The 57,515-nt window shown below is 60.6% G+C and carries 45 protein-coding genes and 15 pseudogenes; 30 read left to right on the forward strand and 30 right to left on the reverse strand.

Annotated elements, in window-relative coordinates; all coding sequences use genetic code 11:
* Nucleotides 1-182 precede the first annotated feature (182 nt).
* The 4 genes from JMY24_RS35535 to JMY24_RS35550 all read left to right on the forward strand — a co-directional run bounded on the left by JMY24_RS35535 (nt 183) and on the right by JMY24_RS35550 (nt 2,925).
* The gene (locus JMY24_RS35535; RefSeq protein ID WP_128595294.1) at nt 183-503 is read left to right on the forward strand and encodes a hypothetical protein; all 321 of its coding nucleotides are present in this window, start codon (nt 183-185) and stop codon (nt 501-503) included.
* A gap of 334 nt (nt 504-837) precedes the next feature.
* Nucleotides 838-1,329: a DUF3331 domain-containing protein gene (locus JMY24_RS35540; RefSeq protein WP_164853528.1), complete on the forward strand. Its 492-nt coding sequence runs from the start codon at nt 838-840 to the stop codon at nt 1,327-1,329.
* A 53-nt stretch (nt 1,330-1,382) separates the two neighbouring features.
* Nucleotides 1,383-2,510 carry a VIT1/CCC1 transporter family protein gene (locus tag JMY24_RS35545; protein ID WP_128595296.1) on the forward strand — a complete coding sequence of 376 codons (1,128 nt, stop codon included), beginning with the start codon at nt 1,383-1,385 and terminating at the stop codon, nt 2,508-2,510.
* A 247-nt stretch (nt 2,511-2,757) separates the two neighbouring features.
* Complete coding sequence (locus tag JMY24_RS35550; protein ID WP_164853529.1) at nt 2,758-2,925, forward strand: hypothetical protein; 168 nt, start codon at nt 2,758-2,760, stop codon at nt 2,923-2,925.
* A gap of 207 nt (nt 2,926-3,132) precedes the next feature.
* Here the strand turns inward: JMY24_RS35550 and JMY24_RS35555 are convergent, their stop codons facing one another.
* On the reverse strand, nt 3,133-3,651 hold the full coding sequence (locus JMY24_RS35555; RefSeq protein ID WP_128595297.1) for a hypothetical protein: 519 nt from the start codon (nt 3,649-3,651) through the stop codon (nt 3,133-3,135).
* Nucleotides 3,652-4,193: 542 nt separating this feature from the next.
* Here JMY24_RS35555 and JMY24_RS35560 point away from each other — a divergent pair.
* A complete protein-coding gene (locus JMY24_RS35560; protein ID WP_201703872.1) occupies nt 4,194-4,862 on the forward strand; it encodes a response regulator transcription factor in 669 nt (222 codons plus the stop codon).
* A 109-nt stretch (nt 4,863-4,971) separates the two neighbouring features.
* On the opposite strand, the gene JMY24_RS35565 is transcribed toward JMY24_RS35560, so the two are convergent.
* On the reverse strand, nt 4,972-5,364 hold the full coding sequence (locus JMY24_RS35565; protein WP_328809328.1) for a response regulator transcription factor: 393 nt from the start codon (nt 5,362-5,364) through the stop codon (nt 4,972-4,974).
* Nucleotides 5,365-6,275: 911 nt separating this feature from the next.
* On the opposite strand from JMY24_RS35565, the gene JMY24_RS35570 reads away from it, so the two are divergent.
* Nucleotides 6,276-11,849, forward strand: coding sequence for a trifunctional serine/threonine-protein kinase/ATP-binding protein/sensor histidine kinase (locus JMY24_RS35570; protein ID WP_201703874.1), 5,574 nt, complete (start codon nt 6,276-6,278; stop codon nt 11,847-11,849).
* Between the two features lie 51 nt (nt 11,850-11,900).
* Here the strand turns inward: JMY24_RS35570 and JMY24_RS35575 are convergent, their stop codons facing one another.
* The gene (locus JMY24_RS35575) at nt 11,901-12,074 is read right to left on the reverse strand and encodes a hypothetical protein (protein WP_201703876.1); all 174 of its coding nucleotides are present in this window, start codon (nt 12,072-12,074) and stop codon (nt 11,901-11,903) included.
* 199 nt (nt 12,075-12,273) lie between these two features.
* Between JMY24_RS35575 and JMY24_RS35580 the strand changes: the two genes are divergently transcribed.
* Nucleotides 12,274-13,470: a porin gene (locus JMY24_RS35580; protein WP_128595284.1), complete on the forward strand. Its 1,197-nt coding sequence runs from the start codon at nt 12,274-12,276 to the stop codon at nt 13,468-13,470.
* 483 nt (nt 13,471-13,953) lie between these two features.
* The gene (locus tag JMY24_RS35585) at nt 13,954-15,009 is read left to right on the forward strand and encodes an alpha/beta hydrolase (protein ID WP_128595285.1); all 1,056 of its coding nucleotides are present in this window, start codon (nt 13,954-13,956) and stop codon (nt 15,007-15,009) included.
* 327 nt (nt 15,010-15,336) lie between these two features.
* Here JMY24_RS35585 and JMY24_RS35590 read toward each other — a convergent pair whose 3' ends face one another.
* A complete protein-coding gene (locus JMY24_RS35590; RefSeq protein ID WP_128595286.1) occupies nt 15,337-15,618 on the reverse strand; it encodes a DUF4148 domain-containing protein in 282 nt (93 codons plus the stop codon).
* Nucleotides 15,619-15,828: 210 nt separating this feature from the next.
* A pseudogene (locus JMY24_RS35595) lies at nt 15,829-16,109 on the reverse strand (IS6 family transposase); the annotation flags it as partial.
* Between the two features lie 715 nt (nt 16,110-16,824).
* Between JMY24_RS35595 and JMY24_RS35600 the strand changes: the two are divergent.
* Nucleotides 16,825-17,583 (forward strand): winged helix-turn-helix domain-containing protein, encoded by a 759-nt coding sequence (locus tag JMY24_RS35600; protein ID WP_128595287.1) that lies wholly within the window; start codon nt 16,825-16,827, stop codon nt 17,581-17,583.
* Between the two features lie 218 nt (nt 17,584-17,801).
* Here the strand turns inward: JMY24_RS35600 and JMY24_RS35605 are convergent, their stop codons facing one another.
* From JMY24_RS35605 to JMY24_RS35620, 4 genes and pseudogenes are all read right to left on the reverse strand, one after another.
* Nucleotides 17,802-18,227, reverse strand: coding sequence for an MFS transporter (locus tag JMY24_RS35605; RefSeq protein ID WP_128595288.1), 426 nt, complete (start codon nt 18,225-18,227; stop codon nt 17,802-17,804).
* A gap of 9 nt (nt 18,228-18,236) precedes the next feature.
* On the reverse strand, nt 18,237-18,602 hold the full coding sequence (locus JMY24_RS35610; protein ID WP_128595289.1) for a hypothetical protein: 366 nt from the start codon (nt 18,600-18,602) through the stop codon (nt 18,237-18,239).
* Between the two features lie 34 nt (nt 18,603-18,636).
* Nucleotides 18,637-18,768: pseudogene (locus tag JMY24_RS35615) on the reverse strand (IS3 family transposase); the annotation flags it as partial.
* Nucleotides 18,769-18,878: 110 nt separating this feature from the next.
* Nucleotides 18,879-19,151, reverse strand: coding sequence for a hypothetical protein (locus JMY24_RS35620; protein WP_128595290.1), 273 nt, complete (start codon nt 19,149-19,151; stop codon nt 18,879-18,881).
* 588 nt (nt 19,152-19,739) lie between these two features.
* On the opposite strand from JMY24_RS35620, the gene JMY24_RS35625 reads away from it, so the two are divergent.
* Nucleotides 19,740-20,558: a formate/nitrite transporter family protein gene (locus JMY24_RS35625; RefSeq protein WP_201703878.1), complete on the forward strand. Its 819-nt coding sequence runs from the start codon at nt 19,740-19,742 to the stop codon at nt 20,556-20,558.
* A 366-nt stretch (nt 20,559-20,924) separates the two neighbouring features.
* Nucleotides 20,925-21,473 (forward strand): annotated as a pseudogene (locus JMY24_RS38890) (ABC transporter permease); the annotation flags it as partial.
* Between the two features lie 118 nt (nt 21,474-21,591).
* Here JMY24_RS38890 and JMY24_RS35630 read toward each other — a convergent pair.
* Complete coding sequence (locus tag JMY24_RS35630) at nt 21,592-21,942, reverse strand: hypothetical protein (RefSeq protein ID WP_128595291.1); 351 nt, start codon at nt 21,940-21,942, stop codon at nt 21,592-21,594.
* 257 nt (nt 21,943-22,199) lie between these two features.
* Complete coding sequence (locus JMY24_RS35635) at nt 22,200-22,487, reverse strand: DUF4148 domain-containing protein (protein WP_128595292.1); 288 nt, start codon at nt 22,485-22,487, stop codon at nt 22,200-22,202.
* Between the two features lie 421 nt (nt 22,488-22,908).
* Between JMY24_RS35635 and JMY24_RS38895 the strand changes: the two are divergent.
* Nucleotides 22,909-23,185, forward strand: a pseudogene (locus tag JMY24_RS38895) (efflux RND transporter permease subunit); the annotation flags it as partial.
* Here the strand turns inward: JMY24_RS38895 and JMY24_RS39785 are convergent.
* The 5 genes and pseudogenes from JMY24_RS39785 to JMY24_RS35660 all read right to left on the reverse strand — a co-directional run.
* Nucleotides 23,150-24,204: pseudogene (locus tag JMY24_RS39785) on the reverse strand (histidine kinase dimerization/phospho-acceptor domain-containing protein); the annotation flags it as partial. The pseudogenes JMY24_RS38895 and JMY24_RS39785 sit on opposite strands and share 36 nt — an antisense overlap.
* On the reverse strand, nt 24,168-25,760 hold the full coding sequence (locus tag JMY24_RS35645) for a methyl-accepting chemotaxis protein (RefSeq protein WP_128595293.1): 1,593 nt from the start codon (nt 25,758-25,760) through the stop codon (nt 24,168-24,170). The pseudogene JMY24_RS39785 and the gene JMY24_RS35645, both read right to left, overlap by 37 nt.
* A 118-nt stretch (nt 25,761-25,878) precedes the next feature.
* Nucleotides 25,879-28,167 (reverse strand): annotated as a pseudogene (locus JMY24_RS35650) (NADP-dependent malic enzyme); the annotation flags it as partial.
* 34 nt (nt 28,168-28,201) lie between these two features.
* Nucleotides 28,202-29,557: a C4-dicarboxylate transporter DctA gene (dctA, locus tag JMY24_RS35655; protein ID WP_128596841.1), complete on the reverse strand. Its 1,356-nt coding sequence runs from the start codon at nt 29,555-29,557 to the stop codon at nt 28,202-28,204.
* Nucleotides 29,558-29,723: 166 nt separating this feature from the next.
* The gene (locus JMY24_RS35660) at nt 29,724-30,890 is read right to left on the reverse strand and encodes a mandelate racemase/muconate lactonizing enzyme family protein (RefSeq protein WP_201703880.1); all 1,167 of its coding nucleotides are present in this window, start codon (nt 30,888-30,890) and stop codon (nt 29,724-29,726) included.
* A gap of 191 nt (nt 30,891-31,081) precedes the next feature.
* On the opposite strand from JMY24_RS35660, the gene JMY24_RS35665 reads away from it, so the two are divergent.
* The 7 genes and pseudogenes from JMY24_RS35665 (at nt 31,082) to JMY24_RS38910 (ending at nt 36,778) form a co-directional block, all read left to right on the forward strand.
* Nucleotides 31,082-31,981: a LysR family transcriptional regulator gene (locus JMY24_RS35665; protein WP_236597705.1), complete on the forward strand. Its 900-nt coding sequence runs from the start codon at nt 31,082-31,084 to the stop codon at nt 31,979-31,981.
* A 4-nt stretch (nt 31,982-31,985) separates the two neighbouring features.
* Complete coding sequence (locus tag JMY24_RS35670; RefSeq protein ID WP_328809330.1) at nt 31,986-32,270, forward strand: cation transporter dimerization domain-containing protein; 285 nt, start codon at nt 31,986-31,988, stop codon at nt 32,268-32,270.
* Between the two features lie 653 nt (nt 32,271-32,923).
* Nucleotides 32,924-33,754: an AraC family transcriptional regulator gene (locus JMY24_RS35675; protein ID WP_128596843.1), complete on the forward strand. Its 831-nt coding sequence runs from the start codon at nt 32,924-32,926 to the stop codon at nt 33,752-33,754.
* Nucleotides 33,755-33,891: 137 nt separating this feature from the next.
* Nucleotides 33,892-34,825: pseudogene (locus JMY24_RS35680) on the forward strand (quinone oxidoreductase family protein).
* A gap of 55 nt (nt 34,826-34,880) precedes the next feature.
* Complete coding sequence (locus tag JMY24_RS35685) at nt 34,881-35,057, forward strand: DUF1427 family protein (protein ID WP_128596844.1); 177 nt, start codon at nt 34,881-34,883, stop codon at nt 35,055-35,057.
* A 343-nt stretch (nt 35,058-35,400) separates the two neighbouring features.
* Complete coding sequence (locus JMY24_RS38905) at nt 35,401-36,240, forward strand: ferric reductase-like transmembrane domain-containing protein (protein ID WP_236597700.1); 840 nt, start codon at nt 35,401-35,403, stop codon at nt 36,238-36,240.
* Nucleotides 36,134-36,778 (forward strand): FAD-binding oxidoreductase, encoded by a 645-nt coding sequence (locus JMY24_RS38910; RefSeq protein WP_236597706.1) that lies wholly within the window; start codon nt 36,134-36,136, stop codon nt 36,776-36,778. The genes JMY24_RS38905 and JMY24_RS38910 overlap by 107 nt, the downstream gene beginning before the upstream one ends.
* A gap of 799 nt (nt 36,779-37,577) precedes the next feature.
* Here the strand turns inward: JMY24_RS38910 and JMY24_RS35695 are convergent.
* The 4 genes from JMY24_RS35695 to JMY24_RS35710 form a co-directional block, all read right to left on the reverse strand.
* Entirely contained in the window at nt 37,578-40,691 is a 3,114-nt protein-coding gene (locus JMY24_RS35695; protein WP_128596845.1) for an efflux RND transporter permease subunit, read from the reverse strand.
* A complete protein-coding gene (locus JMY24_RS35700; protein WP_128596846.1) occupies nt 40,688-41,899 on the reverse strand; it encodes an efflux RND transporter periplasmic adaptor subunit in 1,212 nt (403 codons plus the stop codon). Before JMY24_RS35700 ends, JMY24_RS35695 begins: the two co-directional genes overlap by 4 nt.
* Entirely contained in the window at nt 41,896-43,365 is a 1,470-nt protein-coding gene (locus JMY24_RS35705; protein ID WP_128596847.1) for an efflux transporter outer membrane subunit, read from the reverse strand. Before JMY24_RS35705 ends, JMY24_RS35700 begins: the two co-directional genes overlap by 4 nt.
* A gap of 143 nt (nt 43,366-43,508) precedes the next feature.
* Complete coding sequence (locus JMY24_RS35710; protein ID WP_128596848.1) at nt 43,509-44,186, reverse strand: response regulator transcription factor; 678 nt, start codon at nt 44,184-44,186, stop codon at nt 43,509-43,511.
* A 147-nt stretch (nt 44,187-44,333) separates the two neighbouring features.
* Here JMY24_RS35710 and JMY24_RS35715 point away from each other — a divergent pair, with 147 nt between their 5' ends.
* On the forward strand, nt 44,334-45,017 hold the full coding sequence (locus JMY24_RS35715; RefSeq protein ID WP_128596849.1) for a response regulator transcription factor: 684 nt from the start codon (nt 44,334-44,336) through the stop codon (nt 45,015-45,017).
* Complete coding sequence (locus JMY24_RS35720) at nt 45,004-46,380, forward strand: sensor histidine kinase (RefSeq protein WP_128596850.1); 1,377 nt, start codon at nt 45,004-45,006, stop codon at nt 46,378-46,380. Before JMY24_RS35715 ends, JMY24_RS35720 begins: the two co-directional genes overlap by 14 nt.
* Nucleotides 46,381-46,585: 205 nt before the next feature.
* Here JMY24_RS35720 and JMY24_RS38915 read toward each other — a convergent pair whose 3' ends face one another.
* From JMY24_RS38915 to JMY24_RS35735, 4 genes are read right to left on the reverse strand one after another with little or no spacing between them, the layout of a single operon-like run.
* The gene (locus JMY24_RS38915) at nt 46,586-47,086 is read right to left on the reverse strand and encodes a GSU2403 family nucleotidyltransferase fold protein (protein ID WP_236597701.1); all 501 of its coding nucleotides are present in this window, start codon (nt 47,084-47,086) and stop codon (nt 46,586-46,588) included.
* Entirely contained in the window at nt 47,083-47,418 is a 336-nt protein-coding gene (locus JMY24_RS38920) for a hypothetical protein (protein WP_236597702.1), read from the reverse strand. The genes JMY24_RS38915 and JMY24_RS38920 overlap by 4 nt, the downstream gene beginning before the upstream one ends.
* Nucleotides 47,415-48,053: a hypothetical protein gene (locus JMY24_RS35730; RefSeq protein WP_128596851.1), complete on the reverse strand. Its 639-nt coding sequence runs from the start codon at nt 48,051-48,053 to the stop codon at nt 47,415-47,417. Before JMY24_RS35730 ends, JMY24_RS38920 begins: the two co-directional genes overlap by 4 nt.
* A gap of 8 nt (nt 48,054-48,061) precedes the next feature.
* A complete protein-coding gene (locus JMY24_RS35735) occupies nt 48,062-48,538 on the reverse strand; it encodes a PDDEXK family nuclease (RefSeq protein WP_201703887.1) in 477 nt (158 codons plus the stop codon).
* A gap of 783 nt (nt 48,539-49,321) precedes the next feature.
* Between JMY24_RS35735 and JMY24_RS35740 the strand changes: the two genes are divergently transcribed.
* The 5 genes and pseudogenes from JMY24_RS35740 to JMY24_RS38925 form a co-directional block, all read left to right on the forward strand.
* Nucleotides 49,322-49,642, forward strand: a complete 321-nt coding sequence (locus JMY24_RS35740) for a DUF4148 domain-containing protein (protein WP_128596853.1) — start codon at nt 49,322-49,324, stop codon at nt 49,640-49,642.
* A gap of 90 nt (nt 49,643-49,732) precedes the next feature.
* Nucleotides 49,733-50,503 carry a DUF4118 domain-containing protein gene (locus JMY24_RS35745; protein ID WP_201703889.1) on the forward strand — a complete coding sequence of 257 codons (771 nt, stop codon included), beginning with the start codon at nt 49,733-49,735 and terminating at the stop codon, nt 50,501-50,503.
* Nucleotides 50,504-50,557: 54 nt separating this feature from the next.
* A complete protein-coding gene (locus JMY24_RS35750; protein ID WP_128596856.1) occupies nt 50,558-51,394 on the forward strand; it encodes an alpha/beta hydrolase in 837 nt (278 codons plus the stop codon).
* The gene (locus tag JMY24_RS35755; protein ID WP_236597703.1) at nt 51,391-52,275 is read left to right on the forward strand and encodes a MipA/OmpV family protein; all 885 of its coding nucleotides are present in this window, start codon (nt 51,391-51,393) and stop codon (nt 52,273-52,275) included. Before JMY24_RS35750 ends, JMY24_RS35755 begins: the two co-directional genes overlap by 4 nt.
* A gap of 124 nt (nt 52,276-52,399) precedes the next feature.
* Nucleotides 52,400-52,501: pseudogene (locus JMY24_RS38925) on the forward strand (IS110 family transposase); the annotation flags it as partial.
* A gap of 38 nt (nt 52,502-52,539) precedes the next feature.
* Here the strand turns inward: JMY24_RS38925 and JMY24_RS35760 are convergent.
* Nucleotides 52,540-52,737, reverse strand: a complete 198-nt coding sequence (locus JMY24_RS35760) for a GntR family transcriptional regulator (RefSeq protein WP_236597707.1) — start codon at nt 52,735-52,737, stop codon at nt 52,540-52,542.
* A 217-nt stretch (nt 52,738-52,954) separates the two neighbouring features.
* On the reverse strand, nt 52,955-53,869 hold the full coding sequence (locus JMY24_RS35765; protein WP_128596854.1) for a LysR family transcriptional regulator: 915 nt from the start codon (nt 53,867-53,869) through the stop codon (nt 52,955-52,957).
* A 209-nt stretch (nt 53,870-54,078) separates the two neighbouring features.
* On the opposite strand from JMY24_RS35765, the gene JMY24_RS35770 reads away from it, so the two are divergent.
* On the forward strand, nt 54,079-55,140 hold the full coding sequence (locus JMY24_RS35770) for an aldo/keto reductase (protein ID WP_128596855.1): 1,062 nt from the start codon (nt 54,079-54,081) through the stop codon (nt 55,138-55,140).
* Nucleotides 55,141-55,300: 160 nt separating this feature from the next.
* Here the strand turns inward: JMY24_RS35770 and JMY24_RS35775 are convergent.
* Both JMY24_RS35775 and JMY24_RS38930 read right to left on the reverse strand, forming a co-directional pair.
* Nucleotides 55,301-55,501: pseudogene (locus JMY24_RS35775) on the reverse strand (DDE-type integrase/transposase/recombinase); the annotation flags it as partial.
* A 199-nt stretch (nt 55,502-55,700) separates the two neighbouring features.
* Nucleotides 55,701-56,092, reverse strand: a pseudogene (locus tag JMY24_RS38930) (sorbosone dehydrogenase family protein); the annotation flags it as partial.
* A 4-nt stretch (nt 56,093-56,096) separates the two neighbouring features.
* Between JMY24_RS38930 and JMY24_RS35780 the strand changes: the two are divergent.
* Together JMY24_RS35780 and JMY24_RS35785 are read left to right on the forward strand one after the other, a co-directional pair.
* Nucleotides 56,097-56,324: pseudogene (locus JMY24_RS35780) on the forward strand (transposase); the annotation flags it as partial.
* A 201-nt stretch (nt 56,325-56,525) separates the two neighbouring features.
* Nucleotides 56,526-56,726, forward strand: a pseudogene (locus JMY24_RS35785) (manganese transporter); the annotation flags it as partial.
* A 3-nt stretch (nt 56,727-56,729) separates the two neighbouring features.
* Here JMY24_RS35785 and JMY24_RS39790 read toward each other — a convergent pair.
* Both JMY24_RS39790 and JMY24_RS35795 read right to left on the reverse strand, forming a co-directional pair.
* A pseudogene (locus tag JMY24_RS39790) lies at nt 56,730-56,854 on the reverse strand (ISL3 family transposase); the annotation flags it as partial.
* 139 nt (nt 56,855-56,993) lie between these two features.
* Nucleotides 56,994-57,413, reverse strand: a pseudogene (locus JMY24_RS35795) (DDE-type integrase/transposase/recombinase); the annotation flags it as partial.
* 32 nt (nt 57,414-57,445) lie between these two features.
* Between JMY24_RS35795 and JMY24_RS39915 the strand changes: the two are divergent.
* A pseudogene (locus JMY24_RS39915) lies at nt 57,446-57,515 on the forward strand (IS6 family transposase); the annotation flags it as partial.

Here is a 57,515-nt window from a genome sequence, read left to right on the forward strand (position 1 = left end):
TGAGTGCCCACAGTTCGTCGTCGAGTATTGGCTTGGCCATGTCCTTTTCGTCGTCGAAACAATGAAAAGGTTAACAGCATTCATCGATGGTTAACAGCCCCTTCGTTCATTAGAGGGTAAGGGTTCTTAGGCCCGTCACCTCTCGCGCTCGCGAATCACCCACGAAAGTGCAACCAGGCAGAATGAAACGCAAAGACTTCGTGGCGCTGACGACAATTACAAGCATATTGGTCAATTGGGCCGCCAGCGTCGGCCGGCTCGGTGTAAAAGAAACCGATGAGATCGTGGTCGACACCGCACGTCCTGTCGCCTTAGTCGTTGACGAATGCAAGAAAGAGCCGAAAGCATCATTCATGGGCGAGATCAAGCAGCTGGCCAGGTGGGGAAGTTCGATCTTTACGACCACACTAACCGGATGCGCACTGTCGATCCCTATAGATAGTCCGTTATGCAAACGTATGAGGTCCCTACTGCTCGCGGAGGACCGCGCCAACCGTTCGTAGAATGTTTTTTTTGAGGCCGTCCGCCTATCTTGATTCCATGGACCGCGCGTCTTTCATTCGGGAGCCAGCCATGTCGAACGCCCTGTGTACCTAAGATTTTTATCGGCAGCAACGCCTACGACGAGTACACATTCGTCTGTCGGCTCAACAAAAACGTCTATCGAAGAACAGTAGAGTTCAGCCGCGTTTGCCTTCAGTAACAGTCAATCGGGCCAGTCCACATCCACCCGGCACTGAAACCCTTCCGAGATAGCGTGCATCTTCCCGGTGACAGCGAAGCGGTTACCTGGCGTCGCCAATTTTTTCAGCTTTTTCCAGTCCGATGGAGAATGCAATGAGCAAACACACGTATGTATCGTCGCCCCCCGATGCTGCTCCGTCAGTGCTCGCGCGCGGACGTGATCCGTCTTCGTCTGGCTCGCGTTACGTCGCCACGCCGGCGAACGAATACGCGTCGCGCTGGCTGCACATTACCTGTTCGCTCGGCGCTTGCGGTGGCGACCATGACAAGGGGCCGCAGCCCGCGCGGTGCAGTCCGCGTCCCTTCCGCGCTCCTGCTCTGGAGGACGATTACGGGCTCAATGCCACGATCGAGATTCTCGATCGGCTGAGCGCCGTGTCGGTGATCCTGTCATGGCGCGACCCTACGAGCTGCAATTATGGATATCAGACATGGCAAAAGAGGGTTGCGAGACGGGTGGGAGTCTGCGCGCTGAGTGGCTTGCCGATACAACGCAGCGATGTGATCTATCGACCGGGTCCAGGCCGCCGCAGGCCGTCGAATGCATCCGCGATGATCCTCGCCGTCTACATCGATTCCCCTTAACTCGCGCCGCGGCGGCCGTCGCGCGAGTGACCGCTAGAGCTCAAGGACATGTCATGGCATCGAAACACGAATTGAAACGATATCGCGCAAACCTATCCGACGAACTTCATAGCGCTGAGTTGTACGAAACCCTGGCGAAGGTTGAGGACAACGATGCGCGAAAAGAGATCTACGGCACTCTGGCAAAATCGGAGCGTGAGCACGCACAGGTATGGGCCGACAAGCTGAAGGTCAATGGCGACCGGTATCACGGAACCGGTCTTGCTGTGAAAACGCGCCTGATGAAAGCGCTTGTACGGCTGATTGGCGCAGGTTTTGTGCTGCCCACATTAGCTGCTGCCGAGTATGCGGATCGCAACAAGTACCAAGGCCAGCCAGACGCTGGCAGCATGTCGGCCGACGAACATCGCCACGCGGCCGTCGTTCAACAGCTCGCCAGCGGTGGCGACCCGAAAATGTCACAAGGGGCGCGCATCGCAGCGGCAGAACCCTGGCACAAGGGCGTATCGTCAGGCAACGATTTGCGCGCCGCCGTACTGGGTGCGAACGATGGACTGGTTTCCAATTTCTGCCTCATTATGGGCATGGCTGGTGCGGGAACCGGCAATAGGGCGATCCTCTTTACGGGGCTGGCCGGGTTGATTGCCGGAGCATGCTCGATGGCGCTTGGTGAATGGCTGTCCGTGACCAATGCGCGTGAACTGGCTAGCAACCAGATTGCCAGGGAGGCCGAGGAACTCGAGACAACGCCTGAGGCGGAAGAGCACGAGCTCGTGCTCATTTACCGCGCTAAAGGTTTGGATGCAGATGAGGCGAAGCGTGTCGCATCACATATGATGCGTGACAAGAACAATGCGCTTGATACATTGACACGTGAGGAGCTAGGTCTGGACCCGGCGGATCTAGGTGGTAATCCGTGGTCGGCAGCGGGCGTGTCTTTCTGTCTTTTCTCGGTGGGGGCTATCTTTCCAACGATGCCGTTCTTGTGGGCTCATGGTTTCGGCGCAATCGTTCAGTGCATAGTGCTAAGCACTTTGGCTTTGGCGTCCATCGGCGTCTTCACATCGCTCTTTAATGGACGTAGCGCTCTTTTTTCGTGTTTCCGTCAGATCATCATCGGTCTTCTGGCCGCAGCATTTACTTTTGGCGTCGGCCACTTGCTTGGCGTCTCTATTTCCTGAACCTGAACGGCGGTCGACCCGACGTCGATGCATCCTAGCCCCGTATCCGAATACATGAGGACAGCGGAATGTCTCCGCGTTCTCACTTCGAGGGAACGGACTTCCATGGCGCCGAAGACGCTGAGCCGAGCAGTCAAGTTGCGTTGGTCGAAGAATGGAACAATCTGCTGCGGCCTGGTGCGCTGATGCTGCGCGCCGAAAATGCACCGTTCCGCGAGCGTCAGTGGATGCGCGAGTTGGGTCCGCCATGCACATCGACGCGCTCGCGGTGCATGTGACACTCGGCATCGATGCCTGGCGGATCGGCACTCTCGAGCGCCTTGCATGCATTGTTGAGTCCGGTATCGCCGCGCGCGAGGTTCCGCCTCGGCTCGACGCGATCAAAGGTAACCGCAGGTCCACTCGTTTGCGCTGATGGCCGCGGAGGCGGCGCCTCCTGCGCCGCGTTCTCCGCTCTCCTTTGATCAGGTGAAGGTTGCCATCGGGTCGTAGCAGTGCAGATCACACCCGGCACTGGACCACGCGCATCAGTATCTCGAACGGAAGCGCCAGAAGGAACACGCTGGCCACCCTGACGCACCAGAGTGCAAGAAAGCGGACCATTCGTCGAGATTGCATCCCGTTAGCCCCGCGAGTCGCAAGGTTGTTTCGACGCGCCTGCTAATGCTGCGCATCGAGGACGACATGACACGGATAGCTTGCGTTCGCGCATCGGCCCAGTGCAGAACAAGATAACGAAAGCAGACTTGCCGGCGCATTCGATCAGAGACAGCAGGGAAATCGCAATGGAGTGCTTGAAGTCAAACGGAAGCCCGGGTGCGATTGCCAATACGCTCGTGCCGCAAATAAAGGCGAAGATTCCGCGTGCGAAACGAACGTCCTCAATGGCCCCAACGCCCGCGGCGATGATGGTCAATTTCGCCACGACAACGGCCAACAGCCAGGCATCGTCGCTCGATGCGCCGCACTCAAACGGCGCTTCAATAAGCGACCATCCACAGATTGCGAAAATCAGCGCTGTTACGGTCCGTGCGGGCGACAAATGTGCAGCGTCCGCTGCGGGCTGAATCGGCACATATTCTGCAAAGAACCTGTTGTGATCCACGACGTCACTAGCGCGTGCGATTTCTTTGATATTCACAAGGCATTCTCCTGTTGGCGATGCCGGTGAAAAATGGACGCATGCCTGGCTCAACTGATTCGCCCGTCAGACAATGAGAGCAACGTACCCGCGCCGTACGGACGCGTCCGCCATGCAATGAAGATACGCGCTCCTGACTGGCAAATCCATCCTACGAAAGGTTGGCGCCGCTGCCGCATAGACGTTGAGAACTCATACCTGCGTATAGCTCGCCAAATACGACGGAGTGCGGTACCGTACGTTCAGCCGGGCTGACGCGCGCAGATCGCAGCTCCAGCCGCGGCGCTCATTTGCGGCGCAGCCCGGCTCCGTCACAAGGATTGCGCCAGGTGTTCGCCGGCGGCAAACAACGTTAGACAAATTGGCAGATTGCAATGCTGTCGGCAGTTAAACAGGTGACAGGGAAATTCAGGTCTGTAGGTACTATGACGTTGTCTGGACGCGCCGATTTACGGAAAGTGGTTTATGCCTTCGCTCGGCGCACTTCCGGGCACGCGATGTTCAACGTCACCGCGCACTTTGTCGATTCGGAAGGGGAGTAGATGATTTTGGAACCGCATTCGACGTCGACCCGCAGCGCCGGCGGCAGCAAGCCATGTGTGGTTTATGTAGTCGACGATGACGAGGCCGTTCGGCTCGCGCTGGGCGCCCTGCTTCGCTCAGTCGGGCTACGCGTCGAGACGTTCAGATCGTCGCACGAGTTTCTCGCCTTCGAGAAGTACGACGCGCCCAGTTGCCTGATTCTCGACGTCAGGTTGCACGGCGAAAGCGGCCTCACCTTTCAGGAAGAAGTGGCGAAGAGCGGCCTCCAAATGCCGATTCTGTTCATGACAGGCCATGGCGACGTGGAAATGTCCGTCAAGGCCATGAAAGCGGGAGCGCTCGACTTTTTTTCCAAGCCCTTTCGCGATCAGGACATGCTGGACGCAGTCTCGAATGCGTTGACGCGCGATGCGGCGCGCCGCGCGGCCGAACAATCCATCGCGGCGCTTCGGGGCTGCTACGGCTCGTTGACATCGCGGGAGCGAGAGGTAGTGGGATTCGTGGTGGCCGGCCTGATGAACAAACAGATTGCCTCGGAGATGAATCTTAGCGAAATCACCGTGAAGACCCACCGCGGGCAGGCAATGAAAAAAATGGCAGCGCGTTCCCTAGCAGATCTCGTGCGAAAGGCGGAAGCCCTTGGGATCGAACCGCATCACCTGAAGTGATCCTGATCCTTCTGTGACGGTGCGCGCTGTCCGCCGCGCTTTTGCTCTCTACATTCTCATTTGAGAGGGTTCAACTCGCTGCTTCGTGCACTCCCGAGCGCTTGACGCGCTATGACCCGCCGGACGCGAGCGTCAGGCACTGTGCCAGGGCGGCGGTGTCGACAGGCTTCTCGAGGAACGCCAGCACACTGTTCCCCTCGATTTTTGCGTGGATTTTCGCCTGCAGAACGGCGGTCGGAAAGGCTGTCATCAAAATGGTGGGCGGAGCGCACCCAAGTTCCAGCAGGCGATCGTGCAGATCGACGCCGGACATGCCCGACATGATCACGTCGGAAATCAGACATGTCGTTTCTGCGACGCTCGCGGACGCCAAAAACTCCTCTGCCGACGCGAAGACGCGCGTGTCCCAGCCTAACGAACGAATCAGGCTCGCGGTGGCAAGGCGGACGGCCTCGTCGTCGTCGACAATGGAAGCAATCCGAGGGACACGCAACTCGCTCACCTCTACCCTCGGGGAATGGGGCGCAACGGACAGAGCGCGGAAATGCGGCTACCCGTGCGCGCTTATTGCACCAAGCGTAGAGCACGAACTGGTGGGCGAAAATCATACGAACGTATGAGCGCGCCGGCTCGGGTGGCCGAAAGTCTTGGCTCTCGGGGGAGTTCTTGCAAAACAATCAAGATGTAACGGTCTTTCGCTTTGCCATGAAGGTCGGCAATCGGTCAGCCTTTGCGGCCGTTCGCAAGCCGTGGCTCGGCATGGATTCGACTGGCCGCTATGGAGAAGAGCCGAGCGCCCTCCTCGACTCCGATGTGAAGTTCATATTCAGTGCACCCGCGACGAACCGTTGGTCTCAATCTGACCGGAAGCTCGTCGAAGACAGTACTCGACCTAATCCATAGATCAAAAAAGGCGCAAGCCGCGGAATACGTGGACGTCGAGGGTCTGCCCGTCGATCGGTTCGCGGTTGCGAGCGGGCCGACGGCACAACTCAAACACGACACCCCAACTGGTGCACGCGCCGGCCTGTCCATCAACGATTCACGTCAGTCACCCGCTCTCAGTGCATCGGGATGCGCTTGCCGCTGTGCAGGCCCATAGCAGGCAAGCGACATTCTTATGCAAGCCCCATGCGATTAGCCATTTCTGCCTGCCAGTCGCTTCGCGGCCTGGATCCCGGCAGCATGCGTGGCGTTCAACGGCCACCATCAGTTCTGCATCGACTTCTAATGAAACCGCCTCAGCGTGGCAAGGCTGTCGGCTGTGAAGGAAATCTAAGTACGTGATAAATTAGCGCGTATAAAATACATTTTTGCGGTGATGAAATCGTTGTATTATCGCAGGTAGATAAAATATTGATTTCACCATTGACGCCTGTTCGTATCGATTTGCTATCTCCCCCGGAGGCATCAATGACGCTCGTCGTCAAAAGCGGCAGGGTGCGGCAGATAGCCCGACACATCGCTCCCAGCGCCGAGAGACTTCAAATCTTGTGGGACGACGGCGACCTCGTCTTCTGTCGAGGACAGCGCCCGGGCGATGTCGGCGGCGAAAACGTCCTGATGGTGCGGGCCGCCGCCGAACTTCCGCCACCGGCGAGCGTCGATCGTCTTGCTCATGAATTCGGACTGAAAGACGAACTCGATGGCGCGTGGGCGGTGCGGCCAATGCAACTGGTTCGCGAAGTGGGCCGGACGCTACTGGTGCTCGAGGATCCGGGCGGCGAGCCGCTCGCTCGGCTGCTTGGCGCGCCCATGGAAGCGGGCAGCGTGTTGCGCCTCACGGTTGGCATCGCCGCGGCGCTGGGCAAGCTGCACCAGCGCGGCCTTGTCCACAAGGATCTCAAGCCCGCTCATATCCTCGTAGACTGCGCGGACGGACACGCGCGGCTCACCGGCTTCGGCATCGCCTCGCGGCTGCCGCGCGAACGGCGGGCGCCCGAGCCACCCGAGACCATCGCCGGCACCCTCGCCTACATGGCGCCCGAGCAGACCGGCCGGATGAACCGCTCGATCGATTCGCGCAGCGACCTCTATTCGCTCGGCGTCACGCTCTATCAGATGCTCACTGGCGCGCTGCCGTTTACGGCCGCCGACCCGATGGAATGGGTGCACTGCCATATCGCCAGAAAGCCGGTGCCGCCTGGCGAGCGGTTGGAGACGGTCCCCGCTGCGCTCTCCCGGATCGTCATGAAGCTGCTCGCCAAGACCGCCGAGGAGCGCTACCAGACTGCCGCCGGCGTCGAGCAGGATCTGCGACGCTGCCTTGCCAGTTGGGAGCGCGATGGCCAGGTCGACGACTTCCCGCTGGGCGAACACGACACACCCGACCGGCTGCTGATTCCCGAGAAGCTGTACGGACGGGAGCGCGAGATCGACACCATGGTTGCCGCGTTCGATCGGATCGTCAAACGCGGCGCGCCCGAACTGGTGCTGGTCTCCGGCTATTCCGGCATCGGCAAATCCTCGGTCGTCAATGAACTGCACAAGGTGCTGGTGCCGCCGCGAGGGCTCTTCGCCTCCGGCAAGTTCGACCAGTACAAACGCGACATTCCCTATTCGACGCTGGTGCAGGCTTTTCAAAGTCTGGTGAGGCCGCTTCTCGGCAAGAGCGACGCCGAACTGGCGAACTGGCGCGGCGCGTTGCTGGAGGCGCTGGGACCGAATGCACGGCTCATGACCGATCTCATCCCCGAACTGAAGCTCATCATCGGTGAGCCGGTCGCGGTCCCGGAGCTCGACCCGCAGCAGGCGCAAAGCCGTTTCCAGCTCGTGTTCCGGCGCTTCATCGGTGTGTTTGCCCGACCGGACCATCCGCTGGCGCTGTTTCTCGACGATCTGCAATGGCTCGACGCTGCGACGCTTGAACTGCTCGAGGATCTGCTGACCCGCTCGGATCTGCGATACCTGATGCTGATCGGCGCTTACCGGGACAACGAAGTCGATGCCACGCATCCGCTGATGGGCAAGCTTCAAGCCATCAGGAATACTGGCGCCACGATCGGGGAAATCAGGCTCGTACCGCTCGCCCATGAGCACATAGAGAAGTTGATTGCGGATGCGCTTCACTGCAAGTCGGAACATGCCGCGGCGCTCGCGCATCTGGTGCATGAGAAGACCGCCGGCAATCCGTTCTTCGTGATTCAGTTTCTTTACTTGCTTGCCGAAGAGGCACTACTCACCTTCGACTATGACGCGGCGTGCTGGTGCTGGGATTTCGATCGCATCCACGCCAAGGGTTACACCGAGAATGTGGTGGACCTCATGGCCGGCAGGTTGACCCGCCTGCCGGTCGGAGCGCAGCAGGCGTTGCAGCAGCTCGCCTGCCTTGGCAACGTGGCCGCGAGCGCGATGCTTTCAATCGTTCTCGGCGCCTCGAAGCTGCAGGTTGACGCGGCGCTACGGCCGGCTGTGCATCAGGAACTGGTCGAGCGTCTGCAAGGCTCTTACAGATTTATCCACGACCGGGTGCAGGAGGCCGCCTATTCACTGATTCCGGAAACGTTGCGGGCTGAGGTCCATCTCCGGATTGGAAGGCTGCTGGTGACGCAGACGCCCCCCGAGAAACGGGAGGAGGCGATCTTCGAGATCGTCAATCAGCTCAACCGCGGCGCCGCGCTGATCACCGAACAAGAGGAGCGGGACCAGCTCGCCGAGCTCAATCTGACCGCGGGCAGGCGCGCCAAGGGGGCCACCGCCCACGCCTCGGCGCTCACCTATCTCAATGCCGGTGCGGCGCTGTTGGCGACGGATAGTTGGGAGCGCCGGCACGAGCTGATCTTTGCGCTGGAGCTAAACCGGGCCGAATGCGAGTTCCTCAGCGGTGCCCGGACAGTCGCAGAAGACCGGTTGAACGCGCTTTCGCCTCAGGCTGCAACGACCATCGAGCGTGCGTCGGTCGCCGGCCTGCTTCTGGACCTCTACACGGCGCTTGGTCAGAGCGGCCGCGCCGTTGCCGTTGGCCTCGACTATCTCCGGCATTTGGGGGTCGACTGGTCGCCGCATCCGACAGAGGAGGACGTGCGACGCGAATACAAGCGATTCTGGTCCCAGCTCGGGCGCCGCAGCATCGAGGATCTGATCGAACTGCCGTTGATGGCCGATCCAGCATCTCTCGCGACGATGGACGTCCTGACCAAGCTCGTGTCGCCTGCATTCCATACGGAAAGGAACCTCTATCCCCTCGCCATGTGCTGGGCGGTCAATCTCAGCCTGGAGCGGGGCAACAGCGACGCTTCGTGCGCGACCTACGCATGGTTTGGCTGCGTCGCCAGCGCGCACTTCGGCGACCACGAGTCGGCCTATCGCCTGGGGCAACTTGGCTGCGAACTGGCAGAGCGACGCGGATTCACGCGCTTCCAGGCCCGGACCTATATGGCAGCTGGAAGTCACCTGATTCCATTCGCAAGGCAGGTCGGGAGTGCACGCGATGTGCTGCGCCGTGGGTACGAGATTGCGAACAGGAGCGGAGATCTGCTGTTTATGGGGTGGTACAGGGGTCTCTACCTGATCGACAATCTTCTCGCAGCGGGCACGCCTCTCATTGAGGTCCAACGCGAAGCCGAGGGCGGTCTCGCATTCGCACAAAAGATGCAGTTGGGGCACCACGTCGACCTCATCGCATCGTACCTCGGGCTTGTCCGGATGCTGCGCGGCTTGACTTCGACATTCGGCTCTTTCAATGATGACCAGTTCGACGAGGTCCAGGTCCAAACACGTCTGGCAAGTGACCCGCAGTTCGCGTGGATCGATTGCCTTTACCATATCCAAAAGCTGCAGGCCCACTTCCATGCCGGCAACTTTGCCGCTGCCGTCCATGCGGCATCCAGAGCGGAACAGGTGCACCCGGGCATCTTGCGATTGCTGTTCACGGCCGCCGATCATCGCTTTTACTGTGCGCTGTCCCATGCCGCCTGTTGCGACCGCGAACCGGCCGGCGAGCGACAGCAGCACCTGCACGTTGTCGCTGCCCACCATAACCAGCTCCGGGCTTGGGCGGACAACTGTCCTGAGAATTTCGAGGACCGCGCGGCGCTGGTAGGTGCTGAGATCGCTCGCCTTGAAGGCCGCGATGTCGAGGCGATGCGCCTCTACGAACAGGCGATCCGTGCGGCGCGGGACAATGGCTTCCTCCAGAACGAGGCTATCGCGTACGAAGTGGCCGCGCGCTTTTACGCCGCGCGCGGCTTCGAACAGTTTCGGTGCCTGTATCTGCGGCAGGCCCACTACTGCTACCTGCGTTGGGGAGCCAACGCGAAGGCGCGGCAACTTGAGGAGAAGTATCCGCACCTTGGCGTGGAAGAGCCCGCGCCCCGCCTGACGGGCACAATCGGCGCGCCGGTCGAACATCTCGATCTCACGACTGTGATCAAGGTATCGCAGGCCATCTCGGGCGACATCGTCCTCGACAGGCTGATCGATACGCTCATGCGCACGGCGATTGAACAGGCCGGTGCGGAGCGGGGTCTGTTGATTCTTCCAGACGGCGGCGAACAACGGATAGCAGCAGAAGCGACGACCGGCGGCGACACGACCCAGGTGCAGCTGCGCGAGAAGCCGGTGACTGCGGCGGTGCTGCCGGAGTCGGTCCTCTATCATGTCCTGCGCACCCGGGAGAGCGTCATTCTCAACGATGCCGCGGCCCAGCCCCCGTTTGCGACGGACCGCTACATCCATCAGCATCGTGCCCGTTCGATTCTCTGCCTGCCCCTGATGAATCAGGCCAGGCTAACCGGCGTGCTTTACCTCGAAAACAATCTGATGCCCCACGTCTTCGCACCGGCCCGCATCGCCGTGTTGAAGCTGCTCGCCTCGCAGGCGGCGATCGCGCTGGAGAATGCCCGCTTATACCGCGACCTCGCGGAACGCGAGGCTCAAATCCGGCGTTTGGTCGACGCCAACATCATCGGGATCGTCATCCGCGACCATGGAGGTGCAATTCTCGAGGCCAATGACGCGTTTCTACGAATCGTGGGATACGACCGTGACGATCTCGTCGCGGGTCGCGTGCGGTGGACGGAGCTGACCACTCCGGAATCACGCGACCGCAGCGCACATGCCCTGGCAGAACTTAAGAGTACCGGGACCCTCAAACCGTTCGAGAAGGAGTATTTCCGTAAGGATGGCAGGCGTGTGCCTGTGCTGACCGGGGCAGCGATCTTCGAGGAAGGTGGGAGCGCGGGTGTCGCTTTCGTGCTCGATCTAACCGAGCTTAAGCAGGCGGAGGGAAAGGTCCGCGAGAGCGAGCGGCGCTATCGTGAAGTGCAGACGGAACTGGAGCATGCGAACCGCGTATCCACCATGGGCCAGCTCGCGTCCTCAATCGCGCATGAGGTCAACCAACCGACCGCCGCAACGGTCACCAACGCCGCTGCTGCGCTGCGCTGGCTGGGCGCCCAGCCGCCAGACCTCGAGGAGGTGCGGCAGGCGCTCCACCGTATCGTCAACGACGGTAATCGGGCGGGGGACGTGATCGGCCGGATCCGTCAACTCATCAGGAAGGCGCCACCACGCAAGGAAACGGTGGATATCAACAAGGCGATCCACGAGGTGATCGAGCTCACCCGTGGCGAAACCGTGAAGCACGGCGCCTCGGTGCGGACGCAACTTGCAGACGGCTTGCCCTTCGTCGAGGGAGACCGTGTCGAATTGCAACAGGTCCTCCTGAACCTGATCATCAACGCAATCGAGGCTATGGGCGAGGTCAGCGATGGCGCGCGGGAAGTGCTGATCAGCACGGGAAACGCCGACGCTGACCGCGTACTTGTAACGGTGCGCGATTCGGGGCCGGGCTTTGCCCCGGACAGCACCCCCGAGCATGTTTTCACCTCGTTCTACACCACGAAGCCCACCGGCTTGGGAATGGGGCTGTCGATCTGCCGTTCGATCATCGAGGCACACGGCGGCCGATTGTGGGCGAACGCGAACGAGCCTCGCGGCGCGATCTTTCAATTCACGGTGCCCGCCCACCCAGATGTTCGATCGTAATTGCGGTTCCCACTCTGGCATAACCTCCCGCTGCGTAATAGGAGTCGTCCATCACATCAAAACCCCTCGCGGATCGCGCGTTGCATCCAGTTCGGTCGCGACCAGCAGAGGGACACCCGACGCCGGATCAATGGCCCAGAAGATCAGGCGGTTGCTGAAAGGCATTACCTTCAGGGACGCCGAGGCGGTTAAAGGATGATCACCGCGCTCATCAAAATTCGCCACGTGAAGGTCCCTACTTATCAAGCCGTCCACACACCACTCCTGGCGTTAGCTCCGTGACGTGAAAATTACATGTTTGACATATTTGCATAAAACACACGGTGTCCATATTTCAAAAAATTCACTATGTATACAAGGCTAGACTTTCGTCTCCCGCAGACACTGCCTGTTTGCGAGGAGTACTCAGTTATGGAGAGTCTTGATGAAGTACAAGGTATTGTCTGCCACGCTGCTTGCAGCACTCGGCACGACCGCAGCACATGCGCAAAGCAGCGTGAACCTATACGGCCTGCTGGATGAAGGCATTAGCTATAGCAGCAACACCGGCGGTCACAGCAATGTCAAGTTGACCGACGCCATGATGCAAAGCAATCGTTGGGGCCTGAGAGGCGCCGAAGATCTCGGGGGTGGCCTGAAGGCACTGTTCGTCCTGGAAAACGGCTTTACGCTGAGCAACGGCAAGCTTGGCCAAGGTGGCCGCGAATTCGGCCGAAGCGCCTATGTCGGCCTGTCGAGCAACCAGTTCGGCACCCTGACCATGGGTCGTCAGAATGAATTCATGTACGACTGGGTCGGCCGTGTATCGATGGAAAACTTCAACGGCGCAGGTGGCAATACCTTTGCGCACGTGATGGACAACGACAACATGCTCGGAACGTTCCGTGTCAACAATGCGGTGAAATACCAGAGCCCGAACTACTACGGCCTAACCGTCGGCGCCCTGTATGGCTTTTCGAACCAGGCCGGCGGCTTCGCGAACAACCGTGCGTACAGTTTTGGTGCCATGTACAACAACGGGCCGATTCTTGCGACGTTGGGTTACACGCAAATTAACAACAACCTCAGCAGCCTCAACACCAGTGGCGCAGTTGATAACAGCGCCAACGGCAGCGGCACCGGCGACCAGAACTTCACCGCAGGGCGCCAGCGTACCCTCGGTGGCGGCTTGAACTACACGTTCGGCCCGGCCAAAGTCGGTTTTGTGATCACCGACACCAAGCTGAACAACACAACCGCTTTGCCCGGCGGCGGTACGTTGACGGCTGCAAACGCCGCTTATGTTCATTTCACGAATTACGAAGTGAACGCGCATTACAGCCTTACCTCGGCATTGACCCTGGGCGCAGCTTACACTTTCACCGATGGCAAGTTCGACAACGCCCGGAACGCAGCATCGCCGAAGTGGAACCAGGTCAGCCTGTTGTCGGATTACGCCCTGTCGAACCGCACGGACGTTTATGCAGTCGCCAACTGGTCACACCTGAGCGGCGGTCTGAACTCGGCGGTACCGGGTAATTCGAGCTTGACTGCATTTGAAGGCGCAAGCTCCTATATCGGCGGCATTGCGGCGACGAAGAATCAGGTGGTCGTGGGTGCTGGTCTGCGCACCCGCTTCTAAGGCCTGATCAACGTTGAGGAACGCCGAACTTGCGGCGATTCGCGTGCGGCAAGGAGGAGTGTTTCTCACTCGGCGGATGGCTGATATTCGTATCGTTGAGGCTCGATTCGTGGGAGCGGAACGTCCGCTTCCCCGGGAGAGAGCCGAGTATTGAAGGGATGACAAGCCACATCAAGTGCGTTATTCGAGCGAGAGAGGCTTGATAACGTTGCCGGTAGTCTCTGTCACCGAGAAGCGTTCTCCGAGAAACAGTTAGCCCGCCCATTCTGGCGGGCTTTTTTTGGGAGCGGTGCTGATCATCCCGAGCCGGAACGCAATGCTGACGAATGCGGCTTGATCGTGTGAAATTTCCACGCGGGCGCCGAGGAAAAAAGACACACCATGAGCGTCGGTGACGATAAGTAGCTCGGACGCATTCGCGCCCTGAAACCATTCGAGATAGTTTATGAACCCGCGATTTAAGCAAGCAAACGGAAGTCGTCCATGAAATTCACTAAGTTGTTTGTACTCGCGTGCGCTGCATTCGTGGGTGTTTCGGGCGTTGCGCTCGCCGGAGACGACGCGCTTGCCCCCCGGCAGGTGCCCGCAAAGCTCCTGCCAGTGCCGGCGGATGTTAGCCCCGAATTGCAAAAGCTCATCGCGGCGCCCTATAACCCAGCATGGAATGTGTTATGGACCACGGGCGAGCAATGGAGAGCGGCTGCCAACTCGCAGGCTGCCAAGGTCATGCAAACCCAACCGGCCATGCGGGAACGCCTCGGTGTGACGGTGCAGCACAATACAATCAACGGTGTGAGGGTGTACGTCGTGACGCCCGATGTTATCCCGCCCGATCACCGCGACAAGGTGCTAATTCACATTCATGGCGGCTGCTATGAGCTTTACCCGGGCGAGGCTGGTACGAACGAAGCCATCATCATGGCGGGCCTGGGGCACTACAAAGTGATTTCTGTTGACTACCGGATGCCGCCCGAGGGTTACTTCCCCGCTGCGCTTGACGACGTCGAGACGGTCTACAAGGCGGTACTGCGGGCGAACGATGCGAAGAACGTGGGCGTTTTTGGGACCTCGGCGGGTGGAGCTTTGGTGCTGGAGCTGATGCTGCGTGCGAAACAGGAAGGCCTGCAAATGCCCGGCGCGATCGCGCCAGGTACGCCGATGTCGGACCTCACGAAGACTGGCGATTCGTTCTATACCAATGAAAAGGTCGACAACGTCCTGGTGTCACGCGATGGATTCTGCGATGCCGCGGCGGTAGTCTATGCGCACGGCCATGATCTCAAGGACCCACTGCTCTCACCTGTCTACGGAGACATGCACGGTTTTCCGCCGGCGATCCTGACCACGGGAACCCGGGACCTGCTGCTCAGCAACACAATTCGTGTGCATCGGAAGCTTCGAGAGGCGGGTATCGATGCACAACTCGAGGTCTTTGACGGCATGTCGCACGCGCAGTACCAAATGGATGACCGCATACCTGAGACAAAAGAGGCGTTTGGTGAAATTACCGATTTCTTCAACAGGCACCTCGGTCGTTGACCGGACTTCCTCTACAGGGCTGTCGTCATTCCACTCGTTACTACTGCCGCCGTGATGATTACCGCGAGGCACTTCCGGAATATGTCGTGCAGCAGGAGCACTGCCTGATTGCGATGGAATCATGCGCCGGGACGCAGTTTCTAGCGACCACATTCAAAGGATCGGTCACGAAGTACGGCTTGCTCCGGCGCACTTTGTTGCACCATTTCGCAAATCGAACAAGAACGACTTTAATGCCGTAGAGGCAATTGCCGAAGCAGCCGTAAGTGGTCACACGAGGTTTTCGCGCATCAAGAAAATCCGCAACCGGCGACCCCATTCCCAACCTTAATTCGACGCCGGGTGCGCCCCCGGCATGCCCGCCGTCCGAATTGCCGCGGTACCGTGTGTGCCATGCTGGATCGCATAGATCTCCCGATTGCGCGCGATCTCGGCGGCCGACGGCGGGTAGTCGCTATTGGACGTCGGCACCAGCCCTTCGGCCTGTGCCTGCTGCAACTGCGCTATGACTTCAGCGCGTGTCAATCCCGACGACGTGGTTTGAGCAAAAGCGTTTGCGCCGAACGGCAAGCTAAGTGCAGCAACGGCAATCGCGGTAAGCAGTTTCATGATGTCTCTCCGGGTAGTGGCAAGAAGTGAGTGGCCTGAACCACGCTTCCCATTCTCGTCATTTCACCTGTCCGGGCACTGACCCGCTGATTACCGTTTTGTCATTCAGGCATTGCCTCGTGAAACGTCACGTCACCGCACTTTCGCATCAACGCCAGATAACAGAACGGGGCGCTGCCAAGCTAAAAGACTGACGACAAGGTAGCCGGGACGCTTCTGCAGCAGGACATCGAGTTCGGCGCCTTGTTGATCAACTGCCCGCCCCAGCAAGTACGGTTCGCGGCGCAGCGTTACGAACACCTCTTCCAGATGCCAAATCCTGCCGGGGCTGCGCCGACCTGCTTTGACACGATATGCAAAACCAGCGCCAAACTTCTCGCACCAGCGTCGAATCGTCTCATAGCTGACGGTGACTCCGCGCTCGAACACTGACTCCTCGATGTCGCGCAGGCTTAACTGGAACCTCAATACCAGCGCACTGCGCAACTGATGACGACGCCCGGAAAGCAATTGCGGTGATAGAGAGGCTTCGAGTTCTTCGTCCTCTGACTCTACCTGCATCTCTGGTTACCGTGACAACGCCGTTTCTGGAAGCAGTCGAGGCAAACGGCACTGGGGCGGGCACTGGAAAGCATTGGCGGTTGGTTCATCGCATTCGCTGGCGCGTGCATGAAGGCTGGATTTGTCTATCCGCTTGAGGATGAGGACGAAAGCCCGTGCGTCGTTTCGCCACATGGGCCTCGGAAGTTGGGCAATCGGGATAAGCCAGAGCGAGTTGGCGTGTGTTTGCGGGGAGGGGCCGAGTGACTGCCCGAGTCGCGTGGGACTGCTAGGTGGAATATCTGCACGCAGGACAAGTACAACAGGGCAAGCTCTGCAGTAGGTTATCGCGCGGTGGGCCACCAGCTATGCGTGGCGGCGTTGTCATGATGCCAATGGCGTCCATGCTGCCCATTGACCGTTCGTGCGGGATGATTGGAGGCGGGTCACGGAACGGCCGCCACCCTTTCAAAAGGCAAGTCGACGTCGGTGCGGCCGCAGCGAGCTGTTCGGACGCGAGAGGCACTGCCCGGTTCCGTGCTCGCCTGCTCGGCTTTGAGTACACTGTCCGTGCTCCGATGGCCCCGATTCCATGCTGTTAGACCCTGCAGCGAGATTGCTGGCAGGCCCTGACACGGCCATCGAGATCCGGACCCAGGTTGAGGAATGCGTGTTCTGATATATGAATGTGACGAAGTGCTTTTGGAGGTCCTTCGACAAGCCTTGCGCTCGAGACATTACGCGGTCGACTGTGTGTGCAGCGGGCGGGATACCGAGCTCTCGCTCAAAACGGGGGTTTACGACCTCATCATCTTGGGCATTGAGGGACAGCGAGACAGCCTTTCTATCCTGCAGGCGTATCGCGCCGCCGGCCACAAAACGAACGTCATGGCTATAAGCTCACGAGACTCTGTAGCTGAGCGGACTGCCGCATTTGATGCTGGCGCCGACGATTGCATGGCAAAGCCCATCGATTTGGACGAACTGCAGGCAAGAATTCGTGCGCTCCTGAGGCGGCGTGCCGGACAACTGAGTTCGGTCTCGTCGCACGGCGCACTCACACTTGACGACGCTTCCTGCCATACGTGGTACGACGGCGAACTCGTGACGTTGGCTGCGAGGGAGTACGCGCTGGTGCGTATCATGCTCTCGGAGCCGACACGCTTCTTTTCGGCGGCTGAACTGGAAGCGAAGGTTTACGGGTGGGGTGACGAGGTGCAGAGTAACACTATCCAAGTGCACATACGCAACCTGCGAAAGAAGCTCGGGAACGAGTTCATCGAGACGCGCTATGGCGCTGGATACCGGCTTGCGCTCGCGGATACGACACCCCTTACGGCGGCCCCCGATCTGAAGAGAGGGGAGCGTACGTCGCGCGCTGGCCGCGAAGAAAAGGCGCGCCCTGCGAAAGTCGCAAAAAGCTGACTCTGTGCTTGCGGCCCCGCTTCTGTTCGAGCGTAAGCGCCGCGTGGCGCTCAGCGGCAACGCTGCGGACTTACTGCAGAAATTTCGAGCGTGCTACAACGCCGGGACGAACGGGTAGTCATCACGTCAGGTTCACAGAATATTTTCAACATGATTCGCCAAGTCATACACCCATCCTTATTGCGACACGACCCTGTGCGACTCTGTCATTCGCATCGCTAGGCTGAAGGGGCACACCGCAGGCGCACGCCGATAATGCGCCGCGTACAGACCACCGCGCTACATACCACCACGACGTTGATCGCGAAGCCCATATGGATTGGATGCACGATAGCGGCCTGAGCGCTGGCAAGCGCGGCATCGCCGGTGCTCGCAACGACTCGCGCCAAGCTGCGCGAGAAGAGCGTGCCGGTCGTCGCCGTTCCGAGCACGCCGCCCACCATCCGCGTCGACTGGATCTGCGCCGTCGTGATGTCGAAGTGTTGACGTCCGCTCAATTCCTGCGCAAACACGTTGAGGTTATTGAAGATGAAGCCGAGCCCGATGCCCACCGCGCCCATCGATGCAGCGCCCAACGCATGCGGGCTTGTGCTGTCGAGCATTGCCGCGTCGATCAGCGCAAAGCCAACAGTGACGATCATCATCGACGAGCGCTAACGTGTGACGATGCGCGTATTCGCCAGGCTTCCGATCGCAAGGAACACCGATAAGGGCGTAACCGCAATGCCGGCCACCTGCGGCGTCATGCCGAAGCGCGCTTGCAGCCGCAGCGGCGTAAAGAACAGCAGCGAAAACATTGCAAAGGCGGCGGTAAAGGACAACAGAAGCAGCAGCACGAAATTGCGCTCGGCGAACAGGTCAATCGGCAGAATGGGCTGCGCATGGCGCTTTTCCCACTTGTACAGCATGACGCAAGACCCAATTGCAATCGCGGCGAGCGTCAGCGTCGACCGGGCAAGCCCCTCAGGGGGCAACCGCTCGATGCCCATTTGCAGCGACGCGAGCAGGACCGATAGCAACGCTGCGCCTATCCAGTCAATCGACGTGCACTTGCAGTCGCTTCTTCCAGTCCGGGATCCGGTTCTGCTGGGCCAGCTCAGCCAGCGTCTTGTCGCCCTTGAGCGCCGCAAGTGCCGCCTTTGCCTTGAACGCCGCTGAGTGTGTCCGTCGGTTTCGTCTCGTCATCTTCCGGTTCCTTGTCGCCGGCCGTTATGACCGACTCACGCCCCAGCATTTCCACCCAACGAACTGTCCGAATTCTCGCGCCACCCCTACTTTCGTGCTTGTGCTTGCATTCAAGAACCAAAGTAAATCGGTTTCATGCCGTCATTGCCGTCCGGACGAATCGACGAACGGATCTCATGATCGATTCGATGGACCATCCGTTCCATCGAACGAAGCGGATGATGTGAACCTGACGCCGATGTGCCATCGGCAACACCACCGTAGCCGGGCGCATTGGCGTTCTGCACGGCGACTCCGGTAAGAGGCGCGTTCGATTGAGCAAACGAAACAGCCGGGACGGCGAATACTGCGGCAAGTGCAATGGCTTCGATGAGCGATTTCATGATGAACCTCCGGTCAAAGTTTTGGCTCCGAACTGTCAGTCGGAGCCGGAACCAAAGTCTAGGGAGGTAAACCACTGAAATTAAGTCCTGTTTGCACAAGTCTCTATTGTGCCTTTGGGGTAGACCCAGGCAGACAATCAAAATATTCAGGTGAAGGCGGCGGCGAGCGTAACCAACCGGTTGCGGTTCTTTTCCGGCCTGCTTTTCCGGATGAAAGGCGCGTCGATCATGGGTTCCGGCGGCCGCACGCGAATGGGCTGGAATCCCTCTCACATAGAACATGCGGTGCGCGAGCTTTCCAGCGCCTTCAGGAAACACCTTTCAGCCGGTAAGCCCACCGGGCAGTAACTCAAAGAACACCTCCCCATTTAAGCAAGCGATCTTTAGGTCGAACGCCCTTTCGATGCGTCCGCAACCGAAAGGAGTACAGAAGCCGGCCACCGACAGGAATACAGCATCATGAAGTGGCTGATGTTAACTTTTTAGGCCGGTTTGGTAATGAAGAAGAACTTATACCGACCTATCATGTGCGCTAGTTTGTCACTCCCCCCGGGTAGCCGATACGGGGGATTCTTTTCCGGAGCAGTGATGTACGCAGACAGTATTGATAAGTTCTCGAAAGCCGGTGCGAAAAAAGTATCGGTCGTTCTCCGCTCGCCGCTCTCTTTCCTTATCGGCGCGGCAATGGCTGGCGCCTATATCGGGTTCGGCGACATTCTTATGTTTTCAGTTGGCTCGCATGTCGATCCAGCTTATGTGCACCTGATCATGGGGGGGGTTTTCGCGTGTGCCCTCACCATCGTGGTATTCGCTGGCTCCGATCTGTTTACCGGCACGGCGATGTATATGCCGCTTGCTGTATTCCGGGGCGAGACAGGCGTGGGCGGCATGGTCCTGGTATGGGTGACATGCTGGATCGGCAACCTGATCGGCGCTGTCGTGCTCGCGGTGATACTGCACGCAGCCGGAGGGGGAGTACTGCTATCCGATGGTTCAGAGATTTTTTTCAAGACGGTCGAAACGAAGATGGCGACGCCAGGGGTTCCGTTGTTCGCGAAGGGCCTCCTGTGCAACTGGCTTGTCTGCCTGGCGATCTGGATGGCAGCTCGCACGGACAATGACGGTGCAAAGCTGGGACTGATCTTTTGGCCGGTGTTTGCGTTTGTGGCCAGCGGCTTTGAGCACAGCGTCGCAAACATGTTCGTGTTTGCGCTTGCGCTAATTGGTCAGCACCCGGCCAATGTCACGTTTGCCGGTGCTTTGCATAACGAACTTTATGTCACGCTAGGCAATCTGGCCGGTGGCGGGATCTTCGTTGGCCTTGGCTATTGGCTGCAAGAGAACGACCTTGGTCGTCCTTCGAAAGCCCGCACAGCGGTGTCCGCGAGCGGCGTTCGCATCAACTGACCCCGCCTTCGCGGATTTGCGCGTCAATGCCATGGTTTTTCGCCGACTTCTGATACAGCTGCCGCCGTAACTCTTTGATTTGTCGTGGGAGCGCGCGGGGCGATTAGCAGAATCGCTTGTAAAGAAGACATTGGTCCTTCGGCATTGCAGGTTGGCGCCAGAGTCGACGGATATAATGGGGAATTAAGAAATGCTTGCGTCTCTGTTTTGCCGTCGGCCGAGGCGCCGATTGCGTACAACGGGGGTGGATTTCAGCCGCACATTATCAGCTACAGCTGCGTGGCTGTACTACCGGTTCCCGCTCTGCCTGGGCGTGACGAAGAGATGCTGGCAGCAGGGCGTATTCGTCAAGGCGTTCGACGGGTGGAATTGTCCGCGTGCCTCAAGTGGATCGAGCCTTTCGATCCGACTGCGATTTTCGAGCAGATTATCGATCCGGTTGGTCAACGGTAGATCCTAAGGTGCGCTACTGACGCTCGTATCGGTCAAGCTGGAGGAGACCCGTCTTGGTTTCATCATCGGTTCGGTGGCGGGTGTGGTCTCCGGCAACGTGCTCACATGTACCGAGCTGCTCTCTGACGTGTTCAGCCTCTACATCAAGATTGCTAGTTCGATTCCGGCGCGTGGGGCTGGGCCCGCTGTTTGTCGTTGCGCCGGGGCTGGGCATGACGTCGAAGGCGGGTTGGGCGGTGCTGACAGTGTTCTTCGCCGTGTTCGCCAATGCGTTCCGTCGCGTGCGTGAAGGCGGACCATTATATGATTGCGAATGCGCAGATCCTTGGCGCATTGCGCCGTTAGGTCGGGATCTCCGTGAATCCCGTCTGCGGTCTGCTGCGTTCCCGCGAGGCGGCATCCGAGTTTCGGCTTCGCACTGGCGGCGCCGTGGTGGGCAAATTCCTTGGTGCGAAACAGGGGTGACCGGTTTGCTGAAGACTAGTTGTTGAGGGCCGTCGAGCAACGCCTGCTGAAGTGGCGGCCCTCAGCAGTTTGACGTCCGTCTGTTCTCGACGACGCGCCGACATTGCGAGGTCCGTCAATGCGACTCCACCACAAACGGTCTGCCGATGAAGCGAAGATGAAGCACGACAAGCCAGCGATGCGGACAATACGCCGAAATCGAAACGCACTGCGTTGACCACACGTGGGGCGTCGCGTGGCGGCTTTGCACCGCGAACTGGAATGCGGCGCGCGCAAACTGACGGATGACAATTACGCCGCCGGCGATCAGCGCGCCCGCCAACAGCCGGAACGGCGTGGTGGTGAAATAGGTCTGCGACACCGGAAACACTAGCAGCGCGACGCACGCCAGCACCTCGACACCCACGGCCGTGAGCGACGCGGCCATCAGATGGGCCCGCAACATGTCGACGGTGACTGGCTTCATGCCCTCCTCTCCCGACCTAACGAATGCGCGGCGCCAGCGCCATTCGCCGGACTAAGTACCGGACCGGCATTGCGCTAACGTGCCTTGCGATTGGTTGGCGCCCGCCGCGCTGGTACCACAGCGCCTTGCGTCCTGATCCCGGCGAGCCGGCGGCAACGTGTCCGCATAGCGATAGTAGCGATCCAGGCTGAAAAAACCTTCAGCAGACGCGCAGCCGCACTCGCTGCGACGATACGGCGGGCTGCGTCGGCACAGCATCATTCAGACGCCCCGGTGGGATGCGAGGCGGGCATGCCGCGTGTGGCCACTGCGCGCGCGCCATCCGTGCCGTGCTGGATCGCGTAGGTTTCGCGGTTGCGTGCAATCGTGGCAGCAGACGGCGGATAGTCATTGTCACGCGTCGGCACGAGTCCTTCGGCCTGCGCCTGCTTCAGTTGAGCGATGACGTCGGCATGCGTCAGTCCCGACGGGCTGGATTGAGCAAAAGCGCTGGCGCCGAACGGCAGGCTGAAGGCGGCAACGGCGACGGCAGCAAGCAGTTTCATAAGGTTTCTCGGGAAGTGGGAAAGAAGTGAGTGGTTTGAACCACGCTTCCCATTCTTGTCATTTCACATGTCGCTGCACTGACCCACGCATTACGTTTTTGTCATCTGCCCATTCCGGGCGCACCCGCCTTCGCCCCTCTCCCGCCCCGCCAGCCAGATAACAGACTTATAAAGCGAGGAGTGTGGCGGCCACGCCGTTACCGGTTGTCGTACGCCAGATCTTTATCGCCGGTCCGCTCTCGATATTGCGGACGCCGACGAACATGTTCCAGAAGATCAACATTCACGTGGGCAGCATCGTCTAGACGTACAACGGCTTTTCCGCACAGGACATGGCCAATCGCATCGCGTCCAACTACGAACGCGCACCGCCTTCGGCGTTGACGAGATCGAACATCGAGTCGCAATCGCTGAACGGGCGTCCATCGACATCATGACGCTCGGCGGCCTCGCACTGCCCGTGGGTATTCTCGTGGACGACTCCACCGTCGCGATCGAGAACATCACCGCACCATCTGGAACGGAGAGCCGCTGCATGACGCTATCCTGAACGGCTCGGGACAAATCGCCGTGCCGACCTTCGAGTCGGCACTGTCGATCTATATCTTGTTCGTGCGATGTTTCTGCTCTCGGGGGTCGCGCGCTATCTGTTCGTGCCGCTCGCGGAAGCCGTCGTGTTCGCGATGATTCCCCAGCACAATCTCGCCGCCGCGCGGCGTGTAGCGAATCGCGTTGGCGAGCAGATAGCTGACGGCACGCCTGAACAGTTCGAGGTCCGCCGTAAGCACGGCCGTGCCGTTGACGCGTATCGTGACATCGGCTTCCTCGGCGACGCCCTCGAGATATTCGGCGATGTGATTCAACTCCTGTCCCGCATCGAACTCGCGCATGTGCTTGATGAATTGCGGATGTTCCGCGCGAGCCAGAAACAGCACGTTCTCAATCATGCGCGACAGGGTCGCACTCTTCTACATTCGAGGCGAGCAGCGTTTCGTATTCTTCTACCGAGCGCGGCCTGACGAGCGCCACTTCGGCGGCGCCACGCATGTTGTTGAGCGGCGTGCGCATATCGTGGGCGAGGTCCGCGCTAAACCGCGACAGTCTTTGAAAGCCCAGATCCACGCGGTCGAGCATGGCATTCAATGCCGTCACCAGCGCCTCAAGTTCGCTCGGTACGCGTGTTGCCACAATCCGTGTGTTCAGCCGATTGACCGTCACGAGGTCGGCGCTCGCCGCAATGTCGCGCAATGGTCTTAGCGCCGCGCGGATCAGCACGCAGCTCAATAAAATCGCGAGCAGCATGCCGACCACGCCGGCCGCGTGTAGCTTGTCGCGGTAACGGTCCAGCAACAGCCAGTGTCGCTCATGTTGCGTGCGACCAGCACGCTGGCCACTTCTCCATGGCGCAACCGGACATCGGTCAGAACGCCGCGGATCGCCGCGCCATTGTGGTCGGTCCATTCGGCGATGTCGGCCTCAGTGATCCGCGCTGTGGCCGGCACATGGGTCAACGGCGGCACGAGGCTATTGAGTTGCCGATCGGCCCAGAGAACGTCTCGTTCGCGTTGTGTTCGATCGCCCGGTCCCCGTCCGGTCCGAATACTTCCATCGACATCACGTCATTGCCGAGTACGGTGCTGTCCAGACGTGCGCTGTGCTCGCGAATGCCTCTCGCCGTGTTCAATTTCTGGCCGAGCCGCCGCGCATGGCGGGCGGCCTGCCCGCTGAGGACATATTCGCAAGGTGGAAACGCCCAGCCGCGGCCTTCAGTCGATCGGTTTGCTCCGTCAGCGATGCGGCGGCGGCGGCCGCCTCCTCTACTAGAGCGGCGTTCTGTTGTGACATTTCATCCATTTGTGAAACCGCGCGATTGACTTCCTCGATGCCATCGCTCTGTTCGGCAGAAGCCGTCGCGATCTCATTCATGATCGACACGACGCGGCTCACAGCTGATTGGACTTCGCCCATGGTCGCACCGGCCTGTCCGACGAGGCGCGAGCCGTCGTCGACCCGACCGGCCGACGCATCGATTAGCGCTTTGATTTCTTTCGCCGCGCTCGCTGAGCGCTGTGCGAGCGTACGTACCTCGCCGGCGACCACGGCGAACCCACGACCTTCCTCTCCGGCGCGCGCTGCCTCGACAGCGGCATTCAAGGCAAGGATGTTGGTCTGGAAGGCAATGCCCTCGATGACACCGATAATTTCGTTCATCCTTTTTGCGCCGTCGTGAATGTCTCTCATCGCGGCAATGACCTGATTCACCACTTCTGCGCCGGCGCTGGCGGTGGCGTTCGTCGCTTCAGCCAGCTCGCGAGCTTCGCGGGCGTGCGCAGCATTCTGCGTGACAGCGCTGGTAAGTTCTTCCATGCTCGCCGCCGTTTCTTCGATGGACGCTGCCTGCGCTTCCGTACGCGCCGACAGGTCTGCATTACCGGCGGAAATCTGCTGCGTCGCGGCGGCGATCGACTCGCTCCCGCGCGCGATTTGCTCAATCATCGACGCGACGCTGCTTTGCATCTGTCCCACGCTTTTCACGAGACGGCCCATTTCGTCGTCCGTCTCGAAATGCAACTGCCGCGACATGTCACCCCGCGAGATTCGTTCAACGTGCTGCACTGTCAGCTCGATCGGACGCGCGATTGCGCGAAGCAGTGAGAAGCCGCACGTGATGCAGGCTAGCAATCCAACCGCGATCGCTATGGCCGTAAAGGTAAATAGCGTGTCGTAGCGGTCCTGCGCGGCTTTATAGCGCATGCCGCCCTGTTCGGTGCGAAATTTGTCGAGAGCTGCCGTCGTTTGCGTGAGCGTTGCAGCGAGCGGTGGCATGTCCACCATAGCGATGTGGTCAGCCTGCTCGTGGTCGCCATGGTGCATCGCATCCATCATTGGTTCGAGCGCACCATGCAGCATAGCTTCGCGGGCGTCGGCCACGGCCTTTGACAGAACCGCCTCAGCCGCGGATGCGGGCAGTGACCGGTATTGTTTCCAAGCTGCGTCGGAAATTGCAAGATAGTTGAGTGCCTTGTCGACCAACGCAGCCGTGTCCGATGCTTCCGGATGCAACAAAACACGGTCCAGCGTGGTACGCACGACAGTCAGGTTGAGGGTTGACTTGCCGAGCGAGGTAGCAGCTGCCACGTCGCTCATGTATGCCTGAGCAACCGCATTGTTTGACCCATGCATACCAGTGATGCCCAGTGCACCGCTCACCGCTAGCAACAGCCCGAGTAGCGTCAAAGTGGCAAGCAGACGGAACTTAATGGTGAGTCTCATGCTGATGTCCTTGAGGCGAAGGAATCTGTTATTTTTGTCGGCACCGAACTGCAGTAACTTGACTGTACCGTTCGAAACTTGGGTATCCCTCCATCTGGCGCGAACCATGTCTCATCGTCGCGCTGGCGTCCGCCACCAGCAGCGCTGTCATGTTGACGATGCGTCGAACCGTCGCAGAAGCCGTCAGTACGTGCACGGGCTGCGCCGCGCCCAGCAGCATCGGGCCGATGGCGATGTTGTTGCCCGCCGCCGTCTTCAGCAGGTTGTACGAGATGTTGGCCGCGTCGATGTTCGGCAGCACCAGCAGGTTTGCATCGCCTTCGAGCGTCGAGTCGGGCAGCACTTCGCGGCGCAGATTGGCGTCGAGCGCGACGTCGCCGTGCATTTCGCCGTCAACCTGCAACTCCGGCGCGCGTTCGCGCAGGATGGCAAGCGTATCGCGCATTTTCTGCGCGGTCGGTGCATTGCTCGAACCGAAGTTCGAGTGCGACACCAGCGCGACCTTCGGCTCGATACCGAAACGGCGCACTTCCTCGGCGGCCATGATCGTGATCTCGGCCAGCTGCTCCGGCGTCGGGTCCAGATTCACGTGCGTATCGACCAGGAAAATCTGGCGATTCGGCAGCACCAGCGCGTTCATCGCGGCATAGACGGCGCAGCCTTCGCGCTTGCCGATCACCTGGTCGATGAAGTGCAGGTGACGGTGCGTCGTGCTGATCGTGCCGCAGATCATGCCGTCCGCCTCGCCCTTTTTGACCAGCATTGCGCCGATCAGTGTGGTGCGGCGGCGCATTTCGAGCTTGGCCATCTGCTGCGTGATGCCTTTGCGGGACATCATCTTGTAATATTCCTGCCAGAAGTCGCGATAGCGCTCGTCGTGGTCCGTATTGACGACCGTGTAGTCCTGACCCGCGACCAGACGCAGACCGTAGCGCGCAATGCGCTGCTCGATCACGGCCGGACGGCCAATCAGGATCGGCTTGGCCAGCTTTTCGTCGACGATGATCTGCATGGCTCGCAACACGCGCTCTTCTTCGCCTTCCGCGAACACAATGCGCTTTTTCTCCGGCTCGACGCCGCGCGCCAGCTGGAAGATCGGCTTCATCGTCGTGCCGCTGTGATACACGAACTGCTGCAGATGCTGTTCGTACGCGTCCATGTCCTCGATCGGACGCTCGGCGACGCCCGAATCCATCGCGGCCTTCGCCACGGCGGGCGCGACCTTGACGATCAGACGCGGGTCGAACGGCTTCGGAATCAGATATTCCGGACCGAACGAGAGGTCCTGAATGCCGTAAGCCGTCGCGACGATGTCGCTCTGTTCCTGGCGCGCCAGTTCGGCGATGGCATTGACCGCCGCGATTTCCATTTCCCGCGTGACTGTGGTCGCGCCGGCGTCCAGCGCGCCGCGGAACAGAAACGGGAACACCAGCACGTTGTTCACCTGGTTGGGGTAGTCGGTGCGGCCCGTGCACAGCACGGCGTCCGGACGCACTTCCAGCGCCAGTTCCGGCAGGATTTCCGGCGTCGGGTTAGCGAGCGCCAGAATCAGTGGCTTGTCCGCCATCTGCTTGACCATGTCCTGCTTGAGCACGCCGCCTGCCGACAGGCCCAGGAAAACGTCCGCGCCGCCAATCGCCTCCGCGAGCGTGCGGGCCTCGGTTTCACGCGCGAAGCGTTCCTTGTCCGGGTCCATCAGTTCGACGCGGCCCTTATAGACCACGCCGGCCAGATCGGTGACGGTGATGTTTTCGAGCGGCAGCCCGATATCGACCAGCAGATCCAGACAGGCCAGCGCCGCCGCGCCCGCGCCGGAGGAAACCAGCTTGACGTCCTTGATGTCCTTGCCGACCACCTTCAAACCGTTCGTGATCGCTGCCGCGACGACGATTGCCGTGCCGTGCTGGTCGTCGTGGAAGACCGGAATCTTCATGCGCTTGCGACATTCGCGCTCGACGATGAAGCAGTCCGGCGCCTTGATGTCTTCGAGATTAATGCCGCCGAAAGTCGGCTCGAGCGCCGCGATCACGTCGACAAGCTTGTGCGGGTCTGACTCGTTCAACTCGATATCGAACACGTCGATGCCGGCGAACTTCTTGAACAGCACCGCCTTGCCTTCCATGACCGGCTTCGATGCGAGCGGGCCGATATTGCCGAGGCCGAGCACCGCCGTGCCGTTCGTCACGACGCCGACCAGGTTGCTGCGCGCCGTGAAGCGCGCGGCATTCAGCGGGTTCTCGACGATCTCTTCACACGCGAACGCGACACCCGGCGAGTACGCCAGCGCGAGGTCGCGCTGGTTGATCATCTGCTTGGTGGGGGCGATCGCGATCTTCCCGGGGGTCGGGAATTCGTGGTAATCGAGTGCGGCTTGGCGCAAGCTCGTCGTATCAGATTGCTTGGTCATGGCTGCAGTGCTCAGGAATTGTTGACAGGGTGACTCAATGAGTGTGGGGCCGGACAATCGCGTCTCCGGCAAGCGCGTCATTTATAGGCGCCTCTTCGGTCGACTCCAGCGCGTCGATGCTCGTATCAGTACGTTCGAGCATCGCGCGCGCCTTGTTAATATCAAGCGCGCCCTCCCATCGAGCTACCACAATGGTCCCGACCCCGTTGCCGATCAGGTTGGTGACCGCGCGCGCCTCATTGAGGAACCGATCAACGCCGAGCAGCAGCACCAGTCCAGACACGGGGATTTTGTGCATCGAAGCCAGCGTCGCAGCCAGCGCGACGAATCCGGCTCCGGCCACCCCGGCCGACCCTTTCGACGTCAGCAACAGCACGCCGAGCAGCAACAGCTGATCCCAGATCGTCAGGTGGATATTCATCGCTTGCGCAACGAACAGCGAGGCCATGGTCAGATAGATTGCAGTCCCATCAGCATTGAACGTATAGCCCGTTGGCAACACCATCCCGACTACAGGACGTGAGCACCCGAGCTTCTCCATCTTGATGAGCATTTGCGGGAGGACCGCTTCAGTCGAGGCTGTGCCGGCAGTAATGAAAATCTCGTCCTTGATATAGCGGAGATACTTCCACAACGACAACCCACTCATGCGCATGACGAGGCCAAGCACGACGACAACGAAGAAAATCGAGGTGAGGTAAAGGCACAGCATCAGCTGGCCAAACGACGCCAGCGTGCCGATCCCATACTTCGCGATGGTGAATGCCATGCCACCAAAGGCACCCACAGGCGCGACATACATCACGATTCGCACCACGCCAAACATGCCCTGGAGAAACATGTCGAGCATGTCGACGAATGGCGCGGTGCGGGGACCGAGCTTGGCAAGCGCGATGGCGAGCAGAAGCGAAAAGAAGATGATCGGCAGGATATCGCCGTTTGCGAATGCACCGACAATGCTGTTCGGAACGATGCTCATGAAGAACTCAAGCATCCCGTGCTGCTGCGCCGCGTGCGTGTATGTCGCGATCGCCGAGCTATCGATATGCGCGGGGTCGATGTTCATCCCGCTGCCCGGCTTGACGACGTTCACGACGACAAGGCCAACCGCAAGCGCAATCGTCGATGCAACTTCGAAGTAAATGACCGCTTTGACGCCGACCCGGCCCGCCTCATGAAGGTCGTTCATGCGGGCAATACCGACGACAACGGATGCGAAGATGATCGGGGCAAGCAGCATCCGGATCAGTTTGATGAACAGGTCGCCGAGTGGCTTGAGTTGGGAACCGACGTCAGGGTAGAAATGGCCGACCAGGACGCCGGCAATAATGCCAATCAGAACCTGTACATAGAGTCTGGAAAGAGCTTTTCTGATCTTTGAAACCCGCATGACTGTCTCCTATCTATGTGGCACTTTTCATGAAAATCAGGTCGAGCATCGCAGGGTGATCTACCGCTGCGGTAAGCACGACCCTATCTCGCCTGCTTTCTCTTTTTGTCGAATTCTTGAACGCTACGCCGACGGCTTTCGTCGGCGCGTTTTGCCGCGTGGCAGCTTATGCAGACAGCTTTTGCATCTCGGCGAAAAGGTCGGCTTTTCCTTCGAACCCGATGCCGGGCAGATCGGGCATGGTGATAAAGCCGTTTTCCACCTTCACGCCGTCGGGGAAGCCCCCATAAGGCTGGAACAGATCCGGATAGGATTCGTTGCCACCCAAGCCAAGGCCGGCCGCGATGTTCAACGACATCTGGTGTCCACCGTGCGGAATGCAGCGGCTCGGCGACCAGCCGTGCTGATGCAGCATGTCGAGCGTGCGCAGATACTCGACGAGGCCATAGCTCAGCGCACAGTCGAACTGCAACCAGTCGCGGTCTGGACGCATGCCGCCGTAACGGATCAGGTTACGGGCGTCCTGCATCGAAAACAGGTCTTCGCCAGTCGCCATCGGCTTGTCGTAGTAGTTGCGCAGCGTTGCCTGCAATTCGTAGTCGAGCGGGTCGCCCGGCTCTTCGTACCAGAACAGGTCATATTGCGACAGCGCCTTCGCGTACTGAATCGCCGTGTCGAGATCGAAACGGCCGTTGGCATCGACGGCGAGTTTCTGACCGTCGCCCAGCACGCTGAGGATCGAGTCGATGCGGCGTAGATCTTCGTCGAGCGAAGCGCCACCGATCTTCTTCTTCACAACCGTATAACCGCGGTCGATGTAGCTGCGCATTTCGTCTTTCAGCTTCTCGTGATCCTGGCCGGGATAGTAGTAACCGCCCGCCGCGTACACGAATATCTGGCGATTCGGCTGGCCATTGCCATAGCGATCAGCGAGGAGCTGGAACAGGGGCTTGCCTTCGATCTTCGCGACGGCATCCCAGACCGCCATATCGATCGTGCCGATTGCGACCGAGCGCTCCCCATGGCCGCCCGGCTTTTCGTTCGTGAACATGGTCGCCCAGATCTTGTGCGGATCGAGGTTGTCGCCAGCGTCGTTAACCAAGCTGGCAGGATCGGCTTCGAGGATGCGCGGAATGAAGCGCTCGCGCATCAGCTTGCCTTGGCCGTAGCGGCCGTTGGAATTGAAGCCGTAACCCACCACCGGCTTGCCGTCCCGGATGACATCCGTCACCACGGCGACGAGACTTAGCGTCATCTTGCTGAAGTCAATGTAGGCGTTCCGGATCGGCGAGCTGATCGGAAGGGTCTTTTCGCGGATTTCAACGATTCTCATGACGGTGTCTCCAGAGTTTTGGGGAACATAATGCGTGCGTCGGTTTGCAATGGAGCGTAGCTTAGTCGCGAAAGGTGGCGTTATACTTCGCTGTGATTCATTTCATTTTTTACCGCAGGTAAATAAAGAAAGTGGCAACCGACATTGCGTCCGATTTCGATTTTTTTATTCTCCTTGCCAGACTCAGAAGCATGTCCGGTGCGGCCCGCGCGCTCAATCTGACTCCACCGGCGGCGACCAAACGCCTCGGGCTGATTGAACAGAGGCTCGGCGTTCGGCTGGTCAACAGGACAACCCGGAACGTTAGCCTGACGCCGGAAGGTGAGACTTATCTGCGCTATGCGACGCAAATCGTCGGGCAAGTCCGACAGATGCAAGATGAGATTTCCGGGGCACGATCTGATCCTCACGGTCTTCTGCGCATCAACGCGACGCTCGGTTTCGGCCGCACGACCATCGCGCCGCTAGTGTCTGACTTCGCGAAGCGTTTTCCCAAGGTAGAGATCCAGTTTGAAGTGACCGACCGGCCCATCGATCTGGTCGCGGATGCCTTCGATATGGCGATCCGGTTTGGCGAACTTGCCGACAGCCGCCTTAGCGCCCGGCGCATCATGAGCAACCGACGCTTCCTTTGCGCCTCTCCAAAGTACCTGGAGCGTTTGGGGAAGCCGCAACGCGTAGAGGATCTGCTTAAGCACCGTTGCATCATCCATCGCCAGAACGACGATGCCTACGGTGTCTGGAGGTACATACAGGACGATCACCTTGAAGCGCTGAAAGTCAAAGGCGCGCTTTCAAGCAACGACGGTGATATCGTGCTGCGGTGGGCGCTCGACGGGCATGGGATATTGATTCGTTCCGAATGGGATCTGGCAAAATATGTCCAGAGCGGCCGGTTAGAGCTGGTGTTACCCGATACTCCGTTGCCTTCCGCCGACCTGTTTGTCTACTACCCGAGTCAGCGAAATCAGACGGCACGCGCCCGAGCTTTCATTGATTTTTTGATCGACCGCTTTCAGGCACCTTTTGTCCCGGTAGAGACTGGCACTATGATTTACGCTCAAAAAAAAGGAACTGGACGAAAAGTCTGAGTCGTTGCTAGTCATAAGAGTCACGGCCCGCCAAACGCTGCGCGATACACCAGGCATGGTCGGCTTCCACGATCTGCGGACCCGAAAGATGGGTGACGTGATCGTCGTTGATGTGCACCTTGAGGTCGACGACCGGCTATCCATCGTCGACGGTCATGACATCGCAGCGGCACGCAGAAATGTCATCGACAGGCACCCGGTCCTCAACGTGACGACGCATATCGACCGCGTTAGCCGCACGGTATCGGGCCCCCCATCCATGATGCCAGTAGCCTATCATCAAAGCTGAGCATGTCTCGTGGGGCAGGCCGGTATGTGTGGCACCGCACACGATGCCGGGCCGGGTTGCGCAGATTCATCGTAAGGTGCTTGCAGTGGGCGCGCTCGCGCTCACGCTGCCCAAGCGGTTGGTGAACCGCCAAGAGGTCTTGCCACAGCATTTGTCCCGCAGGCACAGCGGCGCAAGATTGTATGAGCGTCAACACTTGCGGCCAACGTCATCGCGCAGCGCAAGTCGCGCAACGCGCCAGAACCGTTCAGGTCTGGAAGTACCGCGGCAGCAGTCAGAATTAAAAGAGCAGACGCTCGACTTCGATTGCTGCTGATGAGCCGCAACCGTCCGCTTGGCTGGGCCTGCGAGAACTATGCATGCATCAGTCCCTGTGTAAAAAGGACTAACGCAACCTGCCCCTATGTTGAACTCCAGTTCCACCATGAGTTGAACAAGTGCCAAGGCAGGTAAGATAACTATCGGACGATAGAGTTCTTGGTTCAGGCAGGCAATCATCTTCGGCTTTCTTCACTGCAGGAGTTACGCGTGGCCCGAGCTCGAGGCAGTCCCGCCAACTCGCAATGTTAATGTCCACTCGCTCAATTCGACGCGGGACCGTCGCTGTCCTCATAGCCATCCAATTTTCACCTGCTCTGCAAAGGCAATCCGCCATGCCCAAAGCTGCCCCTCCCGAACTTCCCGAACTTGACGGCGAGCACGGCCGGGGCCGCTCTCTGGTAAGGCACTACCCGCGCGGCCTGGGTATCGACCCGCATGCTCACGACTGGGCTCAGGTGCTCTACGCCATCTCAGGTGTCATGTGGGTCGAAGTCGGCCGCGAGGCACTGATCGTTCCACCTCAGCGAGCGGTCTGGCTGCCGCCTGGAACCGTGCATTCGATACACATGATGAGCGCGGTCGAAATGCGCAACCTTTACCTGCACGGACAGAACGTTCAGCACCTGAGCAAACATACCGACGTTTTCGAAATCAACAGCCTGTTGAGAGCGCTCATTACGACTATCGCTGAACGCGAGCGCGAGCGCGAGCGCGACGAGGCGTACCTGAAAGCGGCCTATCATCTTGCAGCACTAGAACTGGGCCATGCGTCGCGCTACTCGCTGAGAATTCCGCTGCCAGACGAGTCCGATCGCCGCCTCGGCACGTTGTGCCGGGCCGTTATAGACAATCCTTCCGTCGACGTCAGCTTCGAACAGCACGCGGCCTCCGTGGGCGCTAGCGTGCGGACCCTTTCGCGCCTGTTCACGCGGGAGTTGGGTCTCGGATTCGCCGAATGGCGCCGCCAGGTGCAACTGGCGATTGCCGTATCCAGGCTGGCGGAAGACCAGCCGGTGAGTTCGGTCGCGCGAGCCCTCGGCTACCTGCCCAGCAGTTTCAGCGACATGTTCCGCCGCGAACTCGGCGTGCCGCCCAGCGAATTTCGCCCGGACAAGACACTCGGCGATGCTGGAGCGCCGATGCTCGCACCAGCCGACAGCTAGCGACAGGGGCGGCACGCAGCCGTCCGGTTTTTGTCCAGAATTCGAAAGCCTCTGTCTGAACGCCGCCTCGGCTTGCCCCTACACTCCGGTCATACGCTGCCCCTCGCAGCCGAACTCACCGTCAAGGAGTGAATCAGATGAAAGCCCTGCAATTCAAGTCGTTTGGGGCCCCGGAAGTGCTCGAGTACCTCGACCTGCCCATGCCGGAATGCGATAGCGACAGCGCTATCGTCCAGATCAGCAGCGCCTCGGTGAATCCGAGCGACGTGAAAAACGTGTCCGGGAGTTTCGATCACACCGAGCCGCCACGTATTCCCGGTCGCGACTTCAGCGGCGTGGTGGTCGATGGCCCCGCTCAGTGGATCCGCGCCGAGGTATGGGGAACCGGCGGCGATATTGGCTTCACGCGCGACGGTACCCATGCGGAATTCATCAAGGTGCCGGTTGCGGCGCTGGCCCGCAAGCCGAAGGCGCTGAGCCACGAACAGGCGTCAGCCATCGGCGTGAACTTTGTGGTCGCGTGGTTGGGCACGGTCGATTGCGCCCAACTCGCCGAAGGCGAGACCATCGCAGTGATCGGTGCCGGCGGCGGCGTCGGTGGGGCGGTAACGCAGATCGCGAAGGCGCGCGGCTGCCGCGTCATCGGCATCGCCGGCCAGCTTGCTGATCGACGATTACGTGCCGTTTGATGAAAACACCATCCAGCGGGTGCGCACACTGACGGGCGGCGTTGACGTCGTCTATGACGCCGTCGGCGGCGTCGCGTTCGAAACCGCGCTCGGCTTGCCCAAACGACGCGGCCGCGTCGTCGAGATCAGCGCGACCGGCAAACGCCGTGTCGAGTTCGACCTAATCGATTTTTATCGCAACGACACGCAGTTGTTCGGCACGAATAGCGCAACGCTCGGCGTCGTGGAATCGGCAAGACTTTTGACAGCGCTGGCCGAGGGATTCGAAAGCGGCAAGCTCAAGCCGCCCGTGATCGCCGAGCGCTTCGATTTGCAGCGAGGCCAGGAGGCCTACCGGGCAGTCGCGGCTGGCACGCCGGGCCGCGTCGTGATCAATCTGTGATCGGCACACCCCGCACCAAAGCCGGCCACGGCGCCTCGTCATCCAGCGATCAACGATGAAACCCTATCTGCTCTCTCTCGCTCTTGGCGTCGTGGTGGGCCTCATTTATGGCGTCGCCGACGTCAAATCTCCTGCTCCGCCGACGATCGCGCTTGTCGGACTACTGGGTATGCTTGCAGGCGAGCACGTCATGAGATTCGCTCGCGCCGTGCTGGTACATGCCGCACGCTGATCCAGTGCGACACACTCGCGTAGCGGCTGCGCAAGCGGTCTTCCAAAGTCAGGCACGCCCCCTTTCTTCGCATGCCGATGCGCGAAGGCAGCTGTTTATCGGATGAGTCGTCGCGATGGTGCCTCGTAGCCGGGCCGTCGGCAAACGCCCGCGACCCGGTTCGAAAAAGTCCATACACTTTTTCGTTTCCGACCCGTGCCAGGATTCCAGCTTCCGAACCTTGGTGTCCGAACCCTTAAAATGACGCGCCTGACCGGTCCGCACTCCAGAGGCGAGCCAGCTCTCGTTCTCGGTCTGCCGGTGGGACTAGCGGAACGCCCGCTCGGTACTACGAATCGACATCATGAAGAACATCAGGCTGGCCTATCTGACGCTGGTAACCGGCATGGCCTTGCTCTGGCTATTTGCCGATGGTGTATTGAGCGCGCCGTACGAATTCCGCGCCTTTCAGCTGTCGATGATCAATTTCACCGGCATTCTCACGATCGAATGCATGAGTGCCGGCATGTTTCTGTCGATCCGGCCGACCAGTGTGGAGCCGTTTCTCGGCGGCCTCGACAAGTCGTACCGCCTGCATAAATGGTTGGGTGTCAGCGCGCTGGTGCTTTCCACTCTCCACTGGCTGTGGGTCAAGGCACCCAGCTGGCTGATCGGCCTAGGCTGGATGCAGAGGCCATCGCGCAAGCTGGACTTGTCGTCGGGCGAAACGCTGTCAGCCATCGCCCAAATGCTGAGCAGTCAGCGCGGTCTCGCCAGAAGCATCGGCGAATGGGCGTTCTATGCGGCAGTGGCGCTCATCATCGTCGCCTTGCTGAGGCGCTTCCCCTATCGCTACTTCTTCAAGACCCATCGGCTGCTGGCAGTATCTGGCGACGGCGGTTCATTCCGTGGTACTGATGAAACCCGCTTACTGGAACGCTGCGATCGCCCCGGTAATGGGGCTGCTGATGCTCGTGGCCACGCTGGCCGCCGCCGTCTCACTGGTGCGCCGCGTGGGACACACGCGGCGAGCGGTCGGGGTGATCGCGAGCCTCAGACATCACCGGGACAATCGGGTGCTGGTTATAGTCATCAACCTGAAGGACCGCTGGTTCGGTCATGCTGCCGGGCAGTTCGCCTTTGTCACCTTCGATCCGGCCGAAGGTCCGCATCCGTTCACGATTTCTTCCGCATGGCACGATGACGGCAAGCTACGTTTTCATATCAAGGGCATGGGCGATTACACGGAGAGATTGCCGGAAACCCTAAAGCCCGGCGATCTGGTCACGGTTGAGGGACCCTACGGTGCCTTCGACTTTCGTAGCGACAAGCCGAGACAGATCTGGATTGCCGGCGGCATCGGCATCACGCCTTTCCTGGCGCGGATGCAGGCGCGAGTGCGCCATCCGGATGATCGCTCCGTCGATCTTTTCTACAGTACCAATGCGCCGGACCAGGAGTTCATCGGCGCGGCAAGGCAACTTGCAACGCGTGCGAACGTGCGCCTTCACGTACTGGTGAGCGGCAAGGACAACCGGCTAACCGCGAAGCGCCTCCGCGAGATCGTGCCCGAATGGCTGTCCGGGGATGTCTGGTTCTGCGGGCCCGCGGGCTTCGGTCGTGCGTTACGGCAGGACCTGATTGCGCGCGGACTGGCAGCCGAGAACTTCCATCAGGAACTGTCAACATGCGCTGACGCAGCCCCGCTTCCAGCGGGCCGACTGGCTGGGCAGTTGCACTAGTCGGACCGCACCTCGTGCAACGACACGACGCGCTGTCTTGGGCCGTGACGCATACGCGCTGGTATCCTTGAGGGCCGTATGGCCCTCTACCTTGCCACAGTGAAGCGTTCGCAGCGCATGCGCAACTCTGGCACGTTACGGAGGCAGGCACCGCCATGCGACCTTTTCGTGCCTCGATCGCCGGTGGCGCGACGGTACGCTCGACATGCGAAGGTCCGTTGCCAAGGGTGGAGCCGACGCTCGAAGGACTGTGTGCGGGCGCAGACCGGTGTCCACATGTGTTAAGCGTTGTCCAACGCCTGCCCGCATGCGTCGTCGTGTACTCACGCGGCGGCAGACATGGGCAGGCGTCGAACAACGTTAACAAACGCGGGCCGACGGTGAACGCACCAAATTGACCCGCAACTGCCCGTCGCGCCGTTGTGGACAATGTCCGCTCCGCGGTGGTCAAGCGGCCGCTCGTAGAAGAAAGACGTTGAACGCCACTGGGGGCGAAATGCCCCCTTGCACTCAAACGCACACAGCTGTTGAAGATGGGATTCAACCGGGCCGCCGGAGTCGCATTCCGTGAGCATACGCGGCACAACGGGCGCGGCGCGCCCGCATAGGCTGCGGAAAGCTCGGTTCAGACCGCACAGGAAGCATGTTGCGGAGATATCAGGCGTAACGGCTTCCAGCGTGGGAAGCTGCGGCAAAAGTGTACTGATCGTTAGCTCAGGAAACTAGCGCACGGCCGCCGCGCTGGATCGGCGGCGGCCGTGGTGACAAAGAAGAAAAGCCTCAGGCAGGCTGAAGGCAGTCAACCGATGGTCTGCCGCTCGACCACACTGCCCGTCGCGCGCCGATCAGCGAGCCAATGCGACAGACGGTCAAACCACAGGTGCACGACCGGCGTCGTGAACAACGTCAGCATTTGCGAAACAATCAGTCCGCCGACAATCGCTATGCCGAGCGGCACGCGCAATTCGGCACCCGCGCCATGCCCGAGCGCAAGCGGCAGCGCGCCGAACAGCGCGGCGAGCGTCGTCATCATGATCGGACGGAACCGCAGCACACAGGCCTGCCGGATCGCATCGCGCGGCGACAGACCTTGCTCGCGCTCGGCCACCAGCGCGAAGTCGATCATCATGATTGCGTTCTTCTTGACGATGCCAATCAGCAAGATGATCCCGATCATTCCCATGATCGACAGATCCTGACCGCACAGCATCAACGCAAGCAAGGCGCCCACGCCAGCCGAGGGCAGGGTCGAAATGATGGTGAGCGGGTGAATCGCGCTTTCGTACAAGATGCCGAGAATCAGATACACCACCACCAGCGCCGCGGCGATCAGATACGGTTCGCTGGCGAGCGACGCCTGGAACGCTTGCGCGGTGCCCTGGAACGAACCCGTCAAACTATCGGGTTTGCCTGCTGCGACCTCGGTCTGGTGAATCGCCGTCACCGCATTGCCGAGCGACTGGCCCGCCGCCAGGTTGAACGAGATCGTCACGGCCGGGAACAAGCCCTGGTGATTCACCGAGATGGGCGACACGTTATTCTCGATCCTGGCGAGCGTGTCGAGCGGCACCAGTTCGTTGGTGAGCGGCGAACGCACGTAGAGATGCGCGAGTGCGTCGGTCGTCAACTGGAAGTGGGGATCGACTTCCTCGACCACGTGGTACTGATTCAGCTGCGTGAAGAGCGTCGCGATCTGTCGCTGGCCGAATGCATCGTAAAGCGTGTCGTCGATCGCTTGCGCCGTGATGCCGAAACGCGAAGCGGTGCTGCGATCGATCACGAGTGTCGCGCTGGTAGCGGCGGCCTGCTGGTCGGACGTGACGTCGGCCAGTTGCGGCAGCTTCGACAGGCGATCGGTCAGTACGCCCGCCCAGTGATTCAGTTCGTTGATGTCAGGGTCCTGCAACGTGTACTGATACTGCGCGGCGCTGATGCGGCCGCCCACCTGAATATCCTGCCGGACCTGCATCGACAACGAGATGCCCATGACCTTCGCTAACTGCGGCTTCAGACGAATGAGCACTTGCGCGGCGCTATCCTTGCGTTCACCAAACGCCTTCAGGTTGATCATGACGCGGCCCTGACTCACGGTCGGATTCGCGCCCATCCAGTAGTAAACGTTGTCGACGGCGGGGTCGGCCTCGATGATATGGCCCACCTGCTGCATCTTCTGCGACATCGAGCGGGGGGAAATATCCGGCGCGGCCTGGGCGACGCCCATGATCAGACCGGAGTCCTCCTGCGGGAAAAATCCCTTGGGGATCGTGACGAACAACGCGCCGGTCGCGACAATCGTCGCCACCGTGACAGCCAGCATCAGCTTCTGGCGGTCCAGCACCCAATCGAGGCCCCGCTCGTAGCGCCGCTCTACTGCGCTAAAGACGGCTTCGAGCCATGCTTCGAGCCTTCGCATCCGGCCGCCGCCACCCGGCTCGGGCAAACGGATCAGCCAGCCGCACAGCATCGGCGTAACGGTCAGCGATACCAGCGCCGACATCACGATCGCCGCGCTCACCGTCACCGCGAACTCGCGGAACAGCCGGCCGACGATACCGCCCATCAGCAGGATCGGGATGAACACGGCGATCAGCGAGATGGTCATCGAAATGATCGTGAAGCGCACTTCCATCGCGCCAAGCAAGGCGGCCTTCATTCTCGGCACGCCCTCTTCGATATGTCGCATGACGTTTTCGATCACGACGATCGCATCGTCCACCACGAAGCCTACCGCGATGGTCAAGCCCATCAGCGACAGATTGTCGAGGCTATAGCCGAGCAGATACATGACGCCGAACGTGGCGACCAGCGACAGCGGAATCGTCAGGCTCGGAATGATGGTCGCCCATACGTTGCGCAGGAACGAGAAGATCACCATGACGACGAGCGCTATCGTCAGCATCAGCGTGAACTGCACGTCGTGCACCGACGCGTTGATGGTTTGCGTGCGATCGCCCACCACATGCAGATGCGCGGCCGCGGGCAGCATCGCTTCGAGCGCGGGCAGCTTCGCCTTGATGTTGGCGATCGTCTGCACGACGTTATAGCCCGGCTGCTTGTGAACATCGAGGATGATCGCGCGCTCGTGCTGAAGCCATGCGGCCTGCTGGTTGTCCTCCGCGGCGTTGAGCACGGTGCCGAGATCGGACACGCGAATCGGCGCGCCGTTCTTGTAGGCGACCACCAGGTCGCGATACTGCGACGCGGTGGTGATCTGGTCGGTCGCGTTGAAAATCACCGAGCGGTCCGGTCCGTTCAGGCTGCCCTTCGGTGCATTGACCGTCTGCACACCGACGATCGAGCGCACGTCCTCCAGCGTGAGGCCGCGCGCGGTAAGTTTGTCAGGATCGAGCTGGATACGCACGGCAGGCCGCTGCTGGCCGTGGAAATCGACGAGGCCCACACCTGGCATCTGCGAGATCTGCTGCGCCAGATAGTCTTCGGCGTAGCTGTCGAGTTGCGTGAGCGTCAGCGACGGCGACGTCAGCGCGAGTGACAGCAACGTGAAGTCGGCCGGGTTGACCTTCTGGTAGGTCGGCGGGTTCGGCAGGTTCTTCGGCAACGTGCCGCCGGCTGCGTTGATCGCCGTCTGCACATCCTGCGCCGCGCCGTTGATGTCGCGCGAGAGATCGAATTGCACGGCAATGTTGGTATTGCCGAGCGAGCTCGACGACGTCATCTGCGTCACGCCCGCAATCAGCGAAAGTTGCCGCTCCAGTGGCGTCGCCACCGACGTCGCCATGGTTTCCGCGCTCGCGCCGGGCAACTTCGCCACGACCTGGATGGTCGGAAAATCGACCTGCGGCAGCGGCGCGACCGGCAGCAGAAAATACGCCACCGCGCCGACCAGCAGCACCGCGATCGCCAGAAAACTGGTCGCGATGCGCCGCTTGATGAACAATTCCATGAGGCTCATGACGGATTATCCTGATCAGTCTGGCTGCCTGCCGAATTCGCGTTGGGCGGCGCTTCGGAACTGGCGGGAACCGTGGTCGCCGCCACTTGCACACCCGGGTTCAAGCGGCTTTGGCCATCGAACACGACGAGATCCGCGGGCGCGATGCCGCTGCGTATCTCCGTCATGCCATCGACGGTGACCCCGGTTTGCACCGGGCGCATCTGCGCCGTGCCGTTCGCGGCGATCACATATAGCTGCGTGCCGTTCTGCGAGTTGACCACCGCGCGGCTCGGCACCGCGAGCCGCTGTGTATCGGTGCGCACCAGCACGCGCGCATTCACCAGTTCGCCGGGCCACAGCTTGCGGTCCTGGTTGGTGAACGAAGCCTTGAGCCTGATCTGGCCGGTCGTGGGATCGACCGTGCTGTCGATGAATACCAGCGTGCCGTCGGCAAGCGGCGTGCTGCCGGAACGCGTGGTCACGTTCACCGCGAGCGGCGCGTTCACCTGATTGGCGAGCAGTTCGGGCAGCACGTCCTGCGGCACGGAGAACAGCACGGTGATCGGCTCCATCTGCGTGACGGTGACGACGCCGGTCGTGTCGGTCGGATGCACGATTGCGCCGATATCGGCCTCGCGCGCGCCGACGCGTCCGGTGAACGGCGCGGCGAGCGTGGTGAAGCTCAGTTGCAGCCGGTCGCTCTGCACCAGCGCGGCGTCCGCTGCGACCGTCGCGGCGAGCGCCTCGACTTGCGCCTTCGCGGTATCCACGGCCTGAGTGGTCGCCGCGCCGATGCCGACCAGTTTCGAGTAACGCGCGAGATCCAGCCGCGCGTTATCGAGCGATGCCTGATCTTTGCGCTGCGCCGCTTGCGCCTGATGCAACTGGGCGGTGAGCGGTCCCTGATCGAGTTGTGCGAGCAGTTGGCCGGCTTTGACGTCGTGCCCTTCGGTGAACGCTACGCGCTGCAACTGGCCGTCCACGCGCACTTTGACGTCCACGGTATTGAGCGCCTGAACCGTGCCAACGGCGGCGACGCGGATCGGGAAATCGCGGTTGACCGGATGGCCGGCATTGACCGGCACAGCGGCGGCCGGCTTCGCGGCCGGATGCTTCGGCCAGATCCACGCCCCGAGAAGCACGAAAAGGATGACGAATGCTGCGACAAGAGGCGCGCGACGGCGCGCACGCGGCGCCTCATGGTTCGGAAGGTCTGCGGATTTCATAAGCTGGAAGCCATAGAAGAGTGAGCGGTGCTGCTGTCGGTCACGCCGAAGCCGCCGCCGAACGCGCGAAACAGGCTCACGGACGCTTGCAGGCGCGCGAGCCGCGCCTGCACCAGCGTGTCTTCCGACTGATACAGCGTGCGTTGCGCGTCGAGCACGGTTAGAAAGTCAACGGTGCCGAGCCTGTACTGGGCTTGTGCGAGCGTGGCGGCTTTGCGGGCGGCGTCGGCGGCGTTCTGGTCCGCGGCTTCCGCGAGTTGCTGCTGTTGCGCCGCCGTGAGCGAGTCCTCCACGTCCTGCAGCGCGGTGATAACGGCTTGCTGGTAGTCCGCGACGCCCTTCGCTTCGGCCGCCTGACTCGCGTGCAACTGGCCACGCAGCGCGCCGCCGTCGAAGATCGGCGCTGCCAGCGACATGGCGAGACTGGCGAACGGACTCGACAGGAACTGCGACAGCGACCTGCTGCTCAGACCACCGTCTGCGGTCAGCACGATGTTCGGCAGAAAGGCCGCGCGCGCCGCGCCGACGCTCTGATTCGCCGACTGCAACTGCGCTTCCTTCGACCGGATGTCGGGGCGCGTTTCCAGGAGGCTCGCGGGCAGATTCGGGCGCGGTTGGGGAATCGGGATGTCGGCGAGCGCGGCGTCGCTGACCGTGAACTGTTCAGGCGCGGTGCCCGCCAGCACCGCAAGCGCATGGATGTTGGTATCGAGCTGCTGTTGCAGCACCGGCACAGCCGCCTGGAAGGTGGCGAGCGCGTTGCGCTGCTGCTGCACCTGCAATTCGGTCGCGACGCCCGCCTGCTGCTGCGCGAGCAGCAGTTGCAGAATGTGCTCGGCATCGTCGGAAATGGAACGCGCAATCGCGAGCCGGCGGCGCAGGCTCTGCACCTGAAAATATGTGTCGGTGACCGATGCGGTCAGCGTCAGCGCCACCGTATCGCGATCGAACCCGGACGCGCGCGCGAGCAGGTCGGCGGCGCTTGCGTTGGCGGCGTTGAAGCCCCAGAAGTCCACCTCGTAACTGGCTTCGGCGAACAGGCTCTGGGTCTTCGTGGTCGAACCGCGCCCCTGGTGGCTGCGATCGACGGTGCCGCCGAGCGACAGCGACGGATATTGAGACGCGCCGGCTCTCTCGGCGTTGCCGCGCGCCTGTTCGACGCTCGCAATCGCCGACGCCAGCGTGAGGTTGTTGTGCAGGCTGCGCTCGACCAGCGCGTCGAGCGCAGGGTCGTGATACTCGCGCCACCAGCCGCTTCTGACGGGCACGGTAGCGGCGAGCGACCCACCGGCCGCGCCGTCGAAGGAATGCGCCAGAGGCGCGCCCGGCCGTTGCCAGGCAGGCACAAGCGAACACCCGGCCAGCAACGCGAGGCCGAGCGCACATAAGGCGGCGCGCACGCAGGAAAGGCGCACGGGAGGACTCACGGTGCGCGACAACGGCGCCGAACGGGACAGTCCTGACATGGGAGAACCCTAACGAGGAAATGTCGCCAGATTAGCCAGCGGGTCCTGTCGGGGCTTTCGCCCATTGATTAAAAAAATTTAATGTGGCGCAACATGCCGGGGCGGCGCGCCCGATCCGGGGCTTGCAAGGCTTGCAGCGCGTGTCAGGGCGCCCGGCTCAGCACGTATCCCGCGCCGACCACGGTATGAATCAGCGCCACGGGAAAATCACGATCGACCTTCGCCCGCAGCCGATGCATGTGCATATCGATGATATTGCCGCGCGGCTCGAAATCGTAATTCCATGCCGCTTCGAGCAACATGCTGCGCGTGACAACCTGCCCCTCGCGGCGCGCGAGACATTCGAGCAACAGGAATTCGCGATGCTGCAAGCGCAGATCGCGTCCGCCGCGGCTTGCAGTGCGCGCCCGCGTATCGAGCGCCAGGTCAGCACATTCGAGCCGCTCGCTCATCCTGCTGCGGTCCGCGCGCCGCGCGAGCGCCTCGACTCTTGCCAGCGCCTCGACGAAGGCATACGGCTTCACGAGATAGTCGTCGCAACCTGCGCGAATCGCCTCCACGCGGTCGTTCAGGCCACCGACCGCCGACAGCATCAGCACCGGCGTCGTATCCCCACCGGCGCGCAACTGCTGGACGAGGACCAGGCCGTTGAGCGCCGGCAAGCGCCGATCAGTCACAATCACGTCATAGATGCCCTCGCGCGCATAGGCGAGGCCGGTCGCGCCGTCGGCCACCGAGTCGACAATCAGACCGCTCTCGCTCAGGCCACGCGCCAGGAACTGGCTGGCGCGCATATCGTCTTCGATCAGCAGGATTCGCATGCGCTGGGGCTTACATTAAAATTTTTTCACGTTGGCGCGAAACGCCTGTACAGCTTCGCACGGCATACTACGGACATCGTGGGATGAGCGCAGTGTAAAACGGCCGGCTAGCGCACGTTCGACGCTCTCCTATTTCTGGGAAAAGGCATGTCGAACGTATTGGTCGTCGAGGACGACGAGCAGACTCTCGCGGAGATCGTTGAAGCGCTCACCGATCACGGCTGCAAGGTCGAAACAGCGAGCACCGGCCGCGACGGTTTGATGCGTGCGGTCGCCAACAGTTATGACGCTATTGTGCTCGATCGTATGTTGCCGGGCGGCCTCGAAGGGCTCGGCATGCTGTCGGCGTTGCGCAGCGCCGGTGTGCTCACGCCGGTGCTGATCCTGAGCGCGCTGTCCGCGGTCGACGAACGTGTGCGCGGTTTGCGCGCCGGCGGAGACGACTATCTGACCAAGCCGTTCGAGTTCATCGAACTGACCGCGCGGCTCGATGCGTTGATGCGCCGCCGCGAGGCGGCGCCCGGTGTGCAGGAGTACCTGGTCGGCCCATTGCGTCTGGACCCGCTCAAACGCGAAGTGACCTGCGCCGGCCGCCCGGTACCGCTGCTGCCGCGCGAGTACCGGCTGCTCGAATACCTGATGCAGCACGAAGGGCAGGTGGTGAGCCGCACCATGCTGTTCGAAGCGGTGTGGGACTACCGGCTCGACGAGCGGACCAACGTGATCGACGTGCACATCAGCCGTCTCAGAAAGAAGCTCGATCCGGACGGGACGGCTCCGATGATCGATACCGTGCGTGGTTCGGGGTACATGCTACATGCGCCTGACTGAACTTCACCGCACCACCGGCTTTCGCCTCGCCACGCTGTTTCTGGTGCTGTTCGGCGTGATCGCAATGCTGCTGTTCGGTTACCTGTACCGCGAGATCACCGGCTTCGAACAGGAACGCATCGACGACTGGCTGATTCGGGAGCACGCCCAGTTGAAACGCGAAGCGCCGGAAGAACTGGTCAAGCGATTCGAACATCAGAACCAGTTCGATCCTCGACGCCAGCGCCCGTTCGGCCTGTTCCAAGCCAGCGGCAAACATCTTGCCGGCGGCTATGCGGGCGATCAGCCGGCGATCCCCGTCTTTGACAAGCCGTTTTCTATGCGTCTCGCAAATCTGCCGGGCCAGCCGCCCGGCCGATGCATCGCCGCGCACGTGCCCGATAGCCGCATCGCTTTGCAATGCCAGAACACCCTCGAACTCGACCACTTCGACGACGAACTGGTGCAAGCGCTGCTCTCGACGGCAATGATCACGCTCTTGATCGGCCTGATCGGGGCGAGCCTGATTGGCATTTCGGCGATGCGGCGACTCGATGCCGTGACCGCGTCGATCGAGGAAATCGTCGCCGGCAATCTCAGCAGGCGTTTGCCGGTGCATTCGAAACGCGACGACGTGGATCGTCTGGTCGGCGTCGTGAACAGGATGCTCGACGAAATCGAACGCCTGATGAACGAGGTCAAAGGTGTGTGCGATGCGATTGCGCACGATCTGCGCACGCCGCTCACGCGGATGCTCGGTGGACTCGAACGTGCGCAACGGCGCGCCAAAACCGAGGCAGAGTATCGCGCGGCGATTGATGAAACCATCGTGGAAACTACAGGCCTGCTACGCACTTTCAACGCACTGCTCCGTATTTCGGAAATCGAAAGCGGCGTGCGCCGCGCCGGCTTCACCAGCGTCAATCTGGCCGCCGTCGCCGACGATGTGTTCGAGTTCTACGAGCCGACTGCGGAAGACAAGCAGGTTGCCTTCGAATTGCAGCGGACCGTGTCCGGGCCGCTGGAGATCCAGGGCGAACCGAATCTGCTGTTCGAGGCGCTTGCGAATCTGGTGGAAAACGCCATCAAGTTCGCGCCGCCCGGCGGAGTTGTGCGTATCACGCTGTGGCACGATGCAAGAGGTGCTGGCGTGACGATCCAGGACAATGGACCGGGCATCGCACGGTTCGAGCGCGATGCCGTCCTGCGCCGGTTCTATCGTGGCGAGTCCAGCCGTCGTACGCCCGGCAGCGGCCTGGGGCTCAGTCTGGTCGCCGCCGTGGCCGGCATGCACGGCATGACGCTGGGGTTCCACGACGCGGACGTCGGTTGCGAGATCAGTCTGTTCAAACCCGCGCAAAGTCATCTGGCAGATAGCCGATGATCGATCGGTAACTGCCGGTGCATTGGCCATTCTTTCGAGCGCCGGCGCCCGAGTTCGTTGACCATGTTGAAGAACGCGAGCTCACGGCACGCAGAAACAAGCTGCCTGCTCACGGAGTTTCGATGAGGTCCGCATAAGATGTATATCCATTTGGCCCTCAAGATTACAAAGCACGTATCCGCCGACATTTCGGTTTCCCCGACCTCTAAGGTCTCGCGATACTTTTGAAGATTTCCTTCAGTACCATTTCGCAGACGTCTCGCATCTCATCGGGATTCAGTCCACGCCCCTGCGGAATCAGCGCGGCGTCACGTAAGTCATCCGCGACCCTTGAGAAGATACGATCCACCCCGTCGATTACCGCCGCGCGCTCTTCCAGAGAAAGCTTTGCGGCAAGGTCGTCGCTCCACAGCGCGGCCAGACTACCGACCTCATCGCCAAAGATTTGCACGGTATCGTGAATGTAGAGAATATCCTGCGATGCCTTACCCTTGCGTTTTCGGACATCGCGAATCAGAATCTTCTGAGCGATGAACGTTACGGGATTCGGCACCTTCAACCCCGGGATATCTTCGTCCGCTCCACCAACACCCTTTGGGATTGTCACCTCCCAGGGGCTTAGCATCAACGGCTCGATCTTGCGCAGCTTCTGCGCGCTGATGCCAGCTTTTCGGAGAGTCGCGTCGGCTTGCCCGTCCCGCTTCATCCCGCTGCCCCGCAACGAGGTGGGAACTCTGCGTAGAAGCCGTCGTGGTCGTTTCCGAGGGAGTATTGGGTAACAGGCGGCCGGTCCTCTCCATAAAACTTCTCGCTGAAGCCCGCAGCCAAGAGCGCCTCGCAAATATCGCCCTCGAGCTTGGCGCGGTCGCCAAACGCGACATCTGCATCACGGGTGAATATGGGTGCAAAGCCTGGATTGGAGAGTGCACGACGGTCTAGGCGATGCAATCGATGGACCCAGCCACCGACAAAGACCAACTGAGCCCGCCACGGCTTGAGCGCAGTTGCCAATGCAACAAATGGTTCGAGGTCGTTCATACGGATTCGCCAATGACTCCCTTCAGCACGGTGCTTTCCAGATAGCGCGACTGTTCCTGACCGCGCGAAGGATGCGAGGCCGAATCAAGCCAAATCTGTATGACGTCGGCAATAAATAAGCCGTCGCGCTGTTCCCTGCCGCGGAACAGCGATTCAGGCGCAAGGGCCTGCCGCATTATCAACGCAGGTTGTGCGATGCTTTCATCGGGAACCAGTTGCTTCCAGCGCAGCGCATTTTCGAGGTTGCGTACGTAAAGATATGGAGGAACGCCTTGCACGTGCCCCACCCTCAGTTTTGCGGCCGCCTCGAACAGGCCGAGACACGCTTCATGTTCACCGAACAGGCGTCCGAGGCGTGACTCAATGCTCCCGGAAAGGAGAAAGCGCACCGGCACTTCCGGCGTCGATGATGCATATTGCGCTTTCCAGCGCCGACTCAACTCCGCCTTGCGGACGAGGCGCAGTGTGCGCCCTGCCTCCAGGAACCCTTCGTCCCGTAGAGACGAGACGAAGCGGGACGCCGTCATCGGCGAAACATCGGCCGCCGCAGCAAGTTCCGTGATCGTCCTGTACGAAGCGCGCGGAGCGGTGAGTAGTCCCACGGGGATATCCGGCGCGAGCAGCACCTTTAGCATCCACTGGTTCAGATCAGAGAAAAGGTTAATGCGCCACGCACCTTGACTCCGACGGTCCGCGTCTCACGCTGTTCACGGCTGATGTCATTCAACATTTCGAGCGGCTCACCGATGAACTGTCGGTCGCCTGCTGCGGTTACCATGCCGATGGCCACACGACGTCCATAATCCGAGTGAAAGCGCTGTAACCTGTGGAATAACGACTCGTTGAATGAGCGCGTCCAGATAACCGCAAGCGGACGGGCGCCGGGGAAGTCGTCCGCATACGCTTCGGCTTGGAGAATGGCCTCGGCGAGCTTGGGGATGATCCGGTCAGTGCGCCCCTCCGGGCTGCTTTTAATCTCAACAACGTAGCTCACGCCATTAGCCGTAATCAGTAAATCCGGCGTAAACCGAGGGCCACGCGGTCGCGCTATCACGTTCCAACCGCTCTCGCGAAATAGCTGTTCCACCCCCCGCTCCGCTTCGAAGGCATCGTGTGACACGTCGGGTGCTCCTTGGACAATCCCACCATTGATATCACGCCCATGATAAATACCAAGGACATGGTAAATATCACGGCCTTGGTATCCGCCGGCGGCGTCGGATTTGATTCCGTCAATTAAATGGGGCTCGACCCGCGCCGAGCCGACGGGCAGCCGATACCAGCGATTGGAGACGCGCCACCACGGTCAGTGGCGAACGGCGATGGTGTGGACCCGGACTTACCTGCGTGACCCAGCGCTCTTACCTATGCGTGGCCCGTTTGACTTGGCCGCCCGGTCGTCGACCTGGAAGACATTAAATCTGTCACCCCGCGTGTGAAGGCAGTGCGACCACGCCCACCGTTCCCATTTGGGAAAGCGTCGAAAAGAACTCACTATGTGCGCCCGCGTTGACGATCGCCCGCGGCGCGTCGCCGCGTTGGGCAAGCTCGTTCAGCGCCTCCTGCAGACGGCCGCGCCCCAGCCAAACGCCGGATGGCGCGAGTACAGGAGCGCGGACGCGCGCCACAAGTGAAGCCGCAGGCCAAGCGAAGTATCGATGTTGCCTTGCTGCAGTTCCTTGAAGTAGGACACGGTCGCGTCGACCCGCTGGCGAACACCGCTCCCCCGACGTGTTGTCGCGGCACACATCGATTGTTACACACTATTAATTATATAAACTGATAGTGCGGGTATATACTGACTCCTGTCACCGCCGCAGCACCCCGCACGGCCCCTCGCCGCGACGGCGGTTCCGAACTCAACAGACGGTTTGCACGCAATACCCATACAGGAAGTTTCACCATGAATGTCAAAACACTTGTTTCCGCCGTCGCGCTTGCTTCGACCCTGGCCGCACCAGCCGTATCGTTCGGCCAGCAATCGAACGGACCGGTCACCCGCGCTCAGGTGCGCGCCGAGCTCGTCGAGCTCGAGAAGGCTGGCTATCACGTCGGCGAAGGGGACCAAACCGCCTATCCGGCTGAAATCCAAGCCGCCGAAGCCAGGGTGGCTGCGCAAAACGGCGCGGCAAGTGGTTACGGTGGTGTCGCAAGTGGTTCGTCGAAGGCAGGCCGCCTAGCCGTGTCCGCGACCGACTGGAACGCGATGTACAGCCGCCACTGATCAATTGATTCGTGCGCCTCGGAAGGATACCTGCGTTTGAATGCGCGCCCAGCTCAATAGGGAAGCGTAACCGCTCCCACGAAGAAGATTATGGAAGTCCAGAACGCCCGTCGCTGGGCACAAGGGGGAACACGCGCGTGGCTCTCCGCCGGTGCCGCATTGGCGATCGCCGGCGGTGTGCGCATGTTGCTTCAGCCTCTTATTGGCCCGTTTTTGCCGGGCACCGCGTTTTCTATCGCGGCGTCGCTGGTCCAATATTTTTTAGGACTGGCGCCCGCGCTAACCGTCATGCTGCTCGGCCTTTGCATTGCCGACTATCTGTTCGTGCCGCCGTACGGGATCATTGGCGCATTCGATCGCGCCGATCTGATCCTTGCGATTTCATATCCCTTGGTAACGCTGCTGGTGATCGTGCTGATCGAATGCTTGCGGCGCTCGCAGTTTCGCGCGGAATTGATCGCGTCGGTCGCGCAGTCTCGTTATGAAATGCTGCTGCGTCACGATAACGAGCGCATGCTGACACGTCGCGCCGTTGACGAAACGCACCGCCTGCTGCGCCACCTGTCGCATCATCACAAGACCTTCATTTTCATTAAGGCGTTGAAGCGCGACGCACTACAACCCGTGGACGATCTGAAGACGCAATGCGTGCTGCCGCGGCTGCCCAGCGAAATCGCACCCGGTCCGCGCTTTGCCGATGTCGATCCCGACGATATCCAGCGTCTGAGCAAGGCGCTGTGGCCCGGCAGTCATCGCGTGCATCTGGAGGGCGGCGACGGCGCGCCGAAGCTGATCGAATGCATATGCGAGCGATTCACCACGCATGCGGGGGACTTCCTCGTGTTGCGCATCGGAGGCTGAACCGTGGCCGACCCGACCGCCCTCTTTCTGGCCGGCGACGGTCACGCCGTGCTGATGTTGCACGGCCTGTCCAGTTCGCCGCTCGAATTGCGCTTTCTGGCGCGCTTTCTCAACGCTGAAGGCTTCACCGCGTGCGCGCCGCTTCTGCCCGGCTATAGCGCCGGTTCCAAAGAGGCCACGATGGAGCGATGGCTCGACGCTGCCATGCGCGAATATGACGCGCTGGCCGCGCGTTTCACCCGCGTCTCGATCTGCGGCCTTTCCATCGGCGCGGCACTAGCGCTGGCGCTCGCGCATCGACGTCCGCAGGCCCAGTCGCTCGTGTTGCTGTCGCTCACGCTCTCGTACGACGGCTGGGCGATCCCGTGGTATCGCTTTCTGCTCAACTGGGCCTACTACACGCCCCTGCGCAAGCGCTGGCGCTACCGCGAAGCAGCGCCGTTCGGCCTGCGCAACGAGGCGCTGCGCGCCAAAATCGCCCGCGCGATGCAGCGTAACGACTTCAGCGAAGTCGGTCCGTCCACTATCTCGTTACCGGCGCTGCATCAGGCAGGCCGCCTCGCCTCCAGCGTGCGCACGCTGGTACGCGACATCAAGACCGATTGCCTGATCGTGCACGCGATCGACGACGAAACCTCGAGCCCGCGCAACGCCCAGTTCGTTGCCGGCAATATCCGCGCGGCCTTCCTGCGCACAATCTGGCTGGATGATTCGTATCACATGATCACGTCGGACAACGAGCGCGAAATCGTCGCGCGCGAAACCGCGCTGTTTCTGCGCGAAAGCGAAGTCGCGCATGGTGGCGATGAAGGCGGCAAGCAGCCGGTGGTCTCGAAAGCGCTCGCGCGACGCCTGAGGCAACTCGCGGCGCTAGGCAAGGAACGCGTATGACAGGCCGCCCGAGGTTGAAATACGGCAAGCCGCCGCGCGCATCGCTACTGCTCGCGGCGGCGCTCGGCGCTTGGGCGGCGCAGGCCGCTTACGCCGACGACGCGAATGCGAACGCAACCGCGAGCGGCACCGCGACGGCAATCGCCACCGACACAAGCAGCGTCACGAACGACGCCATCAGCAAAACCGCGGACAGCAATTGGAAGATTGGCGTCGGCCCAGGCCTCGTGATTACGCCCAGGTACCCGGGCTCGCGTCAGTTGAGCGTTTTTCCCTTCCCCGCGCTCGACATCTCCTACGACGATCGCTTCTTCTCGCAAGGCCCGGACGTGCTCGGCGTCAACGTACTTCGCGACCCGGCCTACCACGTGGGCGCAGCATTGAGTTTCGATTTCCAGAGCCGCAAGGAATCCGACGACCCCCATCTGCGCGGACTCGGCGACGTGAACGGCGGACCGAAGTTGAAACTGTTCGCCGACTATACGGTGTGGGCGTTCACCGGATCGGTGGCGCTGTACCAGGACATCGCCGGACATCATCAAGGCACCACGGTGAGCACGGATTTCGTGGCATCGGCGCCGGTAAGCGGCTGGCTGCTCTCCGTGGGCCCTGGCTTCACATGGGCGAACGGTACTTACACGCGGACGTTTTTCGGTGTGTCCGGGCAGCAGAGCGCCGCATCCGGATTGCCGGCGTATAACACCAGCGCCGGCGTGCGCGATATCCACATGAACGCCATCGTCACGTACGACTTTTCACGGCACTGGAACGGCTCGGCCGCCGCGACGTTCGGGCGGCTCGAGCATGATGCGGCCAATAGCCCGATTACCCAAAAGCGCTTCGAACTTAATATGCTCACTTCGTTGAACTATCGTTTCTGAAGTCGAAAGGCAATCGCGACTTAAGCGGCTCTGATGTGATGGATGACTCCCTCTGCAAAGCCATCGAGCCTATGCCAGAGTGAAGACGTCGTTACTCCCATTTCACGGGAAAGGAGCGTTCATCATGAAGATAGCAACTATGGGGCTGGATCTGCCCAAGAGCGTTTTCCAGGTCCATGGGGTGGATTCCCGAGGTCACTGCATTGCGCGCAGGCAGTTGCGCCGGTTGGGTCTGAGCGTAGCACGAGGTCGAGCCTCGCGTGCTCAGGAAAAGACCGCCTCGATATCCGGCGACGCGTCTTTCACCACTTCAAAGTTCAGCGTTGCCTCAATGTGCTCGAGATGCTCCAGCATGCACGCTGCCGCAGGTGCGCCAACATGCGCCTCGATCGCATCGATCAGGTCGCCGTGCTCGTGATGGGGACATGCGGGAGCATTCGGTTTGTCGTACAGGGTGATCACAAGACACGTCAACGGCGCGAGCTCGCGCATCAACCGCAACAGGGGTGTGCGACTGCGTCAGGCGCCCTTGACCCAGCAAGGCGAATGACGGAGTCGGAATAGGCGAGCCGCCAGAGACGACTCCGCTCGGGCCGACAATTGAGCGACTCATCACTCGCCGATTCCACCGAAACGAGCTTGCGAACGTTCCCAACAATTGCCCGGATACAGTCGAGCGTCAGGTCGCCACTGCGGGTAATATGAGCAAATCCAGAAAAGCACGTGCGACGGGCACGAGCGGTTCTGCGGCGCTGCCCTTGAAAACAGCCGCGAGTTCCCAGCAAGGCTCCTCGGCTTCGCGCAGAGTCGCCGTGGCGACCGGCGCGCCACGCGTGTCGCGCACCCTGGCGGAGGCCACAGATGCGGGCACTATCGTTATCGCAAGCCCCTGCGCCGCCAATTCAAGCAACATCGGCATGTCGTTGACCTCGAAGCTAATCTGGCGCTGCAGCCCGGCAGCTGCAAAGCTTCGATCGACGAGCCGTCGCACGCTCCATTCTGGACGCAGATCGGCGAACGTTTCTTCGCAAAGATCCGCGAGCTTGAGCCCATTAGCCCCCGCCAGTCGATGATGCGTCGCGCAGACGACGACCATTCCCTCACACGCGAACATTTGCGATCCGAGATCGTCCGGTGGCGAATCCGAGGGCTGGGTAAAAGCAAGGTCAAGACGTCCTTCCCGCACCTCGTCGATCAACGCGCGCGAGCCATCAAGTGTCAGATGGATATCGATCCCGCCGAACGCGGCCCGAAACCGCCCCAAGGTAGCAGGCAGATCGACAAAAGGCGCGAGACCGTGAATGGAGCCAATGCTGAGCCGGCCGCGTGCGAGCCCGTGAACTTGCGTCACAGCGTGGCGCGCGTCGCGCGCAGCCGCGAGCACCCGCCGCGCTTGCGCGAACAGCACTTCGCCGGCAGGAGTGAAGTCGACTCGCCGCGTGCTGCGGATGAACAACGGTCCGCCCAGTTCGTCCTCCAGTAAGCGGATCGATGCCGACAAGCCGGACTGAACGAGGTTAAGTCGCCGCGCCGCGCGCGTGAAATGCCGCTCTTCTGCGACCGCTACGAAATGCTCCAGCTGCTTCAAGTCCACGTTAGCACCCTTCTCACCAAAGGCGATTAATCACGAAAACCGCACAATTGGATCATATCTTTCTATTGGAATGTTAAGTCGATCTTCGATATTGTCGACTGCTTTGGAGCGTCAGAGAATCACCGGGCACGAAGTGCTCGCGCAGTGGAGGACTTAACAACCACACCGCGGCCGTGATTCTGGGCAATATTTATGGAGATTGCTTCATCATGGAATACCGTCAACTGGGTCGTTCGGGCCTCAAGGTGTCCACCATCACGCTAGGCACAATGACGATGGGCGGCAAGGGCAAATTCGCGAGCGTCGGCGAGGTTGGCCTCGAGGATGCGCGCAGGCAGATCGACATGTGCATCGACGCGGGCGTCAACCTGATCGATACGGCAGATGTCTATTCCAATGGCGCGTCGGAGGAAATCGTCGGCGAAGCGCTCGGCGGCAAACGCAAAGGCGGCGTGCTGATCGCCACGAAGGCCCGCTTCTCGATGGGCGACGGTCCGAACGATCGCGGTCTGTCGCGGCATCATTTGATAGAGGCCTGCGAAGCGAGCCTGCGGCGCCTCAAGACTGATGTGATCGACCTCTATCAGGTGCACGAATGGGACGGGCTCACGCCGCTGGAAGAAACGCTTGAAGCGCTCGATCTGCTGGTTCGGCACGGCAAGATCCGGTATGTCGGTTGCTCGAACTACTCCGGCTGGCATTTGATGAAGGCGTTGCACGTGAGCGAACGCGATCGTCTGCCGCGTTTTGTGAGCCAACAGATTCACTACACGCTCGAAGCACGCGAAGCGGAATACGAACTCGCGCCGATCGCGCTCGATCAAGGGCTCGGCATTCTGGTCTGGAGCCCGCTGGCAGGTGGCCTACTCTCCGGCAAGCACCGCCGCGACACGTCGCCTGAAGGAACGCGCCAGCTCGCCGGCTGGACCGAGCCGCCGATTCGCGACGCGGAGCGACTGTGGTCGATTGTCGACACTCTGGTCGAGATTGCCGGCGAGCACAATGTCTCGGCTGCGCAGGTCGCGCTTGCGTGGACGCTCGGACGCCCCGCCGTCACCTCGGTCATCATTGGCGGACGTAACAAAACGCAGTTGCTCGACAATCTCGGCGCCGCGAATCTCACGCTGACCGCCCAGCAGCGCGAGCTGCTCGACACGGTGAGCGCGCCGCCCCTGCTCTATCCATACTGGCATCAGCTACAGACGGCCCATGATCGCCTTGGGGCGCCTGACCTGTCGTTACTGGGACCGCATCTCGCCACACAAGATTGAGCCGGCCGGGATCGCATCTCAGTGATCCGAAAGCTCGCCCGTCATCACCTCAATCATTGCGGCATGGTGGGCGAGGCTCATGCCGCACGCATAGGCGATATCTGGTCTTGACGCAGTAAGGAATGCGGGGGTGAACGGAGATCGATATATATAGTACCGCTTATATTGCGAGGTCGTAAAATTGATCGGCGGTGGACAGATGGGTTCCGCGAGCACACTTCATCTGTGCTTTGGCGATCATGCGCATTACTTCGATGCCGCCCAGCAGGATCCGGGCGCAGCGGAATGTCTTGAATCCCAGCATGGATCGCGGGCGTCGCTTAGGCGCCCGATGGTCCTGCTCGACGAGGTTGTTGAGGAAATCGTAACATCTGAATGTGGGGTGTCCGTTCAACGGCGCTGTCAGGTTGGTGGGGAGTTGCTGCCCAGACATCGGATGAACGCGGCCTGTCATCGTGCCGTAATCACAGAACGCTTCGTCGCATGGCATGCTTGGAGTGTCTCTGCCGCAGTCGAGGAAATCATCTGATAAGGACAACTACTCTTGCGCGACACAGATAGTCTATGCCCGCCAACTCGACAGAGTCGTTCGATCCCACCGTGATGTACAGATGCTTGCCGGAGCTATTAGCCAGGATATTTTTGTCCAGTGATGGTTGATCGGCCCGGCCGCTAAGTCGGCAACCTTGACACCGGAGCTTGCAATTCTGGTAGCGCCTGTCACATAGTCGAAACGCAGCAGAGCGTCAGTATCGGTGACATAGAATTGATTGCCAGTGAGCGGCATACCGAACGGCGAGTGCAGGCCACGCAGAAACACAGTGTGAGTCTGGGCGACGCCGCCTTTCGCATTGCGCAAGAGTACGACGCAATCGGGGCTCGGCACACCGGCACCTGCGCGCTTCATGACCTGCCGCCTGATCCAGCCGAATATGCCACTTCCTTCATCGTGATCTCTCGAGCCGATGAAGGAGGTCGCGCGCCTGATTCGTCGGCACTTCGACGGCATCGTCGCCTGGTATCAGACCCGCCAGACCAACGGCTTCATCGAAGCATTCAACGGCTTGTTTCAAGCGGCCAAGCGAAAAGCTCGCGGCTACACGCGCTTCGCGACGATGCACACGGTCCTCTTTCTCGTTGCTGGCAAGCTCGATTTCTCCCGCTTCAACCCGCATGCCTTGTGAGCCCCGTTACCCACTGCATGTGGGCGGGCGCGTGGACTAACACGTGCGTGCCAGACGCCGATAAGGAGCCGCCATGCCGGACAGTGACGGAATTCATCGGCATCACGTTGTTGCACGATGCGTAGCGTGTGCCCCCTCTGGAAGAATGGCCTTATGGCTCTTTTGAAAGTGGTTTCTGCAACGCAGCCCAGAAGAAAACAAATGGCTACACCTTCTCGCGCTACACCGCCTTGCAGCGCCGTGCTCGATGACGCCCATGTAGGCGATAGCACGGGTGCTTTGGGCACAATCGCTCAACACGACACTAAACCGCACACCAACTGGTGGAGACGCATCCATACACCGATGGCCATCCTCGGCCCCGGCCAAATTGTGATGGTCGGCGACAACGGCGCGGGCGCATTGTTTTGAGCGCATGACATTGGTGCACCACTGCCGCAACATCTCGGTGACGACTGGATTTGCTTGCGTTCGAGAATCTCTCGCAGTTGCTCGCGATACAGCCATGCGCGGGCGGTGCGCTTGGTGGCGTACTGCCTGACAAAAGCCTCGAGGTCGGTCAATTGGCTCCGGTGCAAATAAGCGTTGCGGTCAATTATTTTCTATAGTTCAAGAGGTTCTGGTGCAAATAGGATGACTGGATAAAATGACTTCTATAAAAAGGATCCCTTATCGAGCAGACAGGACAGCATCCCAGACCGCAGGCGCAGCGGTATCTTTGAGGTCGAGTTTGGCGAGATCGAATTGTCCCTTCCGAATGCGATGCATCAACTCAATGCCTGCAAGAGTGATCGCGGAGTTCCTGAGACGCTTGAAGCCGAGCATGACGTTGGTGCGGGACTTGATGTGGCGATGGTCCTGTTCGATCAGATTGTTGAGATATTTGGAAGATCGAACCATCGTATCGTCCGGCAGCAGGCCGTCGGCCTTCATCTCGCGCACAGCACGGTGTGAGGCGGCATAGCCATCGAGCGTGATGGTTTCGGGCGGCCGCCCCTGATGTTTGATAGCCTTGCTGAAAGAAGCTTTCCCCGCCTCCACGTCACGTTTGGCCCTGAGCAGGAAGTCAACCGTCTGCCCGGCGTTGTCACGTTACCGTGGCGGTCGCGTAAGATGTCGCGATGAAAAAGACGAACTCGCTCTATCACGGTCACCGCTTTCCCGCCGCAGTCATCAGCTGCGCGGTGCGTT

Origin of the sequence: Paraburkholderia kirstenboschensis, from assembly GCF_904848585.1 — a bacterium.
GTDB lineage: Bacteria > Pseudomonadota > Gammaproteobacteria > Burkholderiales > Burkholderiaceae > Paraburkholderia > Paraburkholderia kirstenboschensis.

Coding starts and splice junctions, on each gene's coding strand:
- JMY24_RS35745 (WP_201703889.1), top strand. CDS start 49,733: ATGGAAGTCCAGAACGCCCGTCGCTGGGCACAAGGGGGAACACGCGCG.
- JMY24_RS35600 (WP_128595287.1), top strand. CDS start 16,825: ATGCGTGTTCTGATATATGAATGTGACGAAGTGCTTTTGGAGGTCCTT.
- JMY24_RS38905 (WP_236597700.1), top strand. CDS start 35,401: ATGAAGAACATCAGGCTGGCCTATCTGACGCTGGTAACCGGCATGGCC.
- JMY24_RS35550 (WP_164853529.1), top strand. CDS start 2,758: ATGCACATCGACGCGCTCGCGGTGCATGTGACACTCGGCATCGATGCC.
- JMY24_RS35730 (WP_128596851.1), bottom strand. CDS start 48,053: ATGCTAAAGGTGCTGCTCGCGCCGGATATCCCCGTGGGACTACTCACC.
- JMY24_RS35590 (WP_128595286.1), bottom strand. CDS start 15,618: ATGAAACTGCTTACCGCGATTGCCGTTGCTGCACTTAGCTTGCCGTTC.
- JMY24_RS35625 (WP_201703878.1), top strand. CDS start 19,740: ATGTACGCAGACAGTATTGATAAGTTCTCGAAAGCCGGTGCGAAAAAA.
- JMY24_RS35750 (WP_128596856.1), top strand. CDS start 50,558: ATGTTGCACGGCCTGTCCAGTTCGCCGCTCGAATTGCGCTTTCTGGCG.
- JMY24_RS35720 (WP_128596850.1), top strand. CDS start 45,004: ATGCGCCTGACTGAACTTCACCGCACCACCGGCTTTCGCCTCGCCACG.
- JMY24_RS35570 (WP_201703874.1), top strand. CDS start 6,276: ATGACGCTCGTCGTCAAAAGCGGCAGGGTGCGGCAGATAGCCCGACAC.
- JMY24_RS38920 (WP_236597702.1), bottom strand. CDS start 47,418: ATGAACGACCTCGAACCATTTGTTGCATTGGCAACTGCGCTCAAGCCG.
- JMY24_RS35535 (WP_128595294.1), top strand. CDS start 183: ATGAAACGCAAAGACTTCGTGGCGCTGACGACAATTACAAGCATATTG.
- JMY24_RS35710 (WP_128596848.1), bottom strand. CDS start 44,186: ATGCGAATCCTGCTGATCGAAGACGATATGCGCGCCAGCCAGTTCCTG.
- JMY24_RS35695 (WP_128596845.1), bottom strand. CDS start 40,691: ATGAGCCTCATGGAATTGTTCATCAAGCGGCGCATCGCGACCAGTTTT.
- JMY24_RS35685 (WP_128596844.1), top strand. CDS start 34,881: ATGAAACCCTATCTGCTCTCTCTCGCTCTTGGCGTCGTGGTGGGCCTC.
- JMY24_RS35770 (WP_128596855.1), top strand. CDS start 54,079: ATGGAATACCGTCAACTGGGTCGTTCGGGCCTCAAGGTGTCCACCATC.
- JMY24_RS35740 (WP_128596853.1), top strand. CDS start 49,322: ATGAATGTCAAAACACTTGTTTCCGCCGTCGCGCTTGCTTCGACCCTG.
- JMY24_RS35580 (WP_128595284.1), top strand. CDS start 12,274: ATGAAGTACAAGGTATTGTCTGCCACGCTGCTTGCAGCACTCGGCACG.
- JMY24_RS35585 (WP_128595285.1), top strand. CDS start 13,954: ATGAAATTCACTAAGTTGTTTGTACTCGCGTGCGCTGCATTCGTGGGT.
- dctA (WP_128596841.1), bottom strand. CDS start 29,557: ATGCGGGTTTCAAAGATCAGAAAAGCTCTTTCCAGACTCTATGTACAG.
- JMY24_RS35755 (WP_236597703.1), top strand. CDS start 51,391: ATGACAGGCCGCCCGAGGTTGAAATACGGCAAGCCGCCGCGCGCATCG.
- JMY24_RS35605 (WP_128595288.1), bottom strand. CDS start 18,227: ATGATGATCGTCACTGTTGGCTTTGCGCTGATCGACGCGGCAATGCTC.
- JMY24_RS35665 (WP_236597705.1), top strand. CDS start 31,082: ATGTCCGGTGCGGCCCGCGCGCTCAATCTGACTCCACCGGCGGCGACC.
- JMY24_RS35705 (WP_128596847.1), bottom strand. CDS start 43,365: ATGTCAGGACTGTCCCGTTCGGCGCCGTTGTCGCGCACCGTGAGTCCT.
- JMY24_RS35620 (WP_128595290.1), bottom strand. CDS start 19,151: ATGAAATCGCTCATCGAAGCCATTGCACTTGCCGCAGTATTCGCCGTC.
- JMY24_RS35715 (WP_128596849.1), top strand. CDS start 44,334: ATGTCGAACGTATTGGTCGTCGAGGACGACGAGCAGACTCTCGCGGAG.
- JMY24_RS35660 (WP_201703880.1), bottom strand. CDS start 30,890: ATGAGAATCGTTGAAATCCGCGAAAAGACCCTTCCGATCAGCTCGCCG.
- JMY24_RS35630 (WP_128595291.1), bottom strand. CDS start 21,942: ATGAAGCCAGTCACCGTCGACATGTTGCGGGCCCATCTGATGGCCGCG.
- JMY24_RS35540 (WP_164853528.1), top strand. CDS start 838: ATGAGCAAACACACGTATGTATCGTCGCCCCCCGATGCTGCTCCGTCA.
- JMY24_RS35545 (WP_128595296.1), top strand. CDS start 1,383: ATGGCATCGAAACACGAATTGAAACGATATCGCGCAAACCTATCCGAC.
- JMY24_RS38915 (WP_236597701.1), bottom strand. CDS start 47,086: ATGAAGCGGGACGGGCAAGCCGACGCGACTCTCCGAAAAGCTGGCATC.
- JMY24_RS35635 (WP_128595292.1), bottom strand. CDS start 22,487: ATGAAACTGCTTGCTGCCGTCGCCGTTGCCGCCTTCAGCCTGCCGTTC.
- JMY24_RS35560 (WP_201703872.1), top strand. CDS start 4,194: ATGATTTTGGAACCGCATTCGACGTCGACCCGCAGCGCCGGCGGCAGC.
- JMY24_RS35675 (WP_128596843.1), top strand. CDS start 32,924: ATGCCCAAAGCTGCCCCTCCCGAACTTCCCGAACTTGACGGCGAGCAC.
- JMY24_RS35700 (WP_128596846.1), bottom strand. CDS start 41,899: ATGAAATCCGCAGACCTTCCGAACCATGAGGCGCCGCGTGCGCGCCGT.
- JMY24_RS35645 (WP_128595293.1), bottom strand. CDS start 25,760: ATGAGACTCACCATTAAGTTCCGTCTGCTTGCCACTTTGACGCTACTC.